General features: G+C 72.5%; 41 protein-coding genes. 15 read left to right on the forward strand and 26 right to left on the reverse strand.

What is annotated here, in order from left to right:
- Nucleotides 1–21: 21 nt before the first annotated feature.
- The gene (locus tag AB0F98_RS05145) at nucleotides 22–531 is read right to left on the reverse strand and encodes a hypothetical protein (protein ID WP_357729102.1); all 510 of its coding nucleotides are present in this window, start codon (nucleotides 529–531) and stop codon (nucleotides 22–24) included.
- Nucleotides 532–747: 216 nt separating this feature from the next.
- On the opposite strand from AB0F98_RS05145, the gene AB0F98_RS05150 reads away from it, so the two are divergent.
- Complete coding sequence (locus AB0F98_RS05150) at nucleotides 748–975, forward strand: helix-turn-helix domain-containing protein (RefSeq protein WP_076474191.1); 228 nt, start codon at nucleotides 748–750, stop codon at nucleotides 973–975.
- Nucleotides 976–1,077: 102 nt separating this feature from the next.
- Nucleotides 1,078–1,680: an Rv3235 family protein gene (locus AB0F98_RS05155; RefSeq protein WP_357728822.1), complete on the forward strand. Its 603-nt coding sequence runs from the start codon at nucleotides 1,078–1,080 to the stop codon at nucleotides 1,678–1,680.
- Nucleotides 1,681–1,977: 297 nt separating this feature from the next.
- Here the strand turns inward: AB0F98_RS05155 and AB0F98_RS05160 are convergent, their stop codons facing one another.
- The 5 genes from AB0F98_RS05160 to secA form a co-directional block, all read right to left on the reverse strand.
- Nucleotides 1,978–2,622 carry a response regulator transcription factor gene (locus tag AB0F98_RS05160; protein ID WP_357728825.1) on the reverse strand — a complete coding sequence of 215 codons (645 nt, stop codon included), beginning with the start codon at nucleotides 2,620–2,622 and terminating at the stop codon, nucleotides 1,978–1,980.
- Nucleotides 2,610–3,830: a sensor domain-containing protein gene (locus AB0F98_RS05165; protein ID WP_357728828.1), complete on the reverse strand. Its 1,221-nt coding sequence runs from the start codon at nucleotides 3,828–3,830 to the stop codon at nucleotides 2,610–2,612. The genes AB0F98_RS05160 and AB0F98_RS05165 overlap by 13 nt, the downstream gene beginning before the upstream one ends.
- Nucleotides 3,831–3,853: 23 nt before the next feature.
- On the reverse strand, nucleotides 3,854–6,367 hold the full coding sequence (locus tag AB0F98_RS05170) for an ABC transporter permease (protein ID WP_357728831.1): 2,514 nt from the start codon (nucleotides 6,365–6,367) through the stop codon (nucleotides 3,854–3,856).
- Nucleotides 6,364–7,098 (reverse strand): ABC transporter ATP-binding protein, encoded by a 735-nt coding sequence (locus AB0F98_RS05175; protein ID WP_357728833.1) that lies wholly within the window; start codon nucleotides 7,096–7,098, stop codon nucleotides 6,364–6,366. The genes AB0F98_RS05170 and AB0F98_RS05175 overlap by 4 nt, the downstream gene beginning before the upstream one ends.
- A gap of 384 nt (nucleotides 7,099–7,482) precedes the next feature.
- Nucleotides 7,483–10,410 carry a preprotein translocase subunit SecA gene (gene secA, locus AB0F98_RS05180; protein WP_357728836.1) on the reverse strand — a complete coding sequence of 976 codons (2,928 nt, stop codon included), beginning with the start codon at nucleotides 10,408–10,410 and terminating at the stop codon, nucleotides 7,483–7,485.
- A 170-nt stretch (nucleotides 10,411–10,580) separates the two neighbouring features.
- Between secA and AB0F98_RS05185 the strand changes: the two genes are divergently transcribed.
- On the forward strand, nucleotides 10,581–11,735 hold the full coding sequence (locus AB0F98_RS05185) for a GNAT family N-acetyltransferase (RefSeq protein WP_357728839.1): 1,155 nt from the start codon (nucleotides 10,581–10,583) through the stop codon (nucleotides 11,733–11,735).
- On the forward strand, nucleotides 11,732–12,838 hold the full coding sequence (locus AB0F98_RS05190; protein ID WP_357728842.1) for a GNAT family N-acetyltransferase: 1,107 nt from the start codon (nucleotides 11,732–11,734) through the stop codon (nucleotides 12,836–12,838). Before AB0F98_RS05185 ends, AB0F98_RS05190 begins: the two co-directional genes overlap by 4 nt.
- A 47-nt stretch (nucleotides 12,839–12,885) precedes the next feature.
- Here the strand turns inward: AB0F98_RS05190 and raiA are convergent, their stop codons facing one another.
- The 5 genes from raiA to mtrA all read right to left on the reverse strand — a co-directional run bounded on the left by raiA (nucleotide 12,886) and on the right by mtrA (nucleotide 18,770).
- Nucleotides 12,886–13,527: a ribosome-associated translation inhibitor RaiA gene (raiA, locus tag AB0F98_RS05195; RefSeq protein WP_357728845.1), complete on the reverse strand. Its 642-nt coding sequence runs from the start codon at nucleotides 13,525–13,527 to the stop codon at nucleotides 12,886–12,888.
- Between the two features lie 248 nt (nucleotides 13,528–13,775).
- A complete protein-coding gene (locus tag AB0F98_RS05200) occupies nucleotides 13,776–14,489 on the reverse strand; it encodes a ComF family protein (protein WP_357728848.1) in 714 nt (237 codons plus the stop codon).
- Nucleotides 14,490–14,492: 3 nt separating this feature from the next.
- Nucleotides 14,493–16,304, reverse strand: a complete 1,812-nt coding sequence (locus tag AB0F98_RS05205; protein ID WP_357728851.1) for an LpqB family beta-propeller domain-containing protein — start codon at nucleotides 16,302–16,304, stop codon at nucleotides 14,493–14,495.
- Complete coding sequence (mtrB, locus tag AB0F98_RS05210; protein ID WP_357728854.1) at nucleotides 16,301–18,067, reverse strand: MtrAB system histidine kinase MtrB; 1,767 nt, start codon at nucleotides 18,065–18,067, stop codon at nucleotides 16,301–16,303. Before mtrB ends, AB0F98_RS05205 begins: the two co-directional genes overlap by 4 nt.
- 13 nt (nucleotides 18,068–18,080) lie before the next feature.
- On the reverse strand, nucleotides 18,081–18,770 hold the full coding sequence (mtrA, locus tag AB0F98_RS05215; protein ID WP_076471249.1) for an MtrAB system response regulator MtrA: 690 nt from the start codon (nucleotides 18,768–18,770) through the stop codon (nucleotides 18,081–18,083).
- A 208-nt stretch (nucleotides 18,771–18,978) separates the two neighbouring features.
- Here mtrA and AB0F98_RS05220 point away from each other — a divergent pair, with 208 nt between their 5' ends.
- The 5 genes from AB0F98_RS05220 to AB0F98_RS05240 are packed head-to-tail and all read left to right on the forward strand — an operon-like array spanning nucleotide 18,979 to nucleotide 24,320.
- Nucleotides 18,979–19,824 (forward strand): hypothetical protein, encoded by an 846-nt coding sequence (locus tag AB0F98_RS05220; protein WP_357728858.1) that lies wholly within the window; start codon nucleotides 18,979–18,981, stop codon nucleotides 19,822–19,824.
- Entirely contained in the window at nucleotides 19,821–20,600 is a 780-nt protein-coding gene (locus AB0F98_RS05225; RefSeq protein ID WP_357728860.1) for a DUF4129 domain-containing protein, read from the forward strand. Before AB0F98_RS05220 ends, AB0F98_RS05225 begins: the two co-directional genes overlap by 4 nt.
- Nucleotides 20,597–22,024, forward strand: a complete 1,428-nt coding sequence (locus tag AB0F98_RS05230) for a DUF4350 domain-containing protein (protein WP_357728863.1) — start codon at nucleotides 20,597–20,599, stop codon at nucleotides 22,022–22,024. The genes AB0F98_RS05225 and AB0F98_RS05230 overlap by 4 nt, the downstream gene beginning before the upstream one ends.
- Entirely contained in the window at nucleotides 22,021–23,013 is a 993-nt protein-coding gene (locus tag AB0F98_RS05235; protein ID WP_357728866.1) for a MoxR family ATPase, read from the forward strand. The genes AB0F98_RS05230 and AB0F98_RS05235 overlap by 4 nt, the downstream gene beginning before the upstream one ends.
- Nucleotides 23,010–24,320: a DUF58 domain-containing protein gene (locus tag AB0F98_RS05240; protein ID WP_357728868.1), complete on the forward strand. Its 1,311-nt coding sequence runs from the start codon at nucleotides 23,010–23,012 to the stop codon at nucleotides 24,318–24,320. The genes AB0F98_RS05235 and AB0F98_RS05240 overlap by 4 nt, the downstream gene beginning before the upstream one ends.
- 52 nt (nucleotides 24,321–24,372) lie before the next feature.
- Here the strand turns inward: AB0F98_RS05240 and AB0F98_RS05245 are convergent, their stop codons facing one another.
- Nucleotides 24,373–25,371: a stage II sporulation protein M gene (locus tag AB0F98_RS05245; RefSeq protein WP_357728871.1), complete on the reverse strand. Its 999-nt coding sequence runs from the start codon at nucleotides 25,369–25,371 to the stop codon at nucleotides 24,373–24,375.
- Between the two features lie 39 nt (nucleotides 25,372–25,410).
- Between AB0F98_RS05245 and AB0F98_RS05250 the strand changes: the two genes are divergently transcribed.
- Nucleotides 25,411–26,472, forward strand: coding sequence for an RDD family protein (locus tag AB0F98_RS05250; protein WP_357728874.1), 1,062 nt, complete (start codon nucleotides 25,411–25,413; stop codon nucleotides 26,470–26,472).
- A 189-nt stretch (nucleotides 26,473–26,661) separates the two neighbouring features.
- Nucleotides 26,662–26,814 carry a hypothetical protein gene (locus AB0F98_RS05255; protein ID WP_357728877.1) on the forward strand — a complete coding sequence of 51 codons (153 nt, stop codon included), beginning with the start codon at nucleotides 26,662–26,664 and terminating at the stop codon, nucleotides 26,812–26,814.
- A 60-nt stretch (nucleotides 26,815–26,874) separates the two neighbouring features.
- Here the strand turns inward: AB0F98_RS05255 and ahcY are convergent, their stop codons facing one another.
- The 13 genes from ahcY to AB0F98_RS05320 form a co-directional block, all read right to left on the reverse strand.
- Nucleotides 26,875–28,371, reverse strand: a complete 1,497-nt coding sequence (gene ahcY / locus AB0F98_RS05260; protein ID WP_357728880.1) for an adenosylhomocysteinase — start codon at nucleotides 28,369–28,371, stop codon at nucleotides 26,875–26,877.
- Between the two features lie 310 nt (nucleotides 28,372–28,681).
- Nucleotides 28,682–29,845, reverse strand: coding sequence for a mannose-6-phosphate isomerase, class I (gene manA / locus AB0F98_RS05265; protein ID WP_357728884.1), 1,164 nt, complete (start codon nucleotides 29,843–29,845; stop codon nucleotides 28,682–28,684).
- Between the two features lie 5 nt (nucleotides 29,846–29,850).
- On the reverse strand, nucleotides 29,851–30,858 hold the full coding sequence (locus AB0F98_RS05270; protein WP_357728887.1) for a cation diffusion facilitator family transporter: 1,008 nt from the start codon (nucleotides 30,856–30,858) through the stop codon (nucleotides 29,851–29,853).
- A gap of 148 nt (nucleotides 30,859–31,006) precedes the next feature.
- Nucleotides 31,007–32,203 carry an SIS domain-containing protein gene (locus AB0F98_RS05275; protein WP_357728890.1) on the reverse strand — a complete coding sequence of 399 codons (1,197 nt, stop codon included), beginning with the start codon at nucleotides 32,201–32,203 and terminating at the stop codon, nucleotides 31,007–31,009.
- Nucleotides 32,200–32,385, reverse strand: a complete 186-nt coding sequence (locus AB0F98_RS05280) for a Trm112 family protein (protein ID WP_357728893.1) — start codon at nucleotides 32,383–32,385, stop codon at nucleotides 32,200–32,202. Before AB0F98_RS05280 ends, AB0F98_RS05275 begins: the two co-directional genes overlap by 4 nt.
- Before the next feature lie 61 nt (nucleotides 32,386–32,446).
- On the reverse strand, nucleotides 32,447–33,832 hold the full coding sequence (locus AB0F98_RS05285; RefSeq protein WP_357728896.1) for a phosphomannomutase/phosphoglucomutase: 1,386 nt from the start codon (nucleotides 33,830–33,832) through the stop codon (nucleotides 32,447–32,449).
- 68 nt (nucleotides 33,833–33,900) lie between these two features.
- Nucleotides 33,901–34,950, reverse strand: a complete 1,050-nt coding sequence (locus tag AB0F98_RS05290) for a hypothetical protein (RefSeq protein ID WP_357728899.1) — start codon at nucleotides 34,948–34,950, stop codon at nucleotides 33,901–33,903.
- A gap of 85 nt (nucleotides 34,951–35,035) precedes the next feature.
- The gene (gene nfi, locus AB0F98_RS05295; protein WP_357728902.1) at nucleotides 35,036–35,794 is read right to left on the reverse strand and encodes a deoxyribonuclease V; all 759 of its coding nucleotides are present in this window, start codon (nucleotides 35,792–35,794) and stop codon (nucleotides 35,036–35,038) included.
- A gap of 125 nt (nucleotides 35,795–35,919) precedes the next feature.
- The gene (locus AB0F98_RS05300) at nucleotides 35,920–36,510 is read right to left on the reverse strand and encodes a DinB family protein (RefSeq protein WP_357728905.1); all 591 of its coding nucleotides are present in this window, start codon (nucleotides 36,508–36,510) and stop codon (nucleotides 35,920–35,922) included.
- A 40-nt stretch (nucleotides 36,511–36,550) separates the two neighbouring features.
- Nucleotides 36,551–36,991, reverse strand: coding sequence for a hypothetical protein (locus AB0F98_RS05305; protein ID WP_357728908.1), 441 nt, complete (start codon nucleotides 36,989–36,991; stop codon nucleotides 36,551–36,553).
- Complete coding sequence (locus tag AB0F98_RS05310) at nucleotides 36,988–41,229, reverse strand: toxin glutamine deamidase domain-containing protein (RefSeq protein ID WP_357728911.1); 4,242 nt, start codon at nucleotides 41,227–41,229, stop codon at nucleotides 36,988–36,990. The genes AB0F98_RS05305 and AB0F98_RS05310 overlap by 4 nt, the downstream gene beginning before the upstream one ends.
- Nucleotides 41,230–41,244: 15 nt before the next feature.
- Nucleotides 41,245–41,589 carry a hypothetical protein gene (locus AB0F98_RS05315; protein ID WP_357728914.1) on the reverse strand — a complete coding sequence of 115 codons (345 nt, stop codon included), beginning with the start codon at nucleotides 41,587–41,589 and terminating at the stop codon, nucleotides 41,245–41,247.
- Nucleotides 41,586–41,999 (reverse strand): YbaB/EbfC family nucleoid-associated protein, encoded by a 414-nt coding sequence (locus AB0F98_RS05320; RefSeq protein WP_357728918.1) that lies wholly within the window; start codon nucleotides 41,997–41,999, stop codon nucleotides 41,586–41,588. The genes AB0F98_RS05315 and AB0F98_RS05320 overlap by 4 nt, the downstream gene beginning before the upstream one ends.
- Before the next feature lie 78 nt (nucleotides 42,000–42,077).
- Here AB0F98_RS05320 and AB0F98_RS05325 point away from each other — a divergent pair, with 78 nt between their 5' ends.
- Nucleotides 42,078–43,310 carry an SUKH-3 domain-containing protein gene (locus AB0F98_RS05325; protein ID WP_357728920.1) on the forward strand — a complete coding sequence of 411 codons (1,233 nt, stop codon included), beginning with the start codon at nucleotides 42,078–42,080 and terminating at the stop codon, nucleotides 43,308–43,310.
- A gap of 21 nt (nucleotides 43,311–43,331) precedes the next feature.
- Here AB0F98_RS05325 and AB0F98_RS05330 read toward each other — a convergent pair whose 3' ends face one another.
- Nucleotides 43,332–44,771 (reverse strand): aldehyde dehydrogenase family protein, encoded by a 1,440-nt coding sequence (locus AB0F98_RS05330; RefSeq protein WP_357728923.1) that lies wholly within the window; start codon nucleotides 44,769–44,771, stop codon nucleotides 43,332–43,334.
- A gap of 131 nt (nucleotides 44,772–44,902) precedes the next feature.
- On the opposite strand from AB0F98_RS05330, the gene AB0F98_RS05335 reads away from it, so the two are divergent.
- From AB0F98_RS05335 to AB0F98_RS05345, 3 genes are read left to right on the forward strand one after another with little or no spacing between them, the layout of a single operon-like run.
- Nucleotides 44,903–45,322, forward strand: coding sequence for a GntR family transcriptional regulator (locus AB0F98_RS05335; RefSeq protein WP_357728926.1), 420 nt, complete (start codon nucleotides 44,903–44,905; stop codon nucleotides 45,320–45,322).
- A gap of 11 nt (nucleotides 45,323–45,333) precedes the next feature.
- Nucleotides 45,334–46,221, forward strand: coding sequence for an ABC transporter ATP-binding protein (locus AB0F98_RS05340; RefSeq protein WP_357728929.1), 888 nt, complete (start codon nucleotides 45,334–45,336; stop codon nucleotides 46,219–46,221).
- Nucleotides 46,218–47,207, forward strand: coding sequence for an ABC transporter permease subunit (locus AB0F98_RS05345; RefSeq protein ID WP_357728932.1), 990 nt, complete (start codon nucleotides 46,218–46,220; stop codon nucleotides 47,205–47,207). The genes AB0F98_RS05340 and AB0F98_RS05345 overlap by 4 nt, the downstream gene beginning before the upstream one ends.
- Nucleotides 47,208–47,298: the final 91 nt, after the last annotated feature.

Genomic DNA, 47,298 nt, shown 5'->3' on the forward strand with positions numbered 1-47,298 from the left:
GGCCGGCGCGGAACCGAGCCGTCAGGAGACGGTACGCAGGAGCAGGTCGAGCTCGGTGACGTCGTACCACTCCAACTCGTGGTCCTCGGCGCCGTCGACGGTGAACTGGGCGTCCGGGTCCCCGGCGAGCGCCTCGACCACCACCTCGGCCGCTGCGGCGACCTCCTCGACCGCCTCCGCGCCGTCCACGTGGATGGCCGCCACGGCACTCACCGGCACCGCACCCGTCAACGCGACGGTGCTCGAGCCGAGCTCCCCGTCGGCCCGTCCGACAGCGGCGGCCGGCAGATCGGCCGAGACCACCACCCGGCGGCGGGGGGCGCCGGGATCGGCCCGGAGCAGTTGCAGCGCATCCTGGGCGGCACGGGTGAAGGCGACGTACTCCAACTCCTCCTCGTCGCCCTCGGCGTACCACTCCCGCAGGGCCGGGGTGACCGCGTGCGCCTCGGCGGCGGCCAGCCCGTGCTCGCGCAGCCGGGCCAGCGTCGGTACGGTCGCCGGAACGTACACCCGGACAAGCTGGTCGGTCACGGTCGTCTCCCCGCTCAGGTCCTCCACCGGCTTCGCGCCGGTCCGGGCGCAGATCATGCCGTACGCCGTGACCGTCATACACCCCGCGTCCGGCCGGTGGAAGTTCCGGGCCGGTGTGTCCGACGGCCTGGCAGGGCGGCGGAGCGGCACCGATGCTGTGGTTCGCACGGTGACGATGGCAAACTGAAGCAACCGAACCCAACCGAGGGAGTTTCCGTGGAGCCGAGGTTCCTGCTCCTCTCCGACGTGGCCGCTGAGCTGAACGTGTCGGATTCGCAGGTCTACCACATGGTGCGCAGCGGCGAACTGCCCGCGATCAAGATCGGCGGACGCGGCCAGTGGCGTGTGGAGCGCGCCCGGCTGGAGGAGTACATCCAGCAGAAGTACGCGGAGACCGCCGACTGGGTACGCAGCAATCCACTGACCGAGCGCGACGCCGAGTAGTCGGACGAGAACGGCACGCCATTGACCGATGACTCTGTCCTGCCTGACAATAGGAGCTGGTCGAAGGCAAACGAAGGTAAACGTAGGGTTTGGGAGCAGCCGATGAACCGTAGTCCCGGGCCGTCCCGGCCCCCCATCCGCCTCCGCCCCGCGCCGCCGCTCGACCCGCCGTACGTCGACGACGAGATCGGCTGGTCGCCACCCACCCACGGTCAGCTCGCTCTCGACCTGTTCGCGCCGAACCGGCCCGACATCGGTCACCCGCCGGCACGGCGAGCCGGGCTCCGGCCGGCGCCCACCGGTCCGGGGCGTGGCCCGGCCACGCCACTGCCGCCCGATGCCCTGGTCACCGCCACCCCGGAAGCGACCCGCGCGGCACACCGCTTCGTCTCGACGTGCGTGGAGGTGCTCAACGGCTATCGGCCGCCAGCGCAGCTACGCTCCCTGCTCGATCCGCCCCGGGCGCACGACCTCCTGCCCGAACTGTCGCGGGCCGCCAGCCGCATCGGACCGCCACGCCGCCGCGCGGCCCGGTCCGCCCGACCCACCGTCCGGGTGCGTCGCCTACGCGCAAGCGAGCCCCGGGCCGGGGCGGTCGAGGTGGCCGCGGTGCTCAGCGGCGCCGCCGGACGCAGCTGGGCGCTCGCACTTCGCCTGGAACACCGCCGCGGCCGCTGGCTCTGCACCGCACTGCACGTCCTGTGAAGCCGACACCGAGCGGCGCGTGCCGTCGGTGGGGGCGGCCTACGTCGTCCGGCCTGGGGCGCGGGCGGTTCGAGGCGAAGCGTCGATGGTCGGCCGCGGTCGCGCCAGCGGACGCGGACGCGGCCCAACTCTGGCAGCACGCCGAGGGTGCCCGCGGGACCGGCTGCGACACGTGCGATCTGGTGCTGGGTTCGATGCAGCCGCGACGAGCGGCGTCCCCGCGGCCGTCGGCGAGTATGCCGAACGGTTCACCCCCGACGAGAAAAACGTCCGCAGACACCTCAGGCATGGTCGGAGTCACTGGTTGAGGTAGGCCAGAACGGCGCGGACACGGCGGTGCGCGTCGTCGTCCGGGGCCAGTTCGAGCTTGGCGAAGATGTTCGTGATGTGTTTCTCGACCGAGACGGGCGCGAGTACCAGCGCGGCGCAGATCGCCGCGTTCGACAGGCCCTGAGCCATCAGGCCAAGTACTTCCCGCTCGCGTGGGGTGAGCGCCCCGATGCCGCCATTACGGCTGTTACGGGTGAACAGCTGCCGGACCACCTCCGGGTCCATCACGGTGCCGCCTGCCGCCACCCGGTCGATCGCGTCGAGGAAGTCGTCGAGCGCGGTCACCCGGTCCTTGAGCAGGTACCCGACCCCGCCCCGGCCGTCGGCCAGCAGCTCCGCTGCGTACGTCCGCTCCACGTACTGGGACAGGATCAGCACCCGCGCGCCCGCGTCCTCGGCGCGCAGGTGGAGCGCAGCGCGCAGCCCCTCGTCGCGGAATCCGGGCGGTAGCCGTACGTCGACGACGGCCAGGTCCGGCCGGTGCTCGTCGCATGCGGCGAGCAGGCCGGGTGCGGTGTCCACCGCGGCGACGACCGTGTGACCGGTATCGGTGAGCAGCCGCACGATGCCGTCGCGCAGCAGCAACAGGTCTTCGGCGATCACGATGCGCATGGGAACTCCGCCCGCATTACGGTCGGCCCGCCGGGCGGGCTGGTGATGGTCAGCGTGCCGTCGAGGGCCTCCACCCGCCGGCGTAGGCCGTCGAGGCCGGCACCGGACGGATCGGCGCCGCCACGGCCGTCGTCGGTGAGTCTCACGACGATCGTCGTGACGGTCCGGGTCAGTTCGATGACGCAGCTGGCCGCTTCAGCGTGCTTGCCGGCGTTGGTGAGGCCCTCGGCGACGACGAAGTAGGCCGCCGACTCCACGGCCGGCGAATATCGCGCCTGCGGGTCGCCGCGTAGCTCCACCCTCAGCGGGCTGTCGGCGGCCAGCGCTGCGAGGGCCGCGTACATCCCCCGGTCGGTCAGGATCGGAGGGTGGATACCGCGCACCAGCCGGCGCAGTTCGGCAAGGGCCTCGTCGAGCTGGCGCCTGGCCAGCTCGACGTCGGGCTCGGCCGTCGCGCCGCTGCGCAGCTTGCGGGCCGCGAGCGCCAGGGTCATGCCGGCGGCCACGATCCGGGCCTGGGCGCCGTCGTGCAGGTCGCGCTCGATCCGGCGCAGTTCTGCGGCCTGGGCGTCGACCACCCGGGCCCGGGTCTGCGCGAGCCGGGCGTTCTCCTGCGCCAGGTGGGTGTGCAGGCCGGGCGCCAGCAGCGCACGGGCGGCGGTGGTCTGGGCGCGGGCCAGGGTGCGCAGCAGCCACACCGTAAGTGGCAGCAGCGCGAGCCCGATGAGAGTCAGACCGAAGCGGCCCGGCGTGGTCGTCAACAGCGGTTTCATGGGGAACGGTGCGTGCGGGTTCGGCACCGCCCAGGCCCACGCCGGTGCGGCGATGGCGCCCAGGTCGACGGCCACGATCACCACGCCGGCGAGACCGCCGGCGAGGCCGATCGGGAACAGCACCACCAGCCAGACCACGTCCCGCCAGGTGGCCGGCTGGCCGGCGACCTCGGCGACCCGCCGCCTGATCGTGTCGGCGGCGACCGGAATGTAGGGCGACGCGATCGGCTGGCCGAGGACCCAGCCGGCCCGCCGCCGCTCCGCGGTGGCGAGCCGGCGGGTCACCCAGGCGATGCCGAGGAAGATCGGCCCGCCGAGGTGGGTCAGCGCGAGCAGACCGACTGCCAGGGTCGCGGCCACGGTCCAGAGGAGACCCACCATCCCGGCGGGGACGCCGCTCGCCAGGTATCCCAGCGCCCGCCCAGTCGTCTTCACCGGCACCACCATAGCGACCATGATCAGCGAACGTCGGCGACGGCCGGCAGCGCGCCGCGGCGCAGGACGAGCCGGATCGGCAGGGCGCCGGCGGCCATACCCAGGGCCGCGAGCCCGGCCAGCATGCCGAGGTAGGTCGCCGGGTCCACGATCAGCCGGAACATCCCGTCCTGGGCGGTGCTGAACGCGCCCACCACGATGCCGGTGACCGCCATGCCGAGCAGCAGCCCGACGGTCACGACGACTGCCGCCTCACCGGTGACCATCCGGTGCACCTGGCCCGCGGTCGCCCCGGCCAGCCGCAGGTCGGCGTACTCACGTCGGCGGGCCGCGGTGGCGATCGCGAACGTGTTGACCACGGCGATGGCGGTGAAGCCGAGGGAGACGACCACCATCAGTTCCCAGGCGCCCTGCTGGTTCTGTGCGTCGCCGGCACGGACCGCCTCGACGGCCGGGGTGACCCGCAGTGCCGGCCAGCGTTCCCGGATGAGGGGCGCCACGTCTCCGTGGTAGCGCAGCGAGACGGCCGCCACCAGACCGCGCGGGTCGTGCGCGGCGACCAGGTCGGCGGGCAGCGCCATGTCGCCGAAGCCCCGGGCCCGCTCGTACACCGCGGCCAGGCGCAGCGTGACCTGGTGCCCGTCGGCCAGCCAGATCGGTACCTCGTCGCCGACCCGCCAGCCCTGCTGCTCAACCAGGTACGCGCTGGCCGCGAAGGTGGCCTTGCCACCGATCTGCCCGTCCCGGACATCAAGGTCGATGGCCGCCTCGCGCCCGGCGGTGAGCAGCCCTTGCGACGGGTAGTCCTCCGGCTTGCCGCCCTGCGCGACGATCGCCCGGGTCGGCAGCGTCGCCGCGGCGCCGCTGACACCGGGCAGCGCGGCCAGGTCGCCGACCGCGTCGAGCGGCAGCCCGCCGGGGCCGACCACCTGGGCTGTCGCGGGCGCGTTCCGGGCGGCGTGTTCATCGGCGGTGAGATCGCCGAGCAGTGAGCTGTTCAGCAGCATCGTGGCGTTGATGGCGAACATCAGCACCAGCGGCACGGCGACCGCCGCCACCCGCCGGCTCTCCACCCGGGCGACCGTGCCGGCCAGCCAGCCGCTCACCCCGGTGACAACGGTCAGGCGGCCGACAACGGCGGTCAGGGCCCGCACCGGCAGCGGGCCGAGTGCGGCCACCGCGCAGAGCAGCAGCGCGGACGACACGAAACTCATGCCCATGCCGAGCGGTCCGCCCAGCGGTACGAAGGTCAGCACCGCTACCGCCCCGCCCCCGGTGACGAGGGCGGCGAGCACGCGAACCAGCAGGCCGCCGCGCGGGGCGGTGGCGGTCTCCGCCAGCGCCTGCGTCGGCGCGATCCGCACCGCTCGTCGGCCGGCCACCCGGGCCGCGATGAACGTCACCAGCACGCCGGCCACGGCCGCGCCGGCCAGGACCAGCACGTTCAGGCCGACGGTGAACTGCGCCGGCACCGCGCCGAGAGCACGGAACCGGGTGGCTACCACCTGGGCCACCACCACCCCGAGTGGCATCGCCGGCACCGCCGCGACAGCCGCGAGCACCACACTTTCCAGCCCGAGCAGCCGGCGCAGCTGTCCCGGGGTCGCCCCCGCGGTGCGCAGCAGAGCCAGCTCGCGCAGTCGCTGCCGCACGCCCAGCGCGACCGTGCCGGTGAGCACGAAGACGGCGGCGAAGGCGGTGATGCCGATCGTGAAGCCGAAGATGGAGATCGGTCCGATGTAGTCCGGCAGCGCCCCGGGCAGGTCACCGCGTACCTTGTCGGCGCCGGTGAGCAGAGAGACGTCGCCGGCCACCGCCCGTACACCCGCCGTCAGCGCGGCGCGGTCCCCGCCTGGCGCGGCCAGCACCCCGATCGCGGTCGGACCGTCCAGACCGGACACGGTCGGGGCCTCCCGGTCGGCCAGGAACACCGCACCCTGGGCCGGCAGGTTGTCCCGCCCGGCGGGAGTGGCGACGCCGGACAGGCGCAGCGCCCGAACTCCCGTCCTTGTCATGATCTGGACCTGGTCCCCGACGGACAGGTCGCCGCGCGCGGCCAGGTCCGCGTCGATCACCACCTCGCCCGCCGCCGGCGGGCTGCCCTCTCTCAACACGTACGGGGTGAGCGCCGCGGACGCCCAACCGTGGCCGACGACAGGCGCGCCGTGCTCGCCGGGCACCGGGAACGCCACCGGGAACGCGTAGTCGGCAACCGCCTCCGCGACCCCGGGCACGGCAGCGATCCGGGCGGCCAGGTCGGCCGGCAGCGTGCCGGCGCCGGTCAGCCGCTCGCTCTTGATCTTCGTCTTGATCTTGTCCTTCTTCTTTTTCTTGACCGTCTGCAGGGTGACCTCGCGGTCACCGGAGAGCACCACCTCGGCAGCGGCGAAACGATCGGCCGGAGGCTTGGCGGTCAGCACCGAGAACAGCAGCAGGCCGGCGCCGGCCAGCAGCGCCACGGCGAGAAAGGCCGCGAGGAAGGTGCCCACGTACGCGCCGCGGTGCCGACGCAGCGAGCCGAGCGCGAGTCGCATCATCGGGCGCTCACCGCCATCATCTGCGCCGCCACCTTCTCGACCGTCGGGTCCGCCAGCTCGGAGACGATCCGCCCGTCGGCGAGGAACACCACGCGGTCCGCCCACGCGGCGGCCGCCGGGTCGTGGGTGACCATGATGACGGCGGTACCGAAGCCGTCCACGGCCTCGCGCAGCAGCGCCAGCACCTCACGCCCGGTGGACAGGTCGAGGGCGCCGGTGGGCTCGTCTGCGAAGATCACTTCCGGCCGCCCGGCGAGCGCCCGGGCGAGCGCGACGCGCTGCCGCTGGCCACCGGACAACTGACCTGGCCGGTCGTTCTCGCGGCCGGCGAGCCCCACCCGCTGCATGACCTCACGCGCCCAGGCGCGATCCGGCCGCACTCCCGCCAGCCGTTGCGGCAGCAGGACGTTGTGCCAGACGGACAGCGAGTCCATCAGGTTGTACGACTGGAACACGAAGCCGACCCGCCGGCACCGCGCCGCGGTCAGCTTCGGCTCGCGGAGCCCGCTGATCTCCTGCCCGGCCAGCAGCACGCGGCCACTGTCCGGCCGGTCCAGCCCGGCTGCGCAGTGCAGCAGCGTTGACTTGCCGGATCCCGACGGGCCCATCACGGCGCAGAACGTGCCGGCGGCGAAGCCCACCGACACACCATTGAGCGCCCGCGCGCCGGCACCGCTCGAGTAGCTCTTCGTCACGTCGAGGACCTCGACGACCGTTGGTGTCATGGTCATCAGCCTGGTCGCCGGCGGCGCCGCGCAACACATGGCAGCCTTGGATCCTCGGGGTAGGGCCAGCCCTACCCGCTCCCACGATCAGAGAGGTCGGGGTGTCCGGCACGTTGGGGCGCCCCGACTTCGTTGAAGGCGAGTGGATCACCCCCCCGCACGTGCCGCGCACCCCGCCGGACCGGTTCAGGCCGAACGGGCCGGGCGGCCGCGTGGGCGGGCCGGAACGGACCGAGCGGACCGGTCAGGCCAAGCGTCCCGGGCCGGGCCAAGTGGACCGGCCATGCACTCAGGTGAGGCCAGGCCGGCAGGTGAGGCCAGGCCGGAAACGGCGAGACGCCTCGGGGCGTTAGGGCCCCGAGGCGTCTCGGAAGGTGAAGCGAGGACCTGTCAGGCTCCGCCGCCGGGTGCACCGTGGCACCGCTTGTACTTGCGGCCGGAGCCGCACGGGCAGGGCGCGTTGCGGGACGGTCCGTTGCCGGCATCGACCTGCCCGGGTGCCGGGCGGCGGGCGGAGCCGGCCGCGACGGCCGGTCCGCTCATCCCACTGGCCGGGCGCTGCGGCGCCGTGGGAGCGGTCGTGCCCGGTGCGGCCGGGGCGGCCGTGGCGCGCCGGCCGACGCCGAGAGCCGGTGCCTGCTGGTCGGTCTGCTCGACGGCGACGCCGCCAGCGCCCGCCTCACCGTCGATGGTGGGCGACGAGTACTGGAAGCCCTGCTGCTGCGGGGTCCGGTTGAGGCCCTTCGCCCGCAGCTCGACCGGCTTCTCCAGCAGCTGGACCTCTTCCGCCTCCGCCTCCGGCTCCGGCTCGGCGACCTGGACCTCCAGGTTGTAGAGGAAGCCGACGGTCTCCTCCTTGATGCCGTCCATCATGGTGGCGAACATGTCGAAGCCCTCGCGCTGGTATTCGACGACCGGGTCGCGCTGGGCGTACGCACGGAGGCTGATGCCCTCCTGGAGGTAGTCCATCTCATAGAGGTGCTCGCGCCACTTCCGGTCGATCACCTGGAGCAGGACCATCCGCTCGAGCTGCCGTACGGCCTCCTCGCCGAGCTGCTCCTCGCGCCGGTCGTACGCGGCGTGCGCGTCGTCCTTGAGGCGGCCGATCAGGAAGTCGGCGTCCATGCCGGCGCGGGAACCGCCGGCCTCCTCCTCCAGCTCCTCGATGGTCAGACCGACCGGGTAGAGCTGCTTGAGGCTGGCCCAGAGCTGGTCGAGGTCCCAGTCCTCGCCGTACCCCTCCGAGGTGGCACCCCGCACGTACGCCTCGACGACGTCGTCGATCATGTTGCGGACCTGCTCCGAGAGGTCCTCACCGTTGAGCACCCGCAGACGCTCGGCGTAGATCACCTGGCGCTGCTTGTTGAGCACCTCGTCGTACTTCAGGACGTTCTTACGGATCTCGGCGTTCTGGCCCTCGATCTGGGCCTGCGCGGTCTTGATCTGGCGGGTGACCATCTTCGACTCGATGGGCACGTCCTCCGGGATGTTGAAGCGCTCCATCACCGCCTCGACCGCGCCCGCCCGGAACCGCCGCATCAGCTCGTCCTGGAGGGAGAGGTAGAAGCGGGACTCGCCCGGGTCACCCTGCCGGCCGGCACGACCGCGCAGCTGGTTGTCGATCCGGCGGGACTCGTGCCGCTCGGTGCCTAGGACGTAGAGACCGCCGGCTGCGGCGACCTCCTCCGCCTCGGCGTCGCAGGCCTGCTTCCAGGTGGGCAGGACCTCCTCCATCGCCTTGGCGTACTCCTCCTCGTTCTCCACCGGGTCGAGGCCGCGCTGGCGCAGCTCGTTGGCGGCGAGGAACTCGGCGTTACCACCGAGCAGGATGTCGGTACCACGGCCGGCCATGTTGGTGGCCACCGTGACCGCGCCCTTGCGCCCGGCCTGGGCGACGATCTCCGCCTCCCGCGCGTGGTACTTGGCGTTCAACACCGCGTGCGGGATGCCGCGGCGGCGCAGCAGCTGGGAGATGATCTCGGAGTTCTCCACCGAGACGGTGCCGACCAGCACCGGCTGCCCCTGCTCGTGCCGCTCGGCGATGTCCTCCACCACGGCGTTGAACTTGGCCTTCTCGGTCTTGTAGATGACGTCGGGCCGGTCCTGCCGGACCATCGGACGGTGGGTCGGGATGGTGACCACGCCGACCTTGTAGACCTTGTTGAACTCGCTCGCCTCGGTCTGCGCGGTACCGGTCATTCCGGACAGCTTCTCGTAGAGGCGGAAGTAGTTCTGGAGGGTGATGGTGGCCAGGGTCTGGTTCTCCTGCTTGATCTCCACCCCCTCCTTGGCCTCGATGGCCTGGTGCATGCCCTCGTTGTAGCGGCGGCCGTGGAGGATGCGACCGGTGAACTCGTCGACGATCAGGACCTCGCCCTCGTTGACGATGTAGTCCTTGTCGCGCTTGTAGAGCTCCTTGGCCTTGATCGCGTTGTTCAGGTAGCCCACCAGCGGGGTGTTCACCGACTCGTAGAGGTTGTCGATGCCCAGCCGGTCCTCGACCTTGGCCACACCCCGCTCGGTGACCGCGACCGTCCGCTTGGCGTAGTCGACCTCGTAGTCGCCCTCGCCGTCCGTGCCGGGCTGGAGCCGGGCGACGACTCCGGCGAACTCGCTGTACCAGCGGGCGGAGTGCTCGGCGGGACCGGAGATGATCAGCGGCGTCCGGGCCTCGTCGATGAGGATCGAGTCGACCTCGTCGACCACCGCGAAGTTGTGGCCGCGCTGGACCAGCTCGTCCCTCGACCAGGCCATGTTGTCGCGCAGGTAGTCGAAGCCGAACTCGTTGTTGGTGCCGTAGGTGATGTCGCACTCGTACGCGGCGCGGTGCTCGGAGGCCGGCTGGTTGGGCAGCACCACGCCGACGGTGAGCCCGAGGAAGTCGTGCACCCGGCCCATCCAGGCGGCGTCGCGCTGGGCCAGGTAGTCGTTGACCGTGACCACGTGCACGCCCTTGCCGGAGAGCGCGTTGAGGTAGACCGCCATGACCGAGGTGAGGGTCTTGCCCTCACCGGTCTTCATCTCGGCGATGTTGCCGAAGTGCAGCGCCGCACCGCCCATCACCTGGACGTCGTACGGCCGCTGGCCGAGCACCCGGGCCGCCGCCTCCCGCGCCACGGCGAACGCCTCCGGCAGCAGGTCGTCGAGGGTCTCGCCGTCGGCGAGCCGCTCACGGAACTGCAGGGTCATGCCGCGCAGTTCGTCGTCGGTGAGGTTGACGTAGTCGTCCTCGATCGAGTTGACGGCGGCGGCGATGGCCTTGAGGCGGCGCACCATGCGGCCTTCGCCCGCGTTAAGGACCTTTTCCAGAATCGACACGGATCAACGCTCCCCTAGACAGTCTCGAACCATCGTAGGCGCTACATCGGGCCGATGGTCACTGGTGGCGGTGGCCCGGTTCATCGGAAACCGACATACCGCGCGCCCGACGCCGGGATGCCGTGGATATCCGGTTACGCCGTGGGCGAACGATCCGGCACCATGCTCGGGTGGAGCCCACGGAGATCAGGGAAGACGGCCTGCTGCTACGGCCGTGGCGGGCGGAAGACGCGGAAGACGTGTACCGCGCCTGCCAGGACCCGGACATTCAGCGCTGGACCACCGTACCCCGCCCTTACCTGCCCGAACACGCCCACGGGTTCGTCACCGAGGTCGGTCCCCGGGACTGGGCCGACGGCACCGGCGCGCCGTTCGCGGTCTGCGACGCCGCCACCGGGGAGCTGCTCGGCTCCTGCGGGCTCGTCGCGCTCGACACTCGCGCGGGCACGGGCGAGATCGGTTACTGGGCGGCGCCCTGGGCACGCGGCCGAGGCGTGACCACCCGGGCCGCCCGCGCCGTCGCCCGCTGGGCGTTCGACGTGCTGAAACTGCGCCGGCTGATCTGGCAGGCGGAGGTCGGCAACCACGCCTCCCGGCTGGTCGCGCTCCGGACCGGGTTCCGGATCGACGGGCGGCTCCGGCTCGCCGACCCGTCCCCCGGCGGCCGGCCGGAGGGCTGGATCGGCTCGCTGCTGCCCGGGGAGGTGCCCGCGCCGGGCGAACCCGGTCCCGCCGGCTCGGGCACCCTGGAGGCCCGCCGGGCCGCCGTCTTCGGCCGGCCGCAGCCCGTTCTCTTCGCCACCGCCGGCACCACGGAGCTACGGCTGCGTGCGCAGGAGGAGCGGGACCTCGACGCGGTCGTGCAGACCTGCCGCGACCCGGCGACCATCCGCTGGACCACCGTGCCGGACCCGTACGAGCGGTCGGACGCCGAGTCGTACCTCGCCTTCGCCCGCGGCACCTGGGCCGGCGGCACCAGCGCGTGCTACGCCATCGCCGGCCCGGACGACAGCTTCGCCGGCACGGTCGACCTGCGGATCTCCCCCACCGACCCGCTGCTCGCGGACGTCGGCTACCTGGCCGCGCCGGCCGTCCGGGGCCGGGGGTTCGTGCCGGCCGCCCTCACCGCGCTCTGCACCTGGGGCTTCACCACGCTGGGGCTGGCCCGGATCGAGTGGCGGGCCAACGTCGGCAACACCGCCTCCCGTCGAGCCGCCGAGAAGGCCGGCTTCACCGTCGAGGGCACCGCTCGCGGTGGACTCACCCACCGGGGCGAGCGGGTGGACGTCTGGACGGGCGCCCTGCTCCCGGGTGACCTCACGTGACGCCGGAGGTGATCGAGGCGTACGAAGTGCGGCTGCGGCCGTCCCGGCTGACCGACCTGGCGGACACGGCCGCCGCCTGCGCCGACCCGGTCATCCAGCGGTTCCTGCCCGGCCTGCCGAATCCGTACACCGAGGAGGACGCCCGGTGGTGGATCACCGAGGGCGCGCCGGCGGCCTGGGCGACCGGCGGCGCGGCGTACACGATCGCCGACCCGACCACCGACCGGCTGCTCGGCACGGCCGGCCTCAGCCACCCGGTGCCGGAACGCCGGCAGGCGGAGATCGGCTACTGGGTCGCGCCGTGGGCGCGCGGCCGGGGCGTCGCCACGGCCGCCACCCGCGCGCTGGCCGAGGCGGCCTTCGCCGCCGGCACCGTCCGGCTCGAACTGCTCACCCGGGCGGAGAACACGGCCAGCCAGCGGGTGGCGCTGGCCGCCGGGTTCTGGCCCGAGGGCGTACGCCGGTCGGCCGGGCAGGGTCGCAACGATCGGCACGACCTGGTTGCCTGGGTACGCCTCGCCGACGACCCGACCGGGCCGACCCCGCGACAACTGCCCGACCTTCCGGAAGGCACGCTGACCGACGGCGTGGTGACGCTGCGCCCGCTCGGCCCGGACGACGTCGACGTGATGTACCGGCTGCACACCCGGGCGGAGGTGGTGGCCAACCAGGCGCCGCCGGTACCGCCGGACCGCGCCACGATCGAGCGGCGCTGCCGGCTGGCGGCGAGCCAGTGGCTCACCGGCGAGCTGGCGCGAATGCTGATCCTGGACTCGGCGACCGGCGCCCCGGCCGGCAGCTGCGGGCTCTCCGTGAGCGACCCGCACGCCGGTGAGGGCGAGGTCGGCTACGCGTTGCTGCCGCAGTGGCGTGGCCGTGGGTACGCCACCCGTGCGCTGCGACTGCTCGCCGGCTGGGCCTTCGGACCGGCCGGCCTCGCCCGGCTCACCGCCGGCACGATGCCCGACAACGTCGCGTCGCATCGAGTCCTGGAGAACGTCGGCTTCCGTCGGGAGGGCCTCCTCCGCGGCCGGCTTCCCGGCCTGGCCGGTACCCGGATCGACGACCTGGTCTTCGGCCTGCTGCCCAGTGAGATCCGCTGACGGATCAGGAGGCCGCAGTGTCGACGGCCCCCTGATCGGCGTACGGCTCAGACGGTCAGCGAGATGATGCCGTAGTCGTACGCCCGGCGGCGGTAGACGACGCTGGGCCGACCGGACTCCTTGTCGAGGAACAGGTAGAAGTCGTGGCCGACCAGTTCCATCTGGAACAGGGCGTCGTCGACGGTCATCGGCTCGGCCGGGTGAACCTTCTCCCGCGCGATGTGCCAGGGCTGGTCGTCGTACTCCTCCTCGGTCTCGACCCGTTCCGCGACGGCGGTGGCGGCCCGGCCGTTGTCGCTCAACGCGCCGAGCGGGTCCGCCGCCAGGTCGGTGACCGGCAGGTCGGCGGTGGCCGCCGCGACGGAGAGGGGTGCGTGCCGGCCCCGGTGCACGCGACGCCGGTCGGCCGCCCGGCGCAGCCGGGTCTCGAGCTTGGCGATCGCGGCGTCCAGCGCCGAGTAGAAGTCGTTCGTGCAGGCCTCGGCACGGATCACCGGGCCCCGGGAGACGCAGGTGATCTCCACCCGCTGGCAATGGTCGGACTGGCGCGGATTGCGCTCGTGGAACAGCTCCACGTCGACTCGAATGAGTTTGTGATCGTAGCGTTCGATCTTGGCGAGTTTCTCGGCTACGTGCACTCGGTAATGGTCCGGCACTTCTACGTTTCGGCCCTTGACCACGATGTCCACGTGACCTCCCTGGCTCGGACGAATTTCGATCGGCGTCCGGTCGCTCGCCCCTAGGGATGAGGCCCCGCTCGGCGTCGACCGGTCAGTACGGCTACGCCTCCTTCCACCGCCGGGGGCGGTTGGGAAGACCTCCTACCCCCGACACGTTGACGCTAACTCCTGTTCTCTGAGCAGTCACCTCTGGTTGCGAAGAGCGCCATGATTTTTCGCAGGTCCTACACCATCGGGTGAAACTGAGACACGAAGAGTTATCGCCGCTGTCGCCTTTCGGTCGCGGCGAGCACCGCGGCGACGGCAGGTGACGGCCCGATCTCGGTCAGCTTCCGGCTCACCGCGGCGAGGGTGACCCCCGTGGTCACGATGTCGTCGAGCACCACCACGGTGGTGTCCACCCGGCCGCCTCCGCCGCCCCGCCCGCCCGGACGGGACTGGAACGCGGCTTCGGCAGCGGACGCCCGACCGGCGCTGTCCAACGTCACCGAGTCGGGTCGGGGCCGCGCACGCAGCGGCCGGAGCACCCGCACCGGCCAGCCGGCCCGGCGCAGCCGGTCCGCGCAGTGCCGGGCGAGCCGGTCCAGGTGGTCGCCGTACCGGGCGCGGGCCGCCGCTGCGGTGTCCGGAACCGGCACCAGCGTCACCGGGCGCGCGGGCCCCACGGCCACCGCGACCACCTCGGCGAGCAGGGCGCCGAGCGGCCGCGCCAAACCGTGCCGGCCGTGCTCCTTGTACGCGAGCAACGCCTCCCGCAGCGGGCCGGCGTACGGGCCGAGGGCGAAGCAGGGCGGCAGACCGGCCGGCGCGGGAGTGGGCCGCACCGACCGGGGGCGCAGCGCCCCGAGCGTCGACACGCACTCGGGGCAGACCCCGTGGCGCAGCCCTGGGCGGCGTTCCCGGCAGCCCGCGCAGTCGGCGGGCAGGACCAGGTCGCTGAGGTCCGCCCAGAGCCCACCGAGGCCGCGCACGGCTCAGAACAGGAAGAACGGGGCGGACGGATTGCCTTGGCGTACGCCGGCCGGCGGCGGCGAGACGCCGTCCACCTGACCCGGGAGGATCCGCTTGGCGGGTTCGCTCCGGTACGCCAACCCGCTCGCCTCGTACATGTAGATCGAGGGCACCTGGATCGTGGGGTTGGCGGGGTACGCCGACAGGCTGGTCACCTTGGCCCGGGTGTCGGACATCAGCGCGGTCTGCAGTGAGCCGTCGACGCTGACCTCGTAGATCGCCGGACGTGCGGCCGACCCGGCCACGATCAGCCCGTTCTCGCCGACCCAGTCGACAGCCGAGAGGCCGGTCAGCGAGGTGATCACCCGGCGGGACGGCCCGATGGTCACTCCGCCCCCGTCGAGCAGCTTGACCGCCGCGACGTGGAGCGCGCCGTCGGCGATCAGCGCGATCCGCTGACCGTCCAGCGAGACGGCGACCGCGGTCACCACACCCGGGGGCAGGTTGAGCGCGATCTGGGTCATCGCAGCGTTTCCGTCGAACCAGTAGAGCCTGCCGTCGGCCACCACCAGCCCCTGCGGGTGGCTGGGGTCGCTCGAACGCAGCCAGACAGGCCGGCCGATCACCTTGTAGGAGTTCGCAGCCTTGCCGAAGGACGTCACGGGCCCGCGCCCGGTGCCGACGGTCAGCCGCTGCTTCCCCCCGGACGCGGTCGCCACGAGCGCGGCGAGGATCTGCTCGCCGGAGCGGGCCAGCCCGGCGGACACCACGTTCCGGTTCGCGGCCGGATCCAGTGGCACCACGTCGGGGGGCTCGCCGGCCACGCTGAGCGAATGGATCGCCCCCTCGTACACGCAGTACCCCCGCGGCCCCTCCCGCAGCGGGTACAACTCTCGCAGCGAGCGCCGCGCGGCCAGGTTCTCGACCTTTATGGAGTTGTTGCGGATCTTGAGCTCCAGCTCGCCGTCGAAGTCGCGCAACGACCAGGCGAGCTGGGTGATGAGCTGATCGATCTGGGTCCGGTCGTCACCGGGCATATCCAGGTTGACCTCCCAGCGGCCGTTGCCGCCGGTGGCGTTGTTGATCAGTTCCGTGCGGTCGGGCAGGCCCACCACGCCCGGGTACAGCCAGTCCGACGGACCGTCGACCAGCCACTTGACCACCTCGTTGAGGCGCCGCTCGTCAGGCACCGTGCTCGGGAGGTAGCGCAGGTCGGGCACCAGCTGGGTGCGGTCCGAGCTCCAGAAGTAGATCGTCCGGCTCTCGTAGTAGTCCTGCAGCGCGGTGTCGCTGACCAGCAGCACGTTCGGCGGCTCGATCACGTAGAGCCCCGCCCCGTCGTCGGTCGCGCCGGACGGAGACGCACTACGCAGCCCGAACTCGTAGTGCGTCTCGCTGGACACGGGCGGGACGAGCGTCCCGTCGGTCCGTAGGACGCCGACCTGCTGCACCCCGATGCTCACCTTGTAGCGGTCGTCGGCACCGAACGTGACCCTCGGCGTATCGGTGAGCCGCACGACGGTGAGTTCGACCTCGCTGCCCCGCTTCTCCTGGAGCCGGCTGCGGTACTGCGGGTCGATGAACTGCTTGACCCGGTAGTAGGCGCGGTCAGGCTCACCCGCGGCGGCTTCGAGGAAGTTCTTGACGAAATCCTCCGGTATGGCCGTCACCATCCGGGTAGGCGGTTCGCGCCCGGCGTTGACCGCCCCGGGCTCCGTCGCCGGCTCTTTCCGCCGGTCGATCTGCACCTCGGTGCGCTCCGGAATGCCACATCCGGTGAACCCGACGAGCACCAGGGCCCCGCAGAGCGCCCCGACCACGAGACGTCCTCTCACGTACGCACCTCCGCCCGCGCGGCCTCCGGGTCTTCCGACGTCGCCGGGCCGATCGCCAGCGCGCCACCGGCGCCCGGGCCGATCGCCAGCGGAGCGGCGTCGCCCGGGCCTCCGAAGGGCAGCCGGGCGTCCTCGGGCACCAGACGTAGCGGCGAGGTGGTCAGCCGGTCCCCCGCCCGCGCCGGCAGCGTGAGCCGGAACTGGGCGCCCTGGCCCGGCGCGCCCCACGCCTCCAGCCAGCCGCCGTGCAGCCGCGCGTCCTCCACACTGATCGACAGGCCGAGTCCGGTGCCGCCGGTCTGCCGCGCCCGCGACGGGTCCGCCCGCCAGAACCGGTTGAAGACCAGCTTCTCCTCGCCCGGCTTCAGCCCCACCCCGTGGTCGCGCACGGTGATCGCCACCGCGGTCTCGTCCATGCCCAGACGGATCAGCACCGGCTGACCCTCGCCGTGCTCGACCGCGTTGCCGACCAGGTTGCGCAGCACGCGCTCGACCCGGCGCGGGTCCACCTCGGCGATCACCTCGTCCTCCGGCAGGTCCAGCTCGATCGGTACGCCGACCCGCTCAGCCAGGCCGGTCAGCCGCTCCACCACCCGGTGCACTATCGGCACCAGATCCGTGGGCTCGGCGTCGAGCATGGCGAAGCCGGCGTCGAACCGGCTGATCTCCAGCAGGTCGGTGAGGAGTTCCTCGAACCGGTCCAGCTCGGCCTGGAGCAGCTCGGCACTGCGGGCCACCGCGGGGTCGAACTCGTCGCGCTCGGCGAAGATCAGGTCGGCCGCCATCCGGACCGTGGTGAGCGGCGTACGCAGCTCGTGCGAGACGTCGGAGGTGAACCGGCGCTGCAACCGGGACATCTCCTCCAGCCGCAGGATCTGCCGTTGCAGGTTGGTGGCCATCTGGTTGAACGACGCGGCGAGCAGCGCCAGGTCGTCCTCGCCGTTGACCACCATCCGCTGGTCGAGCAGTCCCGCGGAGAGCCGCTGGGCGGTGCGGGCGGCCACCCGCACCGGGTTCACCACCAGCCTGGTGACCAGGGCCGCGAGCAGCCCGAGCAGCACCACCAGGGCCGCACCGGTCCCGACTACGGTGGCGCGAGCCTCGGCCGCCGTGGCGTCCTGCCGGGTCAGCGGTACGAGGTAGTAGAGCTCGATCTGACCGAACTTGGTCGGCACCGGCGAGCCGTACGCGAGGTATTTGGTGTCCTGGTCGCCGGTGAGCCGGCCGGTGCCGATCTGGCTGGCCACGTTGCCGTCGGCCACCGCGGTCCGCAACTCCGGACTGATCAGCGGCCCGACGTCGATCGCCGGGGCCGCCCGGGTCTCGATGACCCCGGGATGAGCCTCCGCGGTGATCGCCACCACCACGCCGCTGGTCTGCTGAGGGTCGCCGCCGGCCAGGTAGTTGACCGTGCCCTCGATGGTCTGCTGGAGCTGGGCCTCCTGCGGCTGCCGGTAGAGGAGGACCTGCGCGGCCGCGTAGTCCGCGCCGCCCTCCAGCCGCAGCCGCACGTCGGTCTTGGCGTTCTCCAGCAGGATCCCGGTGATCTTGTCGGCGATCAGGTACGCGAAACCGCCCACCAGCAGACTGGACGCCACCAGCGTGATGGTGACGACCCGGACCTGGAGGGACCGCCGCCAGGTCCGGTGCGCCCCGGCCACCAGCCGCGCGGCCCGTCCGGCGAGCGCACGCCACAGCTCGCGACCAGCGCCGCGTCGGCGCGTCGTCGCTGTCTCGGGGGGTGGAAGCACGGGGGAGGCCACAGTGCGCCCCAGGCTATCCGGTGCCCGCCTTGTAGCCCACACCACGCACGGTGAGGATGATTTCCGGTCGCTCCGGATCTGGCTCGATCTTGGCGCGCAGCCGCTGCACGTGCACGTTCACCAGCCGCGTGTCCGCGGCGTGGCGGTAGCCCCAGACCTGCTCCAGCAGCACCTCGCGGGTGAAGACCTGCCGTGGCTTGCGGGCGAGGGCGACCAGCAGATCGAACTCCAGCGGCGTCAGCTTCACCTCCTCGCCGTTGCGGCTGACCGTGTGGGCCGGCACGTCGATGCTGATCTGGTTGCCGGGCGGGCCGATGGTCAGCAGCTCCGGCGCGACGTCCTCGCCCCGGCGCAGCCGGGCCCGCATCCGGGCCACCAGCTCCTTGGGCTTGAACGGCTTGACCACGTAGTCGTCAGCGCCCGACTCCAGCCCGAGCACCACGTCGACCGTGTCGCTCTTGGCGGTCAGCATGACGATCGGCACGCCGGACTCCGTCCGGATCGCACGCGCCACGTCGATGCCGCTCATTCCGGGCAGCATGAGATCGAGCAGGACGATGTCGGGCCGGCTGTCGCGGAACGCGGCCAATGCCCGCTCCCCGTCTGCGACGAAAGAGGGCAGGAAACCCTCGCTGCGCAGCACGATGCCGAGCATCTCGGCAAGCGCGGGGTCGTCGTCGACCACCAGAACCCGGGCTCTCATGGGATTAATCTTCCATCCCCATTCAATGTCGGTGGGACCGGCGTCACCCGGCACGGTACCGCCGCGGCAAGCTTGCCACAGCGTCCCCGGCGCTGGGTGACCGCGCGCCGACGCCGACCTGCGGGTCCACCGGATCGGGCCGGGCGTGACACCATGATCCCCGCGTGCGCCGCCGCGCGCCACCACCGTTCGTCCCCCAGGAGTACGTGTGCCCGACGCCGGCCCGATCGCCGTGCTCCCGCACCGCCCGCTCACCGTGGGCGAACTGCTCGACTCGGCCGTCCTGCTCCTGCGCGAGCAGGCCCGCGTACTGGTGCCGATCGCCTTCGTTCTCGCCGCCGCCGAGCAGTTCCTGGTGCTACGACCGCTACGGCTCGCGGCCGGCACGGTGCCGCCGATCTGGTGGCTGCCCGACGGGTCGTTCGCCGCGTACTGGCTGCTGCTCGCCACCGGCGCGGCGGCCGAAGCCATGATCATCGCGCTGCTCGGCAATCCGGCCGCGCGGGCCGGCGCGGCCGCGCTACTCGGCCGGACCGCCCGCCCCGCAGAGGTGCTGCACAGGGCCGGCGGCCGTTGGGGTGCCACCGTCCTGTTCGCGCTCGTCGTCGGCGGCCTGATCGGCGTGGCGGCGTTCTGCGGACCGGCCTGGTTCGTGGGTGCCGCCCTGCTGGGGGCCGTCGCGCCGGCGCTCGTCGTCGACCGGGTGTCCCTGCCCCGCGTCCTGCCCCGTGCCACCGCGCTGGCCACCCGGTCGGGGCTGCGCGCCGGCATGATCCGGTTACTCGGCTACCTCGGCTGGTGGATCCTCCGCGTCGGCCTGGCCAGCGGCGTCATCCTGGGGCTGCCACAACTCGGCCTGGTCGACAGCCGCTGGGCGCTGCCGGTCGCGCTGCTGGTCTGGGCCGCCGTGAACAGCATCGCCTATCCGGCACTCGCGTGCCTGGACGCCGTACTGCACCTGGAGACGCGGATCCGTACCGAGGGCCTGGACATCCTGCTCGCCCGCACCCCGGCCGGAACTCCGGAACCCGTCGTGCTGGCGGCCGAACGATGAGCTTCAGCCGGTGGTGGACGGAGACCACCGCGGCGCTCGGCGACCACGTCCCACTGTCGTTGGTCACGGCGCTGCTCGTTGTCGCCGGGGTGACGGCGGCGCTGGCCTGGTACACGTTCCCGGCCTGGGTTCCCCGCCGCCTCCCCCGACTGCGGCTGCGCCTGCCCAGGATCGGACTGCCCCGGCTCCGGCTACCCCGGCTTCGCTGGCCGCGACTGCGCCGGCCCCGACTGCGACTGCGTCGCCGCCGGGTCGCCGACAACGCCGCGCCGGCGGCCGAGCCGGTGTCGCCGCCCGACGAGACACCCGATCAGCTCACCGCCCACCTCCCGCTCGCCGACCGGCTCGCCGCCGAGGGACGGTACGCCGAGGCGGTACGGGAGCGGCTGCGCGACATGATCGGCGAGCTGGCGGCGCGGCAGGTGGTGCCCACCCAGCCGGGGCTCACGGTGCTCGAGGTCGGCTCGACGGCCACCCGGAACCGGCCGCCCACCGGCCCCCCGGTGGTGGCCGCCGGCCTGATCTTCTCCGAACTCTGGTACGCGCAGCGGCCGGCCACCGCCGACCACGACCGGCGCATGCGGGAACTCGCCGTCGAACTGCACCGGGTGCTCGCCACCCCACCCCCGGTCGAGTCCGCGCCGGCGAACCCCGGCGCTATCGCGACGGGTACCGACGGCAGGGCAGGGGCCGGCGGCGGCGTGCCGGCGAACCTGGTGGCCGAGCAGTCCGCCCCCGACGACCGGCCGGCCACCCTGCGTGAGGAGCGATCGTGACCGCCGTTCCGCAGGCCGCGGCCCGCCCGCACACGGCCGCCGGACCGTCCGGCCCCGCGCCGAGGCGGCGACGGCGCTGGCACCGGTTGGTCATCCCGCTCGGACTGGTCGCCGCCCTGATCGCCACCACGCTGGTCACGCACGCGCTCGACCGCCCCGACCCCGACGACTCGGGTTACCTCTCCCCAGTGGAGACCGGCGAGCACGGCGGTAGCCGTCTCGCCGACTCCCTGCGCCAGCGCGGCCTCACCGTCCGACGGGAAACCGACGCGAGCGCGGCCCTGCTGACCGCCCGTACCGGCCCGCCGGCCACTCTCTTCGTGCCGGCGGCCGACCTCCTGAGATCGGAGACCCTGGGCCGGCTGACCCGGCTGCCTTCCGGGACCCGCCTGGTGCTGGTCGACCCGTCCGTCCGGGTGCTGATCGCCGCCGGTGTCCCGGTGGATCTCACCGACCGGCGCTGGTCGACGAAGGTGGTGGGCCCGCAGACCGACGGCAGACCCTGCCCGCTAGAGGAGTTGAGCCCGGTGCGCCAGGCCGCCGCGCAACGCCAGCGGTACGCGCCAGACGCCGAGGTCGAGGCCGACCTCTGCTTCTCCGCTGGGCTGGCCCGGCTCCCCGGAGCGGTCGAGACCGTACTCGTCGGGGCCGACGACCCGTTCCGCAACGACCGTTTCGGTGAGCAGGACAACCAGGCGTTCGGCACCGCGCTGCTCGGGGTGCACGCAACGATCGTCTGGCTGGACCTGGCCGGCCCCGAACCGCCCCTACCGGCCCGCAGCAGCCGACCGCCGGTTGCGGACTCGCCCACCACCCCCGATGCCGGCGCGGAGACCCTGCCACCGGACGGCACCATGCAGGGCGGCCGGCCCGGCACACCGGCCGACGGCTCCGGCGACGGGCCACCCCGCGGCTCGGCCGGCGGACCGCCGCCGAACCCGCTCTGGGAGGCCTTCCCGCTCTGGTTCTGGGCGATCCTCGCCCAACTGGCGCTCGCCCTGCTGCTGGCCGCCCTGTGGCGGGCCCGCCGGCTCGGCCCGCCCGCGCCGGAACCGCTTCCCGTGGCCGTACGCTCGGCCGAAACGGCGCTCGGCCGAGCCCGCCTGTACCAGCGGGCCGGCGCCCGTGGACCGGCCGGACGTACCCTGCGCTCGGCCGCACTGGCCCGCCTGCTGCCTTGGCTCAACCTGCCGGTGGAGGCGCCGCAGGATCGGGTGGCCACGGCCGTGGCGGCGCGTACGGGCAGCGAGCCGGAGCAGATCGAGGAGCTGCTCTACGGCGACGACCCGGCCACCGACGAGGACCTGCTCACCCTGGCCCGTTCGCTCGACACGGTGACCCGTGCCGTCGTGGCCTCCCCGCCCGAACGGTCGCACCCCGTCCCATCGCCCCGAACCGACCCGACCGAAGGAGGACCGCGGTGACCCGACCTGCCGCAACCGCCGAGCCCCCGGCCATCGGCCCCGACGATGCCCGCGCCGCGCTGCACCGGCTGCGGGCCGAGGTCGGCAAGGCAGTCGTCGGCCAGGACTCCGTGGTCACCGGGTTGGTGATCGCTCTCCTCTGCCGGGGCCACGTGCTGCTCGAAGGCGTACCGGGGGTGGCCAAGACCCTGCTGATCCGCACCGTGGCCACCACACTGGACCTGGACTCCAAGCGGGTGCAGTTCACCCCCGACCTGATGCCCGGCGATGTCACCGGATCGCTGATCTTCGACCCGCGCACCGCCGCGTTCACCTTCCGGGAGGGCCCGGTCTTCACCAACCTCCTGCTCGCCGACGAGATCAACCGCACGCCGCCGAAGACCCAGTCGGCGCTGCTGGAGGTCATGGAGGAGCGGCAGGTGTCGGTGGAGGGCGCCCGGCGTCCGCTGCCCGACCCGTTCATCGTGGCCGCCACCCAGAACCCGGTCGAGTACGAGGGCACCTACCCGCTGCCCGAGGCCCAGCTGGACCGGTTCCTGCTCAAGCTCACCGTGCCGCTGCCCAATCGGGAGGAGGAGCTGGGCGTGCTGCGGGCACACCACGCCGGCTTCGACCCGCGGGACCTCGCCGCGGCCGGCGTACGGCCGGTGGCTACCGCCGCGGACCTGGCGGCCGCCCGCGCCGCGGTCGGCCGGGTCCACGTGGCCGACCCGCTCCTCGGGTACCTCGTCGACCTCTGCCGGGCCACCCGTACCACCCCCGCGCTGGAGCTCGGCGCCTCGCCGCGGGGCTCGACCGCGCTGCTGAACACCGCCAAGGCGTGGGCCTGGCTGGCCGGACGGGACCACGTGGTGCCGGACGACGTGAAGGCGGTAGCGCGGCCCACTTTGCGGCACCGGCTGCGGCTGCGGCCGGAGGTGGAACTGGAAGGCGTGGGGGTGGACTCGGTGCTGGACGCGGTGCTCGCCACCGTGCCGACGCCGCGATGACCTGGCGGGCGGCGCTGCTGCTGGCGGCCGGGGCGCTGACCCTTCCGCTCTGGCCGTCGCCATTCGTGGGCGTGCTGGTGATGACCGGCGGGGTGTTGCTGCTCGTACTCGTCGACCGGATGCGGGCGGTCCCGCCGGCCGCGCTCACCGCGGAACGGGAGGGCGACCGGACGGTCCGGCTCGGCGGCACGGCCACCGTCGCACTTCGCCTCGGCAACGGTTCCGACCGTACGCTGCACGCCCAGGTCCGCGATGCCTGGCTGCCTTCGGCCGGTGCCCGCCCCGACGTGCCCCCGGAACGGATCGTCACGGTGCCGCCCGGCGACACGGTGGTGCTGCCCACCCGGTTGACGCCGACCCGGCGCGGCGACCGCCCGGCGGTGGCCCTGACCATCCGCTCGTACGGGCCGATGCGGCTGGCGTTCCGGCAGCGCTCGGGCCGCCCCGCCACGCCATCGTGGACGCTGCGCGTACTGCCGCGTTTCGACTCCCGTCGGCACCTGCCCGAGAAGCTGGCCCGGCTGCGGATCATCGACGGCACCCAGGTCACCCGGGGGCGCGGCCAGGGCACCGAGTTCGACACGCTGCGCGAGTACGTGGTCGGCGACGACATCCGCTCGATCGACTGGCGGGCCAGCGCCCGGCAGGCGGACGTGCTGGTGCGCACCTGGCGACCGGAGCGGGACCGGCGGCTGGTCTGCGTGCTCGACACCGGCCGCACCTCGGCGGTGCGGGTCGGCGACGAGCCTCGGCTGGACACCTCCATCGACGCCGCGTTGCTGCTCACGGCGCTCGCCGCCCGGGCCGGCGACCGAGTCGACCTGCTCGCCGCGGACACGGCGATCCGCGCCACGGTGACCGGCAGCGGCCGGCCGGCGCTGCTCCCTCGGCTGGTGCACGCGCTCGCCCCGCTCCAGCCGGCCCTGGTGGAGACGGACTTCGAACTGATCGCCGGCGAGATCCTGCGCCGGCAGCGTCAACGCAGTCTGGTGGTGCTGTTCACCGCGCTGGAGGCGGGTGCCCTCGGCGAGGGCCTGCTGCCGGTGCTACCCCGGCTGGCCACACGGCACCGGGTGGTGATCGCGGCGATCCACGACCCGGTGCTGAGCAGGATGACCACGACCACGCCGGCCGGCGCGGCGGATGCCTACGCGGCGGCGGCCGGATGGCGGGCGCTGGCCGAACGGGACCGGGTACGGACGGCGTTGACCCGCCATGGCGTCACCGTGGTGGACGCTCCAGCCGGTGCTCTCGCCACCCGCCTGGCCGACACCTACCTACGCCTGAAGGCCCAAGCCCAACTCTGACCCCACCAGCCTCCCCCACCCCCACCCCCCGGGGCTCACGTTGATCATGAAGTTATTGCGCATCGCCCCGGCGTGTCGCGACAACAACTTCATGATCAACAGGGCCGGCGGTGGGGTGGGCGGCGCGGCGGCCGAGGACGAGCACGTACGCCAGGAAGGCGAGCCAGACGACGGCGCCGAGGCCGACGCGCAGCGGAACCGGCACCGGGGCCGGGGTGACGAACGCCTCGACGAACGCCGAGACCGCGAAGACCCCGACCAGACCGAGCGCCACCACGATCGCCGAACGCCCGGCCCGAGCGACCGCCTGGCCCCTGGTCAGCTCGGCGGGCGGCGAGATCCACGCCCACCCCGTACGCAGACCGACCCCGGCGGCCACGAAGACCCCGGTCAGCTCCAACAGTCCGTGCGGGGTGATGAGGCCGAAGAAGACGTCCGAACGGCCGTAGGAGATCATCACGCCGCCGACCACCCCGATGTTGAGCGCGTTCTGCCAGAGCAGGTAGAACACCGGCACGATCAGCACCCCGGACGCCAGGCACTGCGCGGCGATCCAGGCGTTGTGCGTCCAGAGGTGGAAGGCGAAGGTCGGCGCGGAGAACTCCGTGTAGTAACCGGCGAAGCCCGACTCGACCAGGTCGGCCGCCGCGTCGTCGCCGATGAACGCGGCGGCGGTGTCCGGGTTGCCGGCGACGAACCACATCAGGAAGAAGCTGAGCAGGCTGAAGGCGGTCGCCACCGCGCACCACCAGGGCCAGGCCCGGTAGACCGCACCCGGAAAGCCGTCGAGCAGGAACCGGGTGACCGCCGACAGGGACGGGCGGGACCGGCCGGTGATCCGCGCCCGGGCCCGCAGCACCAGTTGGGAGAGCTGACTGACCAGTGCGGGATCGGGTGAGCGGCTGCGCAGCACGGAGAGCTGGGTGGCCGTCCGCTGGTAGAGGGCGATGAGTTCGTCGACCTCATCGGCGTCGAGCCGGCTGCGCTGGCACAGCGCCTCGAGACGCCGCCACTGTCCGCCGTGCTCCGCGACGTACGCGTCGAGATCCACATGCACCTCCGTGCGGGGATCATAGTGTTCACTGTCGGGGTGAGCGCGCAACCACCACCTCCGGCCCGTACCCGCCCCGATGCCCGGGCCGTGCCGTGGAGCGACGCCGGCCTGGTCAGCGGCGAGGCGGTGGCGCTGGAGATCCGGGTCGCCCGGCTCGGCTCGCGGGTGCTCGCGCTGCTGCTGGACGTCCTGACCCAGCTGGTGGCCGCCCTGCTGCTCGCCGTGCTGATCGCGCTACTCTTCGCCGCTCTGCCGTTCGAGCTGGTCGACGCGGCGCTGAACAGCGCGACCGGCACCCTCGCGCTGGTCCTCGTGCTGGTCGGCTACCCGGTGCTGATGGAACGCTTCAACAATGGTCAGACGGTGGGCAAGCTCGCGGTAGGCCTGCGGGTGATCAGCGCCGACGGCGGCCCGGTCGGGCTCCGGCAGTCGCTCACCCGGGCTCTGGTCGGCGTCGCGGTGGAGTGGCCCGGCCTCATCCTGCCGCTGATCAGCTGGGTGGCCGGGGTGACGGTCATGCTGACCGACCGACGGGGGCGGCGCCTCGGTGACCTGGTGGCCGGCACGCTGGTCGTACACACCCGCACCGCGTCCGTGTGGCGCCCCATCCCGACCGCGGTGCCGCCGCTGGTCGGCTGGGCGTACACGCTGGACCTGAGCCGGCTCGACGACAAGCTGGTGCTGGCCGTGCGGCAGTACCTGGCGCGGGTGCACCTCTTCGCGGAGCCGGCGCGGACCCGGTTGGCCCGCGGGCTCTGGGCCGAGGTGGCCGAGGCGGCCGCGGTCACCACGCCGCCGCCACCACTGGCGGCGCCGGAGACCGTCTACCTGGCCGCCGTGCTCGGGGAACGGCACCGCAGGGCGGTACAGCGGCTCCAGCGGACCCGGGCGGTGGCCTCGGCGCTCTGGCCGGAGCTGGTTCCCTCCCCGCCGGCCATGCCGATCCGCCCGGCCTCGCCGGAGCCGGCAACGACCGGCCGGGTAACGCCGAGCGAACCCAGTCCTCCGGTGCTGCGCCCGGCGGCGGCACCGCCCACCCAACCCGACGCTCCGGCCGTACGCCCGGCGACCGTTGCCGGCGAGCGACCCCGTGCCTGACCGGCGGGCGCCGGACCCTCGTGCCGGCCGGGAACCGGACGGTGCGGGCCGGCGGGCTGCGCGGGGCGCCGGCGCCCGGCAGCCGTGGGAGGATCCGGAACCGTTCCTACGCGTAGACAGGACGACCGTGCCCGACGACCTGTTCACCTTCACCGCCGCGTCCGCCCCGGTAATGCCGGGAGTGCGGCCGTGAGGGGCTTCGGCCCGTGGCTGGCGGTGCTGGCAGTGGTGTTCCTGCTGAGCGCGCTGCGGTTGCGGGCACTGGCCACCGTGGTCTCGTTGGCCTGGCTCGCCTGGTGCGTCTGGACCTGGGTCCGCCCGAGCCGCCGCGGCCCTGGTTGATACGTCCGGAAAGCGCGAACCGGGCCGGCCGCTCGCGCGGCCGGCCCGGTCGGCATCGGGTCAGTAGCGGTAGTGCTCGGGCTTGAACGGGCCCTCCACCGGCACACCGAGGTAGGCGGCCTGCTCCTTGCTGAGCGTGGTCAGCTTGGCGCCGAGCGCGTCCAGGTGCAGCCGGGCGACCTTCTCGTCCAGGTGCTTGGGCAGCACGTAGACGCCGATCGGGTACTCGTCGGTCTTGGTGAAGAGTTCGATCTGCGCGATCGTCTGGTTCGAGAACGAGTTCGACATGACGAAGCTCGGGTGGCCGGTCGCGTTGCCCAGGTTCAGCAGGCGGCCCTCGGAGAGCACGATGATCGCGTGGCCGTCGTCGAACCGCCACAGGTCGACCTGCGGCTTGATGTTCTCGCGCTGGACGTCCGAGCGCTTGGCCAGGCCGGCCATGTCGATCTCGTTGTCGAAGTGGCCGATGTTGCCGACGATGGCCTGGTGCTTCATCCGGGCCATGTGCTCGTGGGTGATGACGCTGAAGCAGCCGGTGGCGGTGACGAAGATGTCCGCCTTCTCCACGACGTCGTCCAGGGTGGCCACCTGGTAGCCGTCCATCGCGGCCTGCAGCGCGCAGATCGGGTCGACCTCGGTCACCACGACCCGGGCGCCCTGGCCGCGCAGCGACTCGGCGCAGCCCTTGCCCACGTCGCCGTAGCCCATCACGACGGCCATCTTGCCGCCGATCAGCACGTCGGTGGCCCGGTTGATGCCGTCGATCAGCGAGTGCCGGCAGCCGTACTTGTTGTCGAACTTGCTCTTGGTCACCGAGTCGTTGACGTTGATGGCCGGGAAGAGCAGGGTGCCTTCCCGCTGCATCTCGTAGAGGCGGTGGACGCCGGTGGTGGTCTCCTCGGTGACACCCTTGATGCCGGCGGCGATCCGGGTCCAGCGCTGGCCGTCCTCGGCGAGCGTGCGGTGCAGCAGGCCGAGGATGACCGCGTACTCCTCGGAGTCGGCGGACTCGACGGGCGGCACGACGCCGGCCTTCTCGAACTCCACGCCCTTGTGCACGAGCAGGGTGGCGTCACCGCCGTCGTCGAGGATCATGTTCGGGCCCTGCCCGTCCGGCCAGGTGAGCACCTGCTCGGTGCACCACCAGTACTCCTCGAGCGTCTCGCCCTTCCAGGCGTAGACCGGGACGCCGGCCGGGGCGTCGGGGGTGCCGTTCGGGCCGACCACGATCGCCGCGGCGGCGTGGTCCTGGGTGGAGAAGATGTTGCAGGATGCCCAACGGACCTGGGCGCCGAGCGCGACCAGGGTCTCGATCAGGACGGCAGTCTGGATGGTCATGTGCAGCGATCCGGTGATCCGCGCGCCGGCCAACGGCTGCGCCTCGGCGAACTCGCTACGGATCGCCATCAGCCCGGGCATCTCGTGCTCGGCGAGCCGGATCTCCTTGCGCCCGAACTCGGCGAGCGACAGATCCGCCACCTTGTAGTCGCCGTCCGCGACGGTGTTCGGCCGGGCCTCGGACGGCGTACCGCTGGACGCCGGGAGGGTGCTGGTCATGGAAGCTCCTGTCGGACGATGTGCTGCGCGACCCTCCACCTTACGCGCGCCGGCGTGCGGGCACCCCGGCCGCCTGGAGACACGGGAACCCGGACAGCGCACGGGGCGGTCGGTCGTGAACGGACTTTCCGTCCACCAGCCGGCCGCCCCGCGCATCCCCCCGGTTTGGTTCCCCGCGCGTTCTCGGACCGTCGTCGCGATAACGCTGCGTACCCATAGAGTCACACTGAGCTAGGGGCGCGTCAAGCTATTCCGGAAAAGTCGGACTTGCAGATTTCGTTGCCGGAGCCACCAGACGATTCCGCTTCGGTCAGCTCACGCCACTGGAGGCGACGTACACCTCACCGGACCCGCTGATCCGCAACGGCCCACCGGCCGCGCCGCCGATCGCGGCCTGGCCACCCTCCAGCTTCAGCGCGCCCGTGCCGTCGTCCACGGTGACCGGGCCGGTCACGCAGAGCACCACCCGGGGCCCGTCGACGGCGAGTTCGACCTCCGGCACCTCGCCACCCACGGTCACCCGCTGCAACGCGAAGTCGTCCACCGGCACCCGCCAGCACTCCACCCCGGGGCCGACCGGCCGCGCGGCGACCACCGGCTCGTCGAGCACCTCGAAGCGCAGCACCCGCAGCAACTCGTCGACGTCCACCCGCTTCGGGGTGAGCCCACCGCGCAACACGTTGTCGCTGGCCGCCATGATCTCCACGCCACTGCCGCGCAGGTAGGCGTGCAGGTTGCCGGCCGGCATCCAGATCGCCTCGCCCGGCACCAGCCGGACGTGGTTGAGCAGCAACGCCACCAGCACACCCGGGTCGGCCGGATACTCCGCCGCCAGCGACCGGGCCAGCTCGGCGTCCGGCCCCACAGCCGGCGCGGCCACCACCGCGGCCACCAGCCCGGCCCGATCCTCCTGCGGCCAGGTCAGCAGCGTGCGGACCGCCGTACGCAGCCCTGCCAGGCCGGTACGCAGCGCCGCCACCACCGGCTCCAGCGACGGTACGCCGAACGCGGCGAGCGCCCGAGCGGACTCCTCCGGATCACGGAACCCGCAGAGCGCCTCGAACGGCGAGAGCGCGACCAGCAACTCCGGCTTGTGGTACGGGTCCACGTAGTTGCGCTCCGCGGCCGGCCGGGCGAGGTCCGCCGCGTGACCGGCCCGCGCCTGCTTCGCGTCCGGATGCGCCTGAAGGCTCAACGGCGCATCGGCCGCCAGCACCTTGAGCAGGAATGGCAGCCGAGTGCCGAACCGGTTGACCACCGGCTGGCCGAGCCAGTGCTCCGGCTCCGCCGCCAGTACGTCGAGCAGGCTGACCCGTTCGCCGTTCCGCTCGATGGCGGCCGGGGCACCCGGGTGGGCGCCGAGCCAGAGTTCCGCCTCGGGGCCCTCGCTCGGCACCGGGCGCCCCTGCAGGGCGGCGATGGCCGAACGCGAGCCCCAGGCATAGTCCCGAACAGGGCCGTACAACAGTTCCACTTGTTTCAGCTCCCCGGCCTCTCGGCCGTCTCGTCCGCCGCGTGCTGCGTCGGCGGTGGCGCGGTTCGCGACGCGGACCCGGTGCCCGCGCGCTCAGCGGCCGCGCTGTAGATGTCCGGTTCGAGGTAGATGACCCGCGCGATCGGCACGGCGGCGCGGATTCGCGCCTCGACGGTGTTGATGCCGCGCGCCACCTCCTCGGCGGTTTCGCAGGCCGATACCCCGACCTTCGCGGCGACCATCAGCTCCTCCGGGCCGAGGTAGAGCGTCTTCATGTGGATGATCCGCTCGACCTCCGGCCCCTCGGTCACGGCCCGCTCGATGGCGGCCAGGTCGTGCGCCTCGGCGCCCTCACCGAGCAGCAGGCTCTTCGTCTCGATGGCGAGCACCACGGCGATGGTGACCAGCAGGATGCCGATCATGGCGGTGCCCAGCGCGTCCCATTCGCCGTTCTCGGTCACCAGGGTCATGCTCACGCCGAAGAACGCGAAGAGCAGACCGATCAGCGCGCCGAAGTCCTCCAGCAGCACCACCGGCAACTCCGGCGCCTTGGCCCGGCGGATGAACCGCACCCAGGACTGGTTACCGCGGAGCGGGTTGGACTCCTTGATCGCGGTACGGAAGGAGAACGACTCCAACGTGATCGCGATGAGCAGTACCCCCACCGGCACCCAGTGGTACTTGGTGATCGCCTCCGGGTGTTGGAACTTGTGGTACGCCTCGTACAACGCGAAGAGGCCACCGACGCTGAACAGCACGATGGAGACGATGAACGCGTAGATGTAGCGCTCGCGGCCGTAGCCGAACGGGTGCTGCGGGGTGGCTTCCCGCTTGGCCCGCTTACCGCCGAGCAGCAGCAGCCCCTGGTTGCCCGAGTCGGCCACGGAGTGGATCGCCTCCGCCAGCATCGACGACGAGCCGGTCAACAGGAACGCGATGAACTTCGTGACGGCGATGCCGATGTTGGCCAGCAGGGCCGCGATGATCGCCCTGGTCCCACCTTCAGCGCTCACGCCGCCGCTCCGCCGCGCTCCGCGGCCCGGCGAGCCGCGGCCGCACCGAGCCGAACGGTCCGCTCACCGCGTCCGCTCACGCCGCCGCTCGGCTGGGCCGCGCGAGGCCGCCGGCCGCGGATCTCCCGCGCCGGCCACCAACGTCCGATCACTGGTTCGACAGCTCCTTCATTTCGGTGATGGCGGGCACCGCCATCGGGTCCAGCCCGTGGGCCAGGGCCAGGTAGATCGAGGCGAAGTCCGGAACCGCGGTGAGCGAGGCGAGCCGCTCCAACGCGGAGCCGCCCTCGGCGGTCACCACGTCACACCGAACGCCACGACGTTCGGCCAAGGTCTGCACCGCCTCGGCGCGGCGTTCCTCGACGGCGAGTGGTTCGTCGGCGTCGTCCTCGGCGTTCAGCCCGCCGTCGCGCAGCAGCACAAGCCGCAGCCGGGTCGCGTCGCCGAGGGTCTCGTCCGGGTCGGCGAAGATGTCCCGCTCACCCTCCACGAGGCCGCCGAAGACCCCGTCGAGCAGCCCGACCCGGCCCCGCCCGGCCTCACCCAGCGCCCCGGTCACGACGGGGTACCGCGCGTTCGCCGAAAGGGTGTCGCCGAAACGGCGAGCCGCGACGGTGGCCAGCGGGGACGAACCCCAGACGATCGGGATGGACCCGGCCAGTCCCAGGGCCAGCGACTTCGCCGGGTTCACGAACGACTCGGCGGTGGGTCGGCACCGGTCGGCGTCCGCGTCGAGCCGGGCCGCGGTCTCGGCCAGATCCGCCTCGTTGACCTTGACCAGCCCGAGCGTACGGGCGGCGAGCAGCACCGGCACGGTGAGCGCCCAGAGGCTGGCCCGGGCCGGGGCGCGTCGGGGCACCGGGATGAACGGCGCGCGGGCCCGTTCGGCGACCGACTGGAGTTGGGAGTCGGGGGCACCGACCGCGACCAGCCGCGCACCACGCCGGTGCGCCGCCTCAGCGGCGCCCAGCGCCTCGGGGCTGCGGCCGGAGGCGCTCACGGCGATGACCACGTCGGCCGCGCCGACCCAGCCGGGCACGCCCGCGCTGCGGTGCGGGATGACCGGCACCGGGCAGCGCGGGCCGGCGACCGTCGCGAGGACGTCACCAGTGCGGCCGGCGGTGCCGATGCCGGCGATGACCACGGCCCTCGGCCGCCCCTCGTCGGCCAGTACGGACAGGTTCGCCTCGGCGGCGAGCGCGGCCGACTCGCGGACCTGCGCGCCGGCCGCGGCGGTGTGTCGCAGCATGCCGCCCGGGTCGCGTTCGGAGAGCGCGTCGGCGTTGTCGAGCAGGGCCTCGTCGGCTTCCCGGTGGCCGCTGACCCCGGCGGTTCCGTCGATCACGACTGCTGCCCCGGGCCGCCGCGCGCCTCGTCCAGCAGCAGCACCGGCACGTCGTCGCGGATCTCGAAGATGCGGCCACATTCGGTGCAGGTCAGCGTCTGTGCCTGCGCGTCGTAGTTCAGCGGTGCGTGGTGCGTGTCCGGACAGGCGAGTATCTCGAGCAACTGCGGATCCAGGGCCACGGCGCGGCTCCTTCCACGTGTGCGGCTTCACCGTCGGCGGTGCCGAGCGGCGCAGGCGATCTTATCGGCGAACCCGGTCGAGCACCTCGTCACGGAGGGAGATCATCCGGTCCCGGGTGGGTGCCTCGACGTTCAGCCGCAGCAGCGGCTCGGTGTTGGACGCGCGCAGGTTGAACCATGCGCCGTCGGGGAAGCGCAGGGTCAGCCCGTCCAGGTCATCGGCCACGGCGTCCGGGTACGCGCCGCGTACCTCACTCATCGTCGCGGCCTGGTCGGCCACGGTGGAGTTGATCTCGCCGCTGGCGACGTACCGCTCGTACTCGCCCGCCAGCACCGAGAGCGGCAGGGACTGCTCGCCGAGCGCCGCCAGGGTGTGCATGGCGGCGAGCATGCCCGTGTCGGCGAACCAGAAGTCCCGGAAGTAGTAGTGGGCGGAGTGCTCGCCACCGAAGACCGCGTTGGTGCGGGCCATCTCCGCCTTGATGAAGGAGTGCCCGACCCGTGCCACCACCGGCTCGCCGCCGTGCTCCCGGATGATCTCCGGTACCGCGCGGGAGGTGATCAGGCCGTGGATCACCGTGGCGCCCGGATACTTGCCCAGCTCCCGGGCCGCGACCAACGCGGTGATCGCGGACGGTGAGACGGGCTCGCCCCGCTCGTCCACCACGAAGCACCGGTCGGCGTCGCCGTCGAAGGCGAGCCCGATGTCGGCTCCGTGCTTCACCACCGCCCGCTGGAGGTCCACCAGGTTGGCCGGGTCGAGCGGGTTGGCCTCGTGGTTGGGGAAGTTGCCGTCGAGCTCGAAGTAGAGCGGCACGATCTCCAACGGCAGCGCCGGCAGCACGGCGTCGCCGAGCACGCTCGGCACGGTGTGGCCGGCCATGCCGTTGCCCGCGTCGACCACCACCTTCAGCGGGCGGATCTGCGACAGGTCGACGAGCTCGCGCAGGTACGCCGCGTACTCCGGCAGCATGTCCCGCCGCTCGACCGCCCGCGTCGGCTCGCCGGCCGGGCGGGGCTCGTCCTTGTCCAGCAGCGCCTGCGCCCGGTCGCGGATCTCGGCCAGCCCGCTGTCCTGCCCGATCGGGCGAGCTCCGGCGCGGCACATCTTGATCCCGTTGTAGCGAGCCGGGTTGTGGCTGGCGGTGAACATCGCGCCGGGCAGGTTCAGCGACCCGGCGGCGAAGTAGAGCATGTCCGTCGAGGCCAGACCGATCTCGACGACCGAGCGCCCTTCCGCGCGTACGCCGGCGGCGAACGCGGCGGCCAGGCCGGGCGAGGTGCCCCGCATGTCATATCCGATCACGACGGAGTCGCCGGGCTCGTCGGAGCCGTTCAGTAGTTGCGCGAACGCGGCGCCGAGGGCCTCGGCGGTCCGCTCGTCCCACTGGTCAGGCACCGTCCCGCGGACGTCGTACGCCTTCACGATCTGGGACAGATCAGACACCGGTTCACTCCTTGGCCGCAGGTCGTCACGCACCCTGAGCGTATCGGAGGGCACCGGTCGGGCCTCGGTCAGTCGGGCAGCCTGGGCATGAGCACCGTGTGTTCACCACCGGCGGCGGGCATCGACGGGAGGTGTTCCTGCCCGTAGTCACCCCGCTGCCCGGGGACCGGCCGGGGCTCGTCCGGCTCGCCGGCCGGCCGGCTGCCGTAGACACCGCCACCCGCCGGCCGTGGGGCGGGCACGCCGTAGACCGCGCCGGTGGCGGGCGGCTGGCCGTACACCTGACCGGGGCGGGCCGGGGCGGCCGGCACCCCTGACCCGGCGCGGTAGGTGGTGCTGCCCGGGAAGCCCGCCGACGGCACGGCCGGCTCGGCGGCGGACGACTTGTCCTGCCGGGACCTGCGAACCAGCAGCCCGATCAGCAGCGCCCCGAGGGCGACCAGGCCCAAACCGATGAACATGATCGGGGACATACCGGAGGACTCCTTGGCGTTCTCAGTTGTGCTCGGTCCGGTCGGCGCTGCCAGCGCCGCCGGAGTCGATTCGGGTTCGGTGGCCGCCTCGGTGGCCACCGCAGTCGGGCTCGGTGAGGGCTTCTTGGACGGCGTCGGGGACGCGGTCACGCGCACACCGTCCACGCGCGCCGAATCCGAACCCCGGCCCAGCGTCCGGCCGGCCGCATTGGTGGCCTCGCCGATCACGGTGAGCCGCCCGCCCGGCGCCCCGGCCACGAAGGCGACCCGGTAACGCATGGTGATGCGCTTGCCCTCGCAGAGCGACGGCTTCGCCGGTGCGACCTGCGAGGTGCTCACCGTGCCGCCGCCGCCACTGGCCGGAACCGGGAACCAACGGCCACCGTAGTTCACCTGGATCTTCACCTGGTCCGCCCGCAGGCCGTCCAGCCGCAGGCCGAGCGCGGTACGCAGCATCACGCAGCCGTCGCTGCGCTTGCGCACCTCGACGTTCACGCCTTCGGCCGAGCCACCGGCCCGGAAGCTGCCGGCCGAACCCACCCGCACCGAGTCGTCGTCCGCGAGGGCCGGCGACCCGCCGAGCAGCACCAGGCCACCGAGCAACGCGCCGACGGTCGCGAGCCGCGCCACCTGCCGTACCGCCATGATCACCTCGCCGTTCGCTTCCGCGTCAGGCTACTACCGCCCCACCTGACCCATCGGTCATAGAGCGCACCGGATGTGTGCCTCATTACTCGCCGACACGTCCGCCGCTGGTCCGCCGGGATCGGGCGTGATCGGTGGGTCCGGGTCGTTCAGGTGGCGGCGCGGTGCGCGCCGCGGTGAGAGCGTCCCGGCAGAGCCGGTCCGCCGTCCGGGTGGTCTCCGGCAGCCGGTAGCGCGGGGTCAACGCGAGCACCTGGGCGGCGGCGTTGTCCAGGTTCATCCGATGACCGACGCTGACGAAGACCGGCTTCACCCCGCTGCGGGTACGCAGCACGCGGCCCACCACCTCGTCGCCGTCGCGCAGCGCCGACCACGCGCCTCGCTCGGCGGCCGGCGCCGCCCAGGTACCGATCAGTGGGGTCTTGCCGACGCCGATCGCCGGCAGGCCGGTCACGACACCGAGGTGACAGGCGAGCCCGAAGCGGCGCGGGTGGGCGAACCCGTGCCCGTCACAGACCAGCAGCTCGGGCCGGCTGGTCAGCAGGTCCAGCGCGGCGAGCAGCGCGGGCAGCTCCCGGAACGCGAACAGACCCGGGACGTACTCGAACGCGGGCCGGCCGACGCTCACGGCCTGGTCGAGCACCGTGAGGGTACGGGCGTCGAGCACGGTCACGGCGGCCGCGAGCAGGTCGCCGCTCTCGGCGTACGCGACGTCGAGCCCGGCCACCGTCGCCGGCTCGGCCGGGCCGGGTCCGGCGAGATCGACCCGAGACCGCAACTCCTCCTGTATGGCCACCGCCTCGGCCATACTGGCCGGCGTGGCCGCCGGGTCCGGCCCGGTCATCGCCCCCACCCGCTCGATCCACCCGTTGATCCACCCGACTTCACGGAAATCGGGTGATCATCTTGCCCGCGACAGCCCGACTTCAGTGATCCCGAGTGGATCAAGGCCTCGCCGTCGCCTCGCCCCTACTGGCCGACCCGGCCGTCGATCAGCTCGCGCAGCAGATCGGCGTGCCCGTTGTGCCGCGCGTACTCCTCGATCATGTGCACCAGCAACTCGCGCAGCGAGATGACCTCCCCGTTCCGCTTGCGACCCTTGACCGCGAGGTCGGACGCCCGCGCCACCACCTGCTCGGCGAACTCGACCTCGGTACGCCAGTTCCGCCACGCCTCGGCGACCACCTCGGGGTCCGCGACCGCACCGTTGAAATCGGCGTCCCGGTCGTTCTCGGTACGGTAGACAGCCGGCGCGTCCTCGCCGGCCATCACCCGGCGGAACCATCCCCGCTCCACCTCGGCCATGTGCCGAACCAGGCCGAGCAACGACATCGTGGACGGCGGTACGGCCCGACGGGCCATCTGCTCGGCGTCGAGGTCGGCGCACTTGAGCTGCAGAGTGAGCCGCTGGTCGCGTAGATACTCGACGAGGACCGTACGCTCGTCGTCGAAGCCGCCCTCCGAGCGCGGGTCCTCGTCGGGGTGGACGAACATGTTCGACCAGGCGAAGCTCTGCGTGGGCGGTACATCGGGCTTGCCGGTGGCGGGCGAGTCAGCCATACCGCGACACTCTTGCACGCCCCGGCCCTTCGCAAGCGGTTTAGGGCTGCCGCCCCAGGGACGGGTCGGCACCCGGATCACCCGCCCGCTGCAACTCCTCCTCGAACATCACGAACGTCCTCCGGCGTACCCCCTTGATCAGAGCGATCTCGGTGGGCGTCGGGTAGCGGCGTTCCTGAGCCAGGGCGTCCGTGATGGCCCGGACGGTCTCGTAGAGGGCGAAGATCGGACCTTCACCGGTGAGGTAGTAGGCGCGCTCACGCTCCGTCTGCTGGACGAATTCCTCCCGTGTCAGCTCCTCGATCTCATCCCCGCCGACGAAGAGCAGAGTGTCGATGAGCTTGTTCGCCGGAGTCCAACCGCCGGTGTCCTTGGAAAGGCGCCACCCCGCCACGCCACCGTCCGTCGTCTCCACGAGCTTGATCGGTGATTCGTAATAGCTGAAGAATGCTGGAAGCACCAGACCTCTGGGTCGGTTCATTCCTCCGACACCTCACCTCTGTCGTTGCCCAACGCACGCCAGTACGCATCCTGTCCGCGCCGGAGCAGCCCGTCGCGCACCGCTCGCTCAGTCGGTGTCAACGGCCGGCCCGCCGCTCCAGCGATTGCATCCAGATCCCGCCTGATCTCGTACAACGCATGCTCCCATTCCGCCACCCCCTCGATCGCAACGAGATGAAGGCGCAGCTCGGCGACGTGCCCATTCGACATACGTAGCTTGAGCAGCACATCCCGGTAGCCACTCGACGGCGGGCGAACGAAACGGTCCTTGATCTCGAGCACCACCACATCCCGGTCTCGGCTCAGCGCGTCTAACGCGTCGTACAAGTCGTCCAGCCGCCGGAACTCCAACTTCGCGGCCGCGAGATCCGTCAGGCGCGACGCGTCGTTGTCGTATTCGACGAGCTTGTCCAGAACCCGTCGGTGTGCCTTCGGCGCGCGGCGCCAGCCAGGCCGCCCGCGATCGCCCGCCAGCCGCACGACCATGGCGTTCAGCTCCCGCTGCGCTGCCGCAGCTTCGTCGTAGAGGCGTCGCAGGTAGTCGGATCGGAATTGGTCGTCGTGGCACCGCGCCACGTCGAAGCCGGCCTGGACGCTCTCCTGCCGCCGGGCGCGCAGCCCCTGGCTCACCTCCAACTGGGCTGGAGTGAGCGCGGTCGGCCTGGGTAGCGGTGGGGCGTCCCGTGCCGCAACTGCCTCGGCGCCCCGCTCCGATGTCTCGGCGAGTACGTCACCGAGGACGTCGATCGCCTGTCGGTGGCTCGCCAGGTGGTGCAACGTCAGGGGGCGAGACGTCAACGAGTCGAACAGCTCCGGCGTCGCGAGGACCATGCGCGCCAGGTCGGGCCGCTCGGCCACCTGCCGGATCAGGGCCTCGGCGAGTAGCGGCTCGTCCGGTGGCGCTTCCCGCCAGGCCCCGTCCAGCATCGCGCGCGCCCGTGGGTCGGCGAAGAAGGTGGCCACGTCCCGGGCGGCGGCGTCGCCCAGGTGCGGTACGAGGCGCCGCAGCGTCGGCGCGTCCAACGCCGCGGCCAGATCCGGCGGCGGTACACCTGCCCGCAGGGCGCTGTCGAGGTCCGAGGCACCGGTGAGTACATGGCCCACCGGCTCGCGCTCAGCAGCGGCCGATCCGGGGCCGGCAAGAACGTGCAGGCGGTTGAGGTACGGCTGCCCGTACCCCTCGTCGGGTTCGGCGGGTGGGTACTCGGGCAGGTCCGGGAGGGCGCTCTGCCTTCCTCGTGCCAGCCCGGCCATGGGCATCGGCCGGGCGTCCGACCCGAGCACCAGGACCTCGAGGTTGATCGAGTTGTACCGGTTGTGCGTCCCGGTGTGCGGGTAGAGCGGTTGGGTGGCGATCCCTCCGGTCTGCGGGTCGAGGTAGAGCACGGTGCCGTTCTGGTTGAGGGCGACCGAGATGTGGGAGCCGCCGCCCTCCCACGTGTTGATCACGAATGCGTAGCTGCCGTGCCCGCCGAGCACCAGTTGGTCGCGCAGGTTGCGGTACCCGCGATCGATGGCGTACCGCCGCTGTGCCGGCGGCATGTCGTCGTCGGGCTCGCAGAGCCGCTGGAACCGTCCACCGGTGACCTGCTCGACCCGGCGGGGCCCGTTCAGTTCACCGTCCAGCGGCCGGTTGACGTCTCCCGCCGCGTACGCGTCGAAGGTGCGGGGCGCGGACACCCGTGGCCGGCCGTGCACCCACGTGTCGAAGAGCGACAGCGTGCAGTCGACGCAGTTGATCCCCCGCGTCGGGTCCGCGGCCGGGCCTCCGTCGTTCATCAGCCGGAACCAGTCGCCCTGGCGGGGATCCGCGGTACGTGTCACCCGCCCGTCGGGCTGCCGGGGAACCCGTCGCTCGACGTCGGTCTGATGCAGCGCCAACGGCGGACGTAACCCGCCGGGCCGGCCGTAGCGACGTGACCGGTCGATCGGCGGCGGATGGCGGTCGCCGGTGAGCGCCGAGCGGTCAGATGTCTCGACCGCGCCGGTTGCGAGGTCACCGACGTCGTCGTTGATGCGCTGGAAGTTCTCCTCGACGACGCCGATCCTCGGTGACGCCACCGTGCCGGCGAGGATCTCCTCGGCGAGGTCCCACTGCTGGTGGTACCAGCGTTCCCGGTCGCGGGCCTCCGCGAAGTAGCGCTCGGCGGTGGCGCGCCGGCCGGCCTGCGCCAGCTCGCGGCCTTCGCTGATCAGCCACCGGATCTCGTCGTACGTGCGGTCGGCGTCACGGCGCCGCTCCGTGGCCCGGTCCCGGCGCCGATTCTCCTCGTGGGTACGCCGCTGGTGTTCGAAGTGGCCCCGGTGTCGGCGCCGCTCGAAGGCGTCCTGGTCTTCGGCCCAGGCGGCTGCGTACCACTCGGGAGTCCTCGGTCGTGGCCCTTCCGTGCCCACCGGCCCCGGGGAACCGTCGGAAGGTGGCCGAGGGTTCGGCGGCAGCGGCTGATCCGGCGTCCATGAGCCGTCCGCCGCCGGCCGGCGCGGCGCCGGTCCCCCGCCGTCCACCGACGGCCCGGTCGACCTGTGCGACGGGACAGTCTCGGGCCCTCGGGTGGCCGGTGCCGGCACTGTCGGCGGCGGCGCGGGTGCCGCAGGCTCAGCCGGTGTGGGCGTCGGCGGCACGGGGGTGGGCGTCGCCGGCTGCGGCGGCCAACCGGTCGAGGTCGAGGCGGCCGGCCCTGGAGCCGTGGCGACCGTGTGCGGACCGACCGGGGAGGTTGCCGAAGAGGCCGTCGCGCCGGTCGTGGTCGTGCCGGCCGCCGCCGTGGCCATGTCGACGGCAGCCGAAAGGGACGACGGTGGCCCGGCCGTGATCGGCGGGGACGCCGTTCCGGCCATGCTCAGCGTGGGGCTGTCGGCGAACGTCGCCGTAACCGTCGGCTGCGCCACCACGGTCGAAGGCTGCGCCGGCAGCACGGGTTGCGCGCTCGACGTCGGGCCGCCCGCGTTCGTCGCCGGGACCGACGGCTGCGCGGTCACGGTGGAGGACTGCGGCGGCGGCCCCGGTTCCACCGGTGTGATCGACGAGGATGCCGCATTGGACCCGCTGGCCGGATCGACGGTGGCGCGCGTGGACACCACCTCGGCGGGTGTGACGGGGGCGAACGCTTCCTCGGCCGGTGGGCGGGGCGTGGGCAGCACCGGCTCGGTCAGGCCCGGCAGCCCAGGGCCGGGTGGCAGTCCCAGCTCCATCGAGGCAAGCGCGTTCAGTCGACCGTCGAGTCGGGCCTGGAGCGCCGCGTCCGCCCGCGCTGTCGCCGCTCCCGTGCCGCCCGAGACCGCGGCCCGAGCGGCGTCCTCCACCGACGTCAGGCCCGCCCCGGTGGCCAGGCCGGCCGCGTTCTCCGCGATCACCTCGCCGGCCATCTCCCGGGCAAACTGCTCACCGATGCGCGCCCCGTGCCCGGTCGCGTGCCGGCCCAGCCCGGCCAGCGGTGCGGCGGCGCCCCCGGCGAGGCCGCCGAGCGCCGAGGTGCCGAGGTCGGTGAGGTCCAGCCCGTCGCGCCGGCCCGTGGAGTTCTGGTACGCCTGGGTGGCGAGGCTGATCCCAGCCTCCTCACCCGCCTCGGCGAGTCCGCCGAGCGCCGAACGTCGGGCCAGTCCCCGTAGGCCGCCCTCGGCGACCTGCCGGGCGGCGTGCTCGCCGGCCTCCTTCAACCCGTGGCGCAGCGACTTGCGGGCGAGCTGACCGGCGAGTCGCTTGAAGATCTGCTGCACGATCACCCGGCTCGCGGCGATCGCCGCGCCCGCCGCGGGCGAGGCGGCACCGGCGGTGAGGACGGCCGCGACGGCCAGCGACAGCAGCTCTACGACCAGGATGCCGAGCTCGATCCAGACTTCGAGTTTCGCGGCCTCGATGTCGCAGCCGCACTCCTCGACCATCCGGCCCAGGTCGGTGCTGACGGCGAGCAGGAGCGGCAGGGGCGCCTCGTCGCCCTCGGCCAACCGCCGCCAGGCCGCCTCGAATGCCTCGGGGACCGCTCCGACAACGCCGTAGCCGCCCTGCACCTCGGCGGCGGCTTGGATCGCGTCGGCCCGTGGTGCGGCGAGCGTGCCGGCCACCGCGTACCACTGGTCGGCGAGATCCCAGACGGCGCGCTCGTTTCCCTCCGGCCATTCGACGCCCACCACCCAGTCGAGGGCCTCGTGGATCCAGCCGGGCAGGTCCCACGGCGCGTAGTCGAGCGGGTGCGGCACCGGGCTCGGCAGCAGGGTCATCGGGACGCCCTGCGGTCAGCGCTGATCGGTGACGCGGGAGAGTCGGTCCGCGGCGACCGCATCCGTGGCCGCGTTGGCGTCGACCGAGCGCACCACGTCGGCGCCGAGCGCGCTGAGGTGGTCGCCGACCCCCTCCCACGCGCGCAGGACGACCTGCTCGCAGCCGCGGTAGCTGCGCTCGAACGCCGCCCCGATGTCGTCCCGGCCCCACGGCTGCTGGGCGCTTGCCGAAACGATCCCGTCGCCGGCCTCGACCCGCCGGGCGGTCACCGCCGCACCGGCGGCCGCGAGGTCGGCGCCGCCACGTCGGGCCCGGGTGGCGTCGAGCCACAGCTGCCCGCCGTCGGCAGCGCCGGTCACCTGCCGCCGCCCAGTGCCGTGTCGGCCCGATCGAGCAGCGCACCGAAGTCACCCGTACGCACGAACTCCATCGAGCCGGAGCCGGCGGGCAGGTGGTCGGCGACCATCTCCTGCGTGGCCGTGACCGCGCGGGTGGTCGCCCGCCGGACCGTCTCGGTGATCGTCCGGCTCAACGCGGCGGCGTCCCGCTCCCCGTAGATGGCGGACGTCAGCTCGACGTTGATCAGCTCGCCACGGGCTCCCACCGTGGCGGTCACCCTGCCGTCGGCCGAGCGTTCGGTCACCCGTAGGCCGGCGAGTCGGTCGCGCAGATCGTCCAAACTGGACCTGAGCCGCTGGTATCGACCGTAGACCTCGTCGAACCTGGCGCGTAGCTGGTGATTCGCCGACCGGTCCGCCTCCTGCACCACGCCGCCTCCCCGTCACCGTGTGCAGGCCGAACCATACCGGGCGCCACGAAACCTGTGGGGTCCGGTAGTTTTTGTGGGGTGATCGACCGTCATCAGGCCGAGCAACTCGCCGCCGCGTGGGCCCGCTGCGATTCGCAACGCCTCGGCTACGAGTGCGTGCCGACCGTCGACGAGTTCGACCTGGGGTTCGTCATCACGTCCACTGTGTCTACCGGTGTCCGGGCGCTCCCGGGCGACCTGCCGACGACGGTGGTCGACCGCGAGACCGGCGAGGTGAGCACCTGGCCGAGGGTCCCGCCGAACATGGTCGAGGATCTCTACCGACGTAACCGACCGACCGGCCCGAGGGCTCCGCGTACGGTCGACCCGGCCGGCCAGCTCCTGCGGGAGATCCGCCGGCTACCCACCCCGGGCACCGTCGCCCACCTGACCCTCGACGGCCGGTTGTTCCGGGCGCGGGGCGCCAAGGGCGACGTGGAGCTACGGCATCACCCGCTGGTCCGCCGCTACCTCGACGAGCTGCCTGCCGGTCACCTCGCCCGTGGCGGCGACCGCCATGCCGAGCTGGTCGTGGTCTCCGACGTACTGCACGAGTACGACCTCCGCCGCGAGACCGAGGGCATCGCGCCGATGGGCATGGGTGACGCCGAGCTGCTGTTCGCCGCGGCCCGCCTCGAGGTGTTCCGCGTACGCGAGCCGGGCGACCCGGCAGGTGGGCTCGCCGAGCGCCCCTGCGACTCGTGCTTGAACTTCCTCGTGCACTTCAACGTCCTCCCCTGGTCGGCGTTGGCCTACACGCAGGAGTGGCGGCCCGACCACCGGCCCTCGCACCAGCCCGGGCGGTTTCCCCCTGAGGTGGCGGATTCCCTCATGGACGGTGGCTGGGAGAAGGGCCCACTCAACGAGGTGCTGTGCGCCGGGGCGATCCGGGAGACCGCCGAGGTGCGGAGCCAGCGGCACCGGCACGAACCGTTCCCGGCGGCCGTACGCGCGTTGACCGACTTCCCGGCGATCCTCAGCCGGCGGCGGGGTCCTGGCGAGCAGGTGTGGGTGAGCCGGTTCACCACCAACCCGCTGCGCGGTGCGCACAGCGCCGACACCCTCGCCGACTTCGCGGCCGTGCTCGGCAGCCGGCTGTTCCCGTTCGGCTCCGAACACGGGGACAGCATCTTCGCCGTCGACGAGCAGGGCCGGGTCTTCGCGCTGGACCAGGCGGGCGAGTGGTTCCTCGGCTCGGACGTCGATGCCGCGTTGACCACGTTGCTGCTCGGGCGGGGCGCGGCCCGGGTCCGGGACGACGGCACCTGGTGAGCGACCGGCCGCGGTCCCCCGCTAGAGGTGCACGCCGGTGAGCACGAGCACGCGGGGCTCGGTGTAGTCCTCCATGGCGCTGCGCAGCCCCTCCCGGCCCACGCCGCTGCCCTTCACCCCGCCGTACGGCATCTGGTCGGCGCGGTACGAGGGCACGTCCCCGACGATCACTCCGCCCACCTCCAGCACGCGGGCGGCCAGGAACGCGGTGCGTACGTCGTGGGTGAAGACGCCCGCCTGCAATCCGTACGCCGAGTCGTTCACCGCGGCGAACGCGGCCTCGTCGTCCTGTACGCGGGTGACCACCAGCACCGGCCCGAAGATCTCCTCGGCGTTGACCTTGGCGTCGGCGGGCACTCCGGAGAGCACGGTCGGCGGGTAGGTGGCATCCTCGCGCCGGCCGCCGACCTCGATCGTCGCGCCGGCCACGACCGCCTCATCGACCCACGCCTCGACCCGGCGGGCCGCGTCGGCGGAGATCAGCGGCCCGACGTCGGTCCGTTCGTCGCTCGGGTCTCCGGTGCGCAGTTCCTGGACGGCGGCGAGCAGCCGGGGCAGGAAGCCGTCGTAGAGCCATTCGTGCACGTAGACCCGTTGAACCGCGATGCAGGACTGCCCGGCCTGGTAGTTCGAGAATGTGGCGATCCGCTGTGCGGCGAAGGTCAGGTCCTCGTCGGCGGCCCAGTCCGCGCAGATGACGGCCGCTGCGTTGCCGCCCAGCTCCAAGGTCACGTGCTTCTCCGGCACCGAGCGCCGGATCTCGGCGCCGACCGGTCCGGAGCCGGTGAACGACACGACCGGCAACCGCGGGTCGGCGACCAGCTCGGCGGCGCGCTCGTTGGGCAGCGGCAGCACCGAGAACATCCCTGCCGGCAGGGCGGTCTCGGCGAGCAGTTCGCCGAGGAGCAGCGCGGTGAGCGGGGTGGCCGGCGCCGGCTTGACCACGATCGGCGCACCGACCGCGACGGCCGGGGCGACCTTGTGCGCGACCAGGTTGAGCGGGAAGTTGAACGGCGTGATGCCCAGCACGGGGCCGCGGGGCACCCGGCGCACGAGCGCGATCCGGCCGGTGGCGGACGGATCGGTGTCGAGACGTTGCAGGTCGCCGGAGAAGCGCCGGGCCTCCTCGGCGGCCCAGCGGAACGTGGCGATGGCGCGCGCCACCTCCGCCCGGGCCCACTTCAGGGGTTTGCCGTTCTCGGCGGTGATGAGCCGGGCGACCTCGTCGGCGCGCTCGGCGAGCCGGCGCGACACGTGGTCGAGGGCGCCCGCGCGCACGTGCGCCGGGAGCGCCGCGGCCTCCGCCGCCACTTCGACCGCGGCCGACACGGCCGCTTCGACCTGGTCCGGCGTGGCCGCTGTGGTACGCCCCACAACCCGGCTGTCGTACGGATGGTGGACGGTCAGTTCACCCTCGCCGTGAGCGGGGCGGCCGGCTACGTAGAAGGCTCTCGACTCCACGATCGAAGCCTAGACCGGTCCTTCGGCTGACTGATCCGGCTGATCGACGACGTGCGCGTCACGGATGGGCATCCACGACACCCCCTTCTATCCTATAGTCCTAGTGTCGTAGGACTATAGAGAGGGCTCAGGTGATCGAGTTCGTACTGGACGCCCGGTCCAAGGTGAACACGTACGTGCAGCTGATCCAGCAGGTGAAGCAGTCCCTGCGCGTGGGGTTGCTGGTTCCCGGCGACCAGCTGCCCAAGGTGCGCGACGTGGCTCAGTCACTGGCGATCAACCCCAACACGGTGCTGAAGGCGTACCGCGAGCTGGAGATCGAGGGTCTCGTCGAGGGACGTCCCGGCGTCGGCACCTTCGTCCGCCGCACGCTCGGCGGGCCGCCCCTCGCCGACCAGGCCGAGCTGCGTGAAGACCTGGTGGCCTGGCTCCGCCGCGCCCGCGCTGCGGGCCTCACCCCCGAGGACGTGATCGCCCTGGTCGAGACCACTCTGCGGGCCACGCTCGCCGCTGATGCGGCTCGCACGCAACCCGCCGCCTCAGCGGGCTGAGAGGAGAGCACATGGACATCGCGCTGGAGACCGAGCAGCTCGGCAAGCGGTACGGAAGACGGTGGGCGTTGCAGGACTGCTCTTTCCGCCTGCCGGCCGGTCGGATCGTCGGCCTCGTCGGGCCCAACGGCGCCGGCAAGAGCACTCTCCTGCACCTCGCCGTCGGCCTGCTCCGGCCCGACGCGGGCGCGGTGCGCATCTTCGGTCGTTCGCCGTACGACAACCCCGCCGCCCTGCCCGACATCGGCTTCGTCGCACAGGACACCCCGCTCTACCGCGACTTCACCGCAGCGGAGCTGGTGCAACTCGGTGGCCGGATGAACGCGCGTTGGGACGCCGCGTTGGCCCGGGAACGGCTCGCTCAGCTCGGCATCCCGCCGAAGCTGCCGGTCGGCAGGCTCTCCGGCGGTCAACGCGCGCAGGTCGCGCTCGCACTCGCTCTGGCCAAGCGGCCCCGGCTGCTGCTGCTGGACGAACCGGTCGCCAGCCTCGACCCACTCGCCCGCCGCGAGTTCCTCCAGTCGCTGATGGGCAGCGTCACCGACTCCGGGACGACGGTGCTGCTCTCCTCCCACCTGCTCGCCGACCTGGAGCGCACCTGCGACCACCTGGTGGTCCTGTGCTCGTCGCGGATCCGGCTCGCCGGCGCGGTCGACGACCTGGTCGACGCGCACCGGCAGCTGGTGGGGCCGCGACACGTCGGTGAGCCGATCGCCGGGGTCGGCACAGTGGTACGAGCGCGGCACACCGAACGCCAGTCCACCCTGCTGGCCCGAGTCGACGGCGTCGTCGATCCGGAGTGGACGGTGCACGACGTGACGCTGGAGGACGTGATCCTGGCCTACCTCGCCGATGGCGAGACGACCGTCGCCCGCACCGACTGGGAGGTGCCCGCATGATCTGGCTGACCTGGCGCCAGCACCGCCGGCAGGTGTTGTTCACGCTGGTGGGCCTGGTCCTGCTCGCCGCCCTCATGATCCCCACCGGCCTGATGATGCGTGCCTCGTACGCCGACAAGGGCCTGGCCGAGTGCCTCCGGGTGTTGAACGCCGTCCAGCCGGACCCGGAGCCCGCCCGGTCGTGCAACCGGGCCCTGAGCCAGTTCGCCGACCAGTTCAGCTCGATGTCCCTGATCGGCGTGCTCTTCCTCGTCCTGCCGTTGATCGTCGGGCTGTTCTGGGGAGCCCCGCTCGTCGCCCGCGAGGTCGAGCAGGGCACCCACCGGTTCGCCTGGACACAGGGTGTCGGCCGCCGGCAGTGGGCGCTGGTGAAGTTCGGGTTCGTCGCGATCGTCGCGGTGGTTGTCGCCGTGGTCTACGGGCTCGGCATGTCCTGGTGGGCCACGCCGCTGACCGGGGCCGCGCAACAGAGCCGTTTCGACGTCTTCTTCTTCGACATGCAGGGGGTCGCCCCGATCGGGTACACCCTCTTCGCGATCGCCCTCGGTATCTGCGCCGGGGTTTTCTGGCCGAGGATGATGCCCGCGATGGCGGTGACGCTCGGCGGGTTCGTCGGCCTGCGGATCCTGCTGACCGTCCTGGCCAGGCCGCACTACCTGCCGCCGGAGACCCGGACCATCCCGATCCAGGGCACGATCGGGGAGCCGGGTGGCGCACTGGGCGACTGGATCATCGAGAAGGGCATCCGGAACGCCGGCGGCAGGATGGTGCTGTCCGATGCCCAGGCCGCGTGCTCGGCCGACACGGGCCCTGCGGGCGGCAAGTGCCCACCCATCGTGGAGTTCGGCGAGGGCGCCTACAACTGGCAGCTCTACCAGCCGGCCGACCGGTTCTGGCTGTTCCAGGGCATCGAGTCCGGAATCTTCGTCGCGCTGGCCGCCGTGCTGTTGTACCTCGCGGTGCGACGGATCCGCCGTGTCGCCTAGGGCGTGTCCTGCCGATCTTGTAGTGGTTGATCGTCGACGATGTGCCGGTGGTACGTCGTGGTGAACTGACCGATGAGGCGTGGGCGGTGAT

Source organism: Micromonospora sp. NPDC023737, from assembly GCF_040639715.1.
Taxonomy (GTDB): domain Bacteria; phylum Actinomycetota; class Actinomycetes; order Mycobacteriales; family Micromonosporaceae; genus Micromonospora.

Coding starts and splice junctions, on each gene's coding strand:
- AB0F98_RS05155 (WP_357728822.1), top strand. CDS start 1,078: ATGAACCGTAGTCCCGGGCCGTCCCGGCCCCCCATCCGCCTCCGCCCC.
- AB0F98_RS05160 (WP_357728825.1), bottom strand. CDS start 2,622: ATGCGCATCGTGATCGCCGAAGACCTGTTGCTGCTGCGCGACGGCATC.
- AB0F98_RS05170 (WP_357728831.1), bottom strand. CDS start 6,367: ATGATGCGACTCGCGCTCGGCTCGCTGCGTCGGCACCGCGGCGCGTAC.
- AB0F98_RS05175 (WP_357728833.1), bottom strand. CDS start 7,098: ATGACCATGACACCAACGGTCGTCGAGGTCCTCGACGTGACGAAGAGC.
- mtrA (WP_076471249.1), bottom strand. CDS start 18,770: ATGAGAGCCCGGGTTCTGGTGGTCGACGACGACCCCGCGCTTGCCGAG.
- AB0F98_RS05225 (WP_357728860.1), top strand. CDS start 19,821: ATGAGCTTCAGCCGGTGGTGGACGGAGACCACCGCGGCGCTCGGCGAC.
- AB0F98_RS05240 (WP_357728868.1), top strand. CDS start 23,010: ATGACCTGGCGGGCGGCGCTGCTGCTGGCGGCCGGGGCGCTGACCCTT.
- ahcY (WP_357728880.1), bottom strand. CDS start 28,371: ATGACCAGCACCCTCCCGGCGTCCAGCGGTACGCCGTCCGAGGCCCGG.
- AB0F98_RS05290 (WP_357728899.1), bottom strand. CDS start 34,950: ATGGCGGTACGGCAGGTGGCGCGGCTCGCGACCGTCGGCGCGTTGCTC.
- nfi (WP_357728902.1), bottom strand. CDS start 35,794: ATGACCGGGCCGGACCCGGCGGCCACGCCGGCCAGTATGGCCGAGGCG.
- AB0F98_RS05300 (WP_357728905.1), bottom strand. CDS start 36,510: ATGGCTGACTCGCCCGCCACCGGCAAGCCCGATGTACCGCCCACGCAG.
- AB0F98_RS05305 (WP_357728908.1), bottom strand. CDS start 36,991: ATGAACCGACCCAGAGGTCTGGTGCTTCCAGCATTCTTCAGCTATTAC.
- AB0F98_RS05310 (WP_357728911.1), bottom strand. CDS start 41,229: ATGACCCTGCTGCCGAGCCCGGTGCCGCACCCGCTCGACTACGCGCCG.
- AB0F98_RS05340 (WP_357728929.1), top strand. CDS start 45,334: ATGGACATCGCGCTGGAGACCGAGCAGCTCGGCAAGCGGTACGGAAGA.
- AB0F98_RS05345 (WP_357728932.1), top strand. CDS start 46,218: ATGATCTGGCTGACCTGGCGCCAGCACCGCCGGCAGGTGTTGTTCACG.